41 protein-coding genes and 1 tRNA gene (2 of these 42 cut by a window edge) are annotated in these 57,671 nt (G+C 39.3%); 4 read left to right on the forward strand and 38 right to left on the reverse strand.

The genetic code is table 11. From position 1 onward, the window contains the following. The 5 genes from CRN97_RS05280 to CRN97_RS05300 all read right to left on the reverse strand — a co-directional run. Positions 1-631: the start of an MSCRAMM family protein gene (locus CRN97_RS05280; RefSeq protein WP_097076125.1), read on the reverse strand. It extends 4,340 nt beyond the left edge of the window; the window shows 631 of its 4,971 coding nt (coding positions 1-631); it begins with the start codon at positions 629-631; the stop codon falls past the left edge of the window. 184 nt (positions 632-815) lie between these two features. After that, positions 816-3,173, reverse strand: coding sequence for an ATP-binding protein (locus CRN97_RS05285; RefSeq protein ID WP_097076126.1), 2,358 nt, complete (start codon positions 3,171-3,173; stop codon positions 816-818). Between the two features lie 37 nt (positions 3,174-3,210). Continuing rightward, a complete protein-coding gene (gene glyA, locus CRN97_RS05290; protein ID WP_097076127.1) occupies positions 3,211-4,461 on the reverse strand; it encodes a serine hydroxymethyltransferase in 1,251 nt (416 codons plus the stop codon). Between the two features lie 15 nt (positions 4,462-4,476). Then, the gene (locus CRN97_RS05295) at positions 4,477-7,113 is read right to left on the reverse strand and encodes a sensor domain-containing phosphodiesterase (RefSeq protein WP_097076128.1); all 2,637 of its coding nucleotides are present in this window, start codon (positions 7,111-7,113) and stop codon (positions 4,477-4,479) included. Further along, on the reverse strand, positions 7,092-8,156 hold the full coding sequence (locus CRN97_RS05300; protein WP_044937557.1) for a branched-chain amino acid aminotransferase: 1,065 nt from the start codon (positions 8,154-8,156) through the stop codon (positions 7,092-7,094). The genes CRN97_RS05295 and CRN97_RS05300 overlap by 22 nt, the downstream gene beginning before the upstream one ends. A 222-nt stretch (positions 8,157-8,378) precedes the next feature. Here CRN97_RS05300 and CRN97_RS05305 point away from each other — a divergent pair, with 222 nt between their 5' ends. After that, complete coding sequence (locus tag CRN97_RS05305) at positions 8,379-10,289, forward strand: EAL domain-containing protein (protein WP_179670686.1); 1,911 nt, start codon at positions 8,379-8,381, stop codon at positions 10,287-10,289. A 33-nt stretch (positions 10,290-10,322) separates the two neighbouring features. Then, on the forward strand, positions 10,323-10,847 hold the full coding sequence (locus tag CRN97_RS05310; protein ID WP_074788752.1) for a flavin reductase: 525 nt from the start codon (positions 10,323-10,325) through the stop codon (positions 10,845-10,847). 42 nt (positions 10,848-10,889) lie between these two features. Here the strand turns inward: CRN97_RS05310 and CRN97_RS05315 are convergent, their stop codons facing one another. From CRN97_RS05315 to CRN97_RS05400, 18 genes are all read right to left on the reverse strand, one after another. Further along, complete coding sequence (locus tag CRN97_RS05315) at positions 10,890-11,930, reverse strand: S66 family peptidase (protein WP_097076130.1); 1,041 nt, start codon at positions 11,928-11,930, stop codon at positions 10,890-10,892. A gap of 274 nt (positions 11,931-12,204) precedes the next feature. After that, positions 12,205-13,572 carry an MFS transporter gene (locus CRN97_RS05320; RefSeq protein ID WP_097076131.1) on the reverse strand — a complete coding sequence of 456 codons (1,368 nt, stop codon included), beginning with the start codon at positions 13,570-13,572 and terminating at the stop codon, positions 12,205-12,207. Positions 13,573-13,669: 97 nt separating this feature from the next. Next, positions 13,670-14,431: a response regulator gene (locus CRN97_RS05325; protein WP_242962003.1), complete on the reverse strand. Its 762-nt coding sequence runs from the start codon at positions 14,429-14,431 to the stop codon at positions 13,670-13,672. Between the two features lie 16 nt (positions 14,432-14,447). Beyond that, positions 14,448-16,955 carry a response regulator gene (locus CRN97_RS05330; protein WP_097076132.1) on the reverse strand — a complete coding sequence of 836 codons (2,508 nt, stop codon included), beginning with the start codon at positions 16,953-16,955 and terminating at the stop codon, positions 14,448-14,450. Continuing rightward, positions 16,955-21,232 (reverse strand): hybrid sensor histidine kinase/response regulator, encoded by a 4,278-nt coding sequence (locus CRN97_RS05335; protein ID WP_097076133.1) that lies wholly within the window; start codon positions 21,230-21,232, stop codon positions 16,955-16,957. The genes CRN97_RS05330 and CRN97_RS05335 overlap by 1 nt, the downstream gene beginning before the upstream one ends. A 33-nt stretch (positions 21,233-21,265) precedes the next feature. Continuing rightward, the gene (locus tag CRN97_RS05340) at positions 21,266-23,386 is read right to left on the reverse strand and encodes an HD domain-containing phosphohydrolase (RefSeq protein ID WP_097076134.1); all 2,121 of its coding nucleotides are present in this window, start codon (positions 23,384-23,386) and stop codon (positions 21,266-21,268) included. 26 nt (positions 23,387-23,412) lie between these two features. Next, on the reverse strand, positions 23,413-28,215 hold the full coding sequence (locus CRN97_RS05345; protein WP_097076135.1) for an ATP-binding protein: 4,803 nt from the start codon (positions 28,213-28,215) through the stop codon (positions 23,413-23,415). A 19-nt stretch (positions 28,216-28,234) separates the two neighbouring features. Next, the gene (locus CRN97_RS05350; protein WP_097076136.1) at positions 28,235-29,578 is read right to left on the reverse strand and encodes an HD-GYP domain-containing protein; all 1,344 of its coding nucleotides are present in this window, start codon (positions 29,576-29,578) and stop codon (positions 28,235-28,237) included. Positions 29,579-29,705: 127 nt separating this feature from the next. Further along, complete coding sequence (locus CRN97_RS05355) at positions 29,706-30,338, reverse strand: precorrin-2 dehydrogenase/sirohydrochlorin ferrochelatase family protein (RefSeq protein ID WP_097076137.1); 633 nt, start codon at positions 30,336-30,338, stop codon at positions 29,706-29,708. Positions 30,339-30,403: 65 nt separating this feature from the next. Continuing rightward, positions 30,404-31,345: a LysR family transcriptional regulator gene (locus CRN97_RS05360; protein ID WP_097076138.1), complete on the reverse strand. Its 942-nt coding sequence runs from the start codon at positions 31,343-31,345 to the stop codon at positions 30,404-30,406. A 4-nt stretch (positions 31,346-31,349) separates the two neighbouring features. Next, entirely contained in the window at positions 31,350-32,129 is a 780-nt protein-coding gene (locus tag CRN97_RS05365) for a tRNA threonylcarbamoyladenosine dehydratase (protein WP_097076139.1), read from the reverse strand. An 81-nt stretch (positions 32,130-32,210) separates the two neighbouring features. Beyond that, positions 32,211-33,029, reverse strand: a complete 819-nt coding sequence (gene larE / locus CRN97_RS05370) for an ATP-dependent sacrificial sulfur transferase LarE (RefSeq protein ID WP_097076140.1) — start codon at positions 33,027-33,029, stop codon at positions 32,211-32,213. Between the two features lie 65 nt (positions 33,030-33,094). After that, entirely contained in the window at positions 33,095-34,354 is a 1,260-nt protein-coding gene (gene hisS / locus CRN97_RS05375) for a histidine--tRNA ligase (RefSeq protein ID WP_033153576.1), read from the reverse strand. After that, positions 34,345-35,784 (reverse strand): coproporphyrinogen dehydrogenase HemZ, encoded by a 1,440-nt coding sequence (hemZ, locus tag CRN97_RS05380; RefSeq protein ID WP_044937318.1) that lies wholly within the window; start codon positions 35,782-35,784, stop codon positions 34,345-34,347. The genes hisS and hemZ overlap by 10 nt, the downstream gene beginning before the upstream one ends. Further along, entirely contained in the window at positions 35,781-36,404 is a 624-nt protein-coding gene (locus tag CRN97_RS05385) for an MBL fold metallo-hydrolase (RefSeq protein WP_097076141.1), read from the reverse strand. Before CRN97_RS05385 ends, hemZ begins: the two co-directional genes overlap by 4 nt. A 1-nt stretch (position 36,405) precedes the next feature. Continuing rightward, the gene (locus tag CRN97_RS05390) at positions 36,406-38,727 is read right to left on the reverse strand and encodes a RelA/SpoT family protein (RefSeq protein WP_330400085.1); all 2,322 of its coding nucleotides are present in this window, start codon (positions 38,725-38,727) and stop codon (positions 36,406-36,408) included. A 128-nt stretch (positions 38,728-38,855) separates the two neighbouring features. Next, the gene (locus tag CRN97_RS05395; RefSeq protein WP_097076143.1) at positions 38,856-39,137 is read right to left on the reverse strand and encodes a helix-turn-helix domain-containing protein; all 282 of its coding nucleotides are present in this window, start codon (positions 39,135-39,137) and stop codon (positions 38,856-38,858) included. 4 nt (positions 39,138-39,141) lie between these two features. Continuing rightward, complete coding sequence (locus CRN97_RS05400) at positions 39,142-39,501, reverse strand: type II toxin-antitoxin system RelE/ParE family toxin (protein ID WP_097076144.1); 360 nt, start codon at positions 39,499-39,501, stop codon at positions 39,142-39,144. Between the two features lie 292 nt (positions 39,502-39,793). On the opposite strand from CRN97_RS05400, the gene CRN97_RS05405 reads away from it, so the two are divergent. Then, entirely contained in the window at positions 39,794-41,431 is a 1,638-nt protein-coding gene (locus CRN97_RS05405; RefSeq protein WP_074788741.1) for an ABC-F family ATP-binding cassette domain-containing protein, read from the forward strand. Between the two features lie 135 nt (positions 41,432-41,566). On the opposite strand, the gene CRN97_RS05410 is transcribed toward CRN97_RS05405, so the two are convergent. From CRN97_RS05410 to CRN97_RS05450, 9 genes are all read right to left on the reverse strand, one after another. Next, a complete protein-coding gene (locus CRN97_RS05410) occupies positions 41,567-42,853 on the reverse strand; it encodes an ABC transporter permease (RefSeq protein ID WP_097076145.1) in 1,287 nt (428 codons plus the stop codon). Beyond that, positions 42,847-43,578 carry an ABC transporter ATP-binding protein gene (locus CRN97_RS05415; protein WP_044937303.1) on the reverse strand — a complete coding sequence of 244 codons (732 nt, stop codon included), beginning with the start codon at positions 43,576-43,578 and terminating at the stop codon, positions 42,847-42,849. Before CRN97_RS05415 ends, CRN97_RS05410 begins: the two co-directional genes overlap by 7 nt. 10 nt (positions 43,579-43,588) lie before the next feature. Continuing rightward, positions 43,589-45,109, reverse strand: a complete 1,521-nt coding sequence (locus tag CRN97_RS14115; RefSeq protein WP_179670687.1) for an efflux RND transporter periplasmic adaptor subunit — start codon at positions 45,107-45,109, stop codon at positions 43,589-43,591. Between the two features lie 266 nt (positions 45,110-45,375). Further along, on the reverse strand, positions 45,376-46,662 hold the full coding sequence (locus tag CRN97_RS05425; RefSeq protein ID WP_074788738.1) for an ABC transporter permease: 1,287 nt from the start codon (positions 46,660-46,662) through the stop codon (positions 45,376-45,378). Further along, positions 46,662-47,414: an ABC transporter ATP-binding protein gene (locus CRN97_RS05430; protein WP_033153562.1), complete on the reverse strand. Its 753-nt coding sequence runs from the start codon at positions 47,412-47,414 to the stop codon at positions 46,662-46,664. Before CRN97_RS05430 ends, CRN97_RS05425 begins: the two co-directional genes overlap by 1 nt. A 9-nt stretch (positions 47,415-47,423) precedes the next feature. After that, complete coding sequence (locus CRN97_RS05435; RefSeq protein ID WP_179670688.1) at positions 47,424-48,842, reverse strand: efflux RND transporter periplasmic adaptor subunit; 1,419 nt, start codon at positions 48,840-48,842, stop codon at positions 47,424-47,426. Positions 48,843-48,969: 127 nt separating this feature from the next. Continuing rightward, the gene (locus CRN97_RS05440) at positions 48,970-49,710 is read right to left on the reverse strand and encodes a hypothetical protein (protein WP_090479465.1); all 741 of its coding nucleotides are present in this window, start codon (positions 49,708-49,710) and stop codon (positions 48,970-48,972) included. Next, positions 49,710-50,420, reverse strand: a complete 711-nt coding sequence (locus CRN97_RS05445) for an ABC transporter ATP-binding protein (protein ID WP_074788735.1) — start codon at positions 50,418-50,420, stop codon at positions 49,710-49,712. The genes CRN97_RS05440 and CRN97_RS05445 overlap by 1 nt, the downstream gene beginning before the upstream one ends. Beyond that, positions 50,420-50,779, reverse strand: a complete 360-nt coding sequence (locus tag CRN97_RS05450) for a GntR family transcriptional regulator (RefSeq protein WP_097076147.1) — start codon at positions 50,777-50,779, stop codon at positions 50,420-50,422. Before CRN97_RS05450 ends, CRN97_RS05445 begins: the two co-directional genes overlap by 1 nt. Positions 50,780-50,941: 162 nt before the next feature. Here CRN97_RS05450 and CRN97_RS05455 point away from each other — a divergent pair, with 162 nt between their 5' ends. After that, positions 50,942-51,901 carry a P1 family peptidase gene (locus CRN97_RS05455; protein ID WP_097076148.1) on the forward strand — a complete coding sequence of 320 codons (960 nt, stop codon included), beginning with the start codon at positions 50,942-50,944 and terminating at the stop codon, positions 51,899-51,901. Between the two features lie 89 nt (positions 51,902-51,990). Here the strand turns inward: CRN97_RS05455 and CRN97_RS05460 are convergent, their stop codons facing one another. The 6 genes from CRN97_RS05460 to atpG all read right to left on the reverse strand — a co-directional run. Continuing rightward, positions 51,991-52,809: a hypothetical protein gene (locus CRN97_RS05460; protein WP_097076149.1), complete on the reverse strand. Its 819-nt coding sequence runs from the start codon at positions 52,807-52,809 to the stop codon at positions 51,991-51,993. A 563-nt stretch (positions 52,810-53,372) separates the two neighbouring features. Next, positions 53,373-53,452: transfer RNA gene (locus tag CRN97_RS05465), tRNA-Leu, on the reverse strand. A gap of 222 nt (positions 53,453-53,674) precedes the next feature. Further along, a complete protein-coding gene (locus tag CRN97_RS05470; RefSeq protein ID WP_097076150.1) occupies positions 53,675-54,820 on the reverse strand; it encodes an MFS transporter in 1,146 nt (381 codons plus the stop codon). Between the two features lie 307 nt (positions 54,821-55,127). Continuing rightward, on the reverse strand, positions 55,128-55,541 hold the full coding sequence (gene atpC / locus CRN97_RS05480; protein ID WP_044937271.1) for an ATP synthase F1 subunit epsilon: 414 nt from the start codon (positions 55,539-55,541) through the stop codon (positions 55,128-55,130). 3 nt (positions 55,542-55,544) lie between these two features. Next, complete coding sequence (gene atpD / locus CRN97_RS05485) at positions 55,545-56,945, reverse strand: F0F1 ATP synthase subunit beta (RefSeq protein WP_044937268.1); 1,401 nt, start codon at positions 56,943-56,945, stop codon at positions 55,545-55,547. Positions 56,946-56,957: 12 nt separating this feature from the next. Then, positions 56,958-57,671, reverse strand: the 3' portion of a protein-coding gene (atpG, locus tag CRN97_RS05490) for an ATP synthase F1 subunit gamma (RefSeq protein WP_044937265.1). The gene runs 297 nt beyond the window's last position; only the last 714 of its 1,011 coding nucleotides appear in the window; its start codon lies off the right edge, out of view — the gene reads right to left on this strand; its stop codon occupies positions 56,958-56,960.

A 57,671-nucleotide genomic window follows, 5' to 3' on the forward strand; every position in this document is an offset into this window, starting at 1 on the left:
CTTTGTTAGCATCAGCTTTCACCTCTGCTGTGTCGATATTGTTGAAAGTTACCTGTACATTTCCCTTTGATGTATCTGGCTGAACCTCATTTCCATTTACGTCATAGATAGTGATGTCAAATGCCTTCACCTCTACTACTGACTTTGTATCAGCAAGGTTCTTTTCTACAGCATCCTCGATTTTAGAGATATTGCTTTTTCCAGTGATGGCAACTGCTTCAAAGTGGCTGTCCTTTGGAAGAACCCCTGCTGCTGCAGTCATGGAGATTCTCACTCCATCTACGTCTCTTGATTGAGAAAAAGCTACCTCTTCTGCCTCAGTCTCTTCAGAAACCACTTCCTCCGGAGTTATTTCTTCTGTCACTGTAGAAACTGAAGTTTCTGGCTGTTCAACGTCTTCTGTTACAACTGGCTCCTCCGCTTCTTTCTCTTCCTCTTTGTTAATAGGAACTTCTTCTTTCTTTTGTTCCTCAGTTATTATTTCTGTCTCTGGTGTCTCGAGCTGCGTCTGCTCCTCCACCGTCTCTTCCAGAATCTCATCGATTCCTTCTGCCTGCGACACTAAATCCGAGCTAAACGTGCTAAAAATAATAGCAAAGCCCAGCACTGCCGCCATAATTTTCTTTTTCATTATCTATAGTTCCCTTCTTATGCCTCAAAACTCTTGCCCCCCACTTGGAAACCAAATCATTCCAAACCAGTTTATTATTATAAAATGTAATGTTTTAAAGTCAATACAATCCTTGTTCTAAAATTGTATTTTCAGACATCTTGACAACAAAAAATAGAGACTGGTCTAAACCAGTCTCTATATGTTAATTGTAACTTATTTTACAGTCCAAAGTGATTGTTACTTCTGTTCCCAGATTCTTTTTCGACATAAGAGTGACATAACCGCCCATAAGCTCCACAAGCTTTTTGGTAATGGTAAGTCCCAGGCCGACGCCTGTAAGATTTGCATCCAAGGCATTTTCTTCTTTGGTGAATGCATCAAAGGCAATGTCTTTAAACTCATCGCTCATGCCAATACCATCATCTTTGATTGTAAATACCATCCTTGCCATACTCATGTTGCTGCAAGGCTGTTCTTCCAATGTTACCTTTATGGTACCACCTGCACCTGTAAACTTTAGAGAATTGTCGATAACCGCCATAATTGCCTGCATTAATCGTTCTCTATCTACCATAATATCCTTGGTCTTAATCTTTTTTGTCTTAACAGAATAATTAATACCTTTAGCATCAGCCCGTGGCTGTATATAACCTTCAATATCTTTTGCAAAGGCCGCCACATTAACCTTTCCTTTATTAAGAATCAGCTTGCCCTTATCAAGAATACTTGCATCGATAATTTTGTCGGCAGTAGTCTGGATGCCTTCGCTGTCATCCGCAATCTTTTTCAAGCTATCACTTACTAGTTTTTCATCGTCCATCACCTGACTAGCTGTACTTGAAATATTATGGATTTCTGTAATAGGCTCCTTGATGCTTCTTGCAATGTTTTCAATAAGAACTAATTGGTTTTTATTTGAATTTCGAAGAGCAAGAATAACCTTGTTCTTTCGGATTGTTCTCACATGAAGGATTATCACTGAAACAACAACAATCAATACAATGACAATCAGCACGCCCATCAAATAATCATCCAGCCAGTCTATAAATGAATAGTTATATAAATCCTTAGTATATTTGTAAGCAATACTCTCAGAATAATCATCTGCAAGAATATTAATACCTCGGTTTAAAAGACGGAGCAAACCGTCATTACCAATTTTTACGCCTAGGCATCTGCCATCCTTCTCAGAAAGCTGCCTAACGGATAATCGGTTGTACTTGTAATTCTTAAGAATCTCACCTGCACGCAAACCATTGAGAGTAGTACAATCAACTTCATGCTTCATAACAGCTTCCAAACACTGTTCGATATTATCGTAATAAACTATCTCTGCCTCGGGATAATATGTCTTTATGTAATAGTACTGCATGCTATTACTGCTATTTACAGCAAATGTAGCAGCGCTAGGATTGACCACAACATTATCAAATACTAACTCTGTACTGATAGAAACCACTGGTCCTGTCTGGTATATACCGTTTTGCTCAGAGTGGTAGATACCACCACCTACCGGAAATGCCACATCAATTTCTTCGTTATTGATGGCCGTAATCATGTCTTCGTATGTATCATATCCCACATAGGACACGCTGATATTGTTCTCATCAATAGCATTGAAAATGGCGGGCATCAGTTCTCTGATAACACCTGTTACATTTCCATACACATCTGTAGAACTGTATGGAAGATAATTATTTAAATAGCCTACCGTCAACGAATCATTATTGTCCAGCCAGGCTCTTTCAACAGATGACAATGCCTGCGCCGATACACTTGAGCCATGATACTTTGAACTAAGTGAGCTTGTATAATATGGCTCGTCATTAAATAAATCAGTCTGCGCAGCATTCAATTCTTTTAGAAGGTCACCTCTGCTGTTGCTGACACAAATATAGTAATCAGTCATTCCGAAGGTCAAAAGAACCTCGTAACCACTTCTCTTATTTGTACCTTCACCTTCAACAGCAAGAACATCTACTACTCCTGCCTCAAAATCTTCTGTAAGCTTATCAGTATATTCATAACGTACCACATCGGCTTCAACATTATTTCTTTCGAGATACTCATCTAGTGCATCTGCCATGGCACTATCAAGCACACCAATAGAATGTCCCGCTAACGTCTCCACATCACTAGTTATTTCATGATTACTTTCATATTTAACCAGATTATAGGATTCGGTACCCATTGCCATATCCGGATAGCCAATCAAATCTGCTCTTTCTTCCTTATAAGCAAGGCCGGCAAGCATATCGATATCGCCATCCAGCAACATCTGATAAAGCTCATTAAAGCTGCCATACACGTACTCATAACGCCATCCTGTGTACTCAGAAAGCTTCATATAGTATTCATAGGCATAGCCTGATTTTATAGCGTCTTCGGAGGCTCCTTCCTGGAATATTTCATTCTCATAGTAGCCAATTTTAACTGTCTTAGGTTGAACATTTGAAGCAGACACAAAAAGAGGACCTTGCAATAAAGATATAACAAGGCCCATAACTATCAGATATGTCAAATTCTTCAAATGGGTTCCTATAAAAGAAACTCTCCTCATAAATCAATCCCCTAAATTAATTATTGTTTCTTTTACTTTAACACATTTCGCCAGAAAGTGGATATTTATCTGTAATTTCTTTTATGATTTTGCGAGCTTTTTCTACGCCAGCTTCCTGCTCCTTGATAACAACTGCAATTGCCTCAGCAACCTTGTCGAAATCATCCTCCTTGAGACCACGTGTTGTAGCAGCTGGTGTACCAAGACGAATACCAGATGTTACAAATGGCGACTTTGGATCATTTGGGATTGTGTTTTTGTTTGCAGTGATATGTGCATCATCAAGAAGCTTCTCAACAACCTTACCTGTAAGCTCGAATGGTGTAAGGTCGATAAGCATCAAGTGATTGTCTGTACCGCCAGAAACAATTTTAATACCTCTATCCTGGAGGCCTTTGCAAAGAGCCTGAGCGTTCTTTACAATCTGCTGACCGTATTCCTTGAATGAAGGGTCCAACGCCTCCTTGAAGCATACAGCCTTACCTGCAATAACATGCATAAGTGGGCCACCCTGGATTCCTGGGAAAACAGCCTTGTTGAAATTGTACTTTTCATTGGCTTCGGCTGTTGCCATAATCATACCACCTCTAGGACCACGAAGAGTCTTGTGAGTTGTAGTGGTAACTATATCTGCATATGGGATTGGGCTCTCATGAACGCCTGCTGCTACAAGACCAGCAATGTGAGCCATGTCCACAAACAGAACTGCATCAACTTTGTCACAGATTTCTCTGAAGCGCTTGAAATCAATCTTACGACAATATGCAGATGCTCCTGCAATAATCATCTTTGGCTTGCACTCAAGTGCTATACGCTCTACTTCATCATAATCGATGAAACCATCATCGTTTACTCCATAAGGAACAATGTTGAAATAGGTACCAGAGAAGTTGGCAGGTGAACCATGTGTAAGGTGTCCGCCGTGATCCAAATTCATACCCATAACTGTGTCCCCTGGCTTAAGCACTGCAAACTGCACTGCCATGTTGGCCTGTGCACCAGAATGAGGCTGAACGTTTACATATTCGCAACCGAATAACTCTTTTGCACGCTCACGAGCAAGCTCTTCGATTACATCTACTTCTGCGCAACCGCCGTAGTAGCGCTTTCCTGGATAGCCTTCAGCGTACTTGTTTGTAAGTACTGAGCCCATTGCAGACATTACTGCTGGTGATACCCAGTTTTCTGAAGCGATAAGCTCGATGTGCTCTGACTGACGATTGAACTCCTTAACAATTGCCTCTGCAACTTCTGGATCTGTGTTTTTGATGTCCTGTAGTGTGTACATTATAATCCCTTTCTTTTATAAATATTTCTTTTCAAACTCGCCTCTAGATAGTGGTTTGTCAAAGAAGAATCCCTGAGCTAAATTAACGGAGAATTTTCCAATCATATCTACCTGCTTGTCCATTTCCACTCCCTCAACGCAAACATCTACGTCTAAGGAATCAGCAAGCTCGGAGATAGTCTTTACAAATGCTTCAGAGAAATGATCTGACTCCATTTCTGAGACAAATGCTTTATCGATTTTGATAGTATCGATAGGCATGCTCCTAATATGATTGAGGGAAGAATAGCCTGTGCCGAAATCATCCAGCGCAACTCTGCATCCCAATTCTCGGATGGCCTTTAATATCTTAACCATCCATTCCATATCATTTATAGCCAAAGACTCTGTTACTTCTAGAGTCAAGTTTCTAGGATTAATTGATGTAACTTCCAGTACATTTTTAAGTTTTTCAATGAAATCATTCTGTGATAACTGAACAACTGACAGGTTAACATTAACCTTGTATTCAGGATGACCGAAATCATTCCAGTGCTTGCATGCCTTGGCAGCTTCCAAAAGAACATGCTCACCAATGGCATTGATAAGCCTCATCTGCTCAGCCTGACTAATAAATTTGTCTGGCATAACCATGCCATATTCAGATGAATTCCATCTAACCAAGGCTTCGGAACCACAGCACTGTGGCAAGCCATTGATAAATTCCATAATTGGCTGGAAATAAACCTCGAATTCCTTACAGTCATCTTCTACAGCTTTTCTCATGGCCTGATCCATTTTGACCTTTTCTGCCATAACTGCTTCGGATTTTGGACTGTAAAACTCAAATCGGTTCTTGCCCTTATTTTTAGCGCCGTGAACTGCGATATTAAGTCTTGTTAGAATATCTGTGGAATCTTCCAAATCAGCAGGTGCTTTTACGCATCCCATACTCATTGTGCAATAGTAATCCTGGTCATTTAGTCGCCATGGATTATCGAAAAGATTCATAATTCTCTTGATAATTAAATCAAGATTTTCGTAATTTTCGTGGTCGATGAGGACTGCAAATTCATCGCCACCTACACGGTAGCATTTGCCGTGGATATAAGAAATATCATTAATGCTATGAGCAACATACTCAAGCAAGTCATCTCCGATTTTGTAGCCCAGTCCTTCGTTGACGCTGGCAAAATCATCCAAGTCAATCATAAGCACCGCAAACTTGGTATCAAGCTTTTTAGCCACATGGAACTCTAAGGAAATATCCTTTTCGCAAGCCTGTCTGTTGTAAAGGCCTGTCAGGATGTCCTCCTGAGCCTGTTTTTCAACCTTCTTTTGGTAAATGCGAAGATCTGTGATGTCGTAGAAAGTAATCATTCTAACATCTCTTCCATCCACCCACTTGAGCGAGTCGATTGAAATGTCGAACCACTTTCCAGAACCATTTGCTGAATAGCCATTAAGCTCAGGAAGTGTGTATCTCTCATCGAAAATGATTTCTTCGATTGCCAACCTATCGACTTCATTTTCAAACATGATTTTGAAGGTATCGTTTGTATAAAGGATTTGGTGATGAGCCAAATCTGCAACAACAACTCCATAGCCAGCATTCTGTAATATTGCTTCCAGCGCATTGTAAGAGCTTGCCAAGGAATTGGTAGTAATCTTTTTTACCAGGACAGTATGAATGATACGCTTGATGTCATTTGCAAAACGCAAATCATCCACAGTCCACTTTCGCTCCTCTCCAATAGAGAAGAAGCACAAATACATTGCAGCCGAATCATTCACATTGATTGGTAGGAAGATAGCTGCTTTAATTCCATATTTTATGAAGAAAATCTCGAAGGCTTCAGGAAGCGAAGCGTCCGATGAAATGGTGTATGGCTTTCCGTTCATAAATGGAAGCTCTACCAAAGGAACCTCCTGGAAGCGAGAAATCAGCGCTTTGCTGCCATCTGCACACCATTCAGAAATCATATCCACACCTATTCCGCTGGAATCAATCTGAAGCAAAGCTGTGTGGGTACAGTCCAAATATCTGCCTGATTCCTTGAGAATATCTTCGGATATCTTTGAAAATGAATTCTCTGACTCCATCAAACGAAGGATATCTGTCATGATTTCATTTTTCTTTAGCTTGTATGTAATTTCATGCTCAACATCTTTTTCTTTCATCAATTTTTGACGCAAGAGATGTGATTTGAATTTTTCTGCGAAATAATACTTTGTAAGAGTTTCGATTAGTGAAATTGATTTGTCGAAGGAATCCTTCGTTGTAAGACGAATCGAGGAATCCAATCTAACTTCGATAGGAAGCTGAGTTCTATCAACACCAAAGCAAAGCCATGCCCCCATAAGCTCTCCTTCGGAGCCTCTGATAGCAACGCCCCTGTACATGAGATAATCATTTGTGCCATATCTTTCCACGATGTTTTCCGCGGAACCATCCACAAAAGAATCAACAATTTCTCTTCTGAGTTCAGGCGAGAAATTAGAGTCAACAAAATCCTCCTCAGGCTTTGAGCCTGAGAAGGATGTAATTTGTCCTAAATTTTTCCCAATACACATGATATACATATCATTAGATTTGCAGAATACGTCCTGTAATGACTGCATATCATCATTATTGATTTCCAATTCAAAATTTAATCTACTAGAGTTGTCCATCCATATTTGTCCTCGAGCCTACCCCACTGGATACCTGTAAGAGTATCGTAAAGCTTCTGTGTAAGCTCTCCGGTTTTACCTCCATTTATTACAACAACATCATCCTTAAAACGGAGCTCACCTACTGGAGAAATAACTGCTGCTGTTCCTGTACCAAAGACCTCCTCAAGCTTGCCTTCATGGCCAGCCTTCATAAGATCATCAATTGCGAGGCGCTCCTCTCTAACATTATATCCCCAATCTCTTAATAAATGGATCATAGAATCTCTAGTAACACCTGGGAGTACGGTACCAACTGTTGGAGCTGTCCAAATCTCTCCATCAATCTTGAACATGATGTTCATTGTACCAACTTCCTCAACGTACTTACGCTCGTTACCATCCAGCCAAAGAACCTGAGAATAGCCAAGCTTCTCTGCCTTTACCTGACCTGCGATAGAACCCGCATAATTTCCACCACATTTTGTAAAGCCAGTACCGCCTGCAACTGCTCGTACTAATTCATTTTCTACTAAAATCTTTACTGGGTCAAGTCCTGTTGCATAATATGCGCCAACTGGACAACAAAGAATCATAAATTTGTATGATTTTGCCATATGAACGCCAAGAGCAGCCTCTGTAGCAAACATAAATGGTCTGATGTAAAGTGATGTATCTTTCTGAGATGGAACCCAATCCTGCTCTGTCTTAACAAGAGCCTTAACAGCTGCAACAAAGTCCTCAACTGGGAATGCTGGCATGCAAAGTCTTTCGTTTGAATTAATCATTCTCTTTGCATTCATTTCAGGTCTGAAAAGCTGGATTTTACCATCCTCACGACGATATGCCTTCATACCTTCAAATGTCTCCTGTGCATAATGGAGAGTCATGCATGCTGGATCTAATTCAATTGGTCCCTCTGGGACAATTCTGGCATCGTGCCAACCGATTTCTCTATCCCAATCGCAGACAAACATGTAGTCTGTCATATACTTTCCAAATCCAAGGTTGTTCCAGTCTGGTTTTTCTTTTAATTGTTCACGCTTTTCAAATCTGATTTCCATTTTCCGCCTCCATGAAATCTATGCTTTGATCTTATTAAATATTAATAGAAATTTTACCCCTTTCATCTGGTACGAGTCAACACTTTAACGCACTAAATTATTAAATTTTTTCGATAGTTTTTTGTCACTTTTTGAACATTCTTTGAACTTTCTGAGTTTTAGGCAATTCCACGTAAAATGAATGCTATAATCAGTTTAAATACTACACATAGGAATGATTTTATGAATATATATACTCAAGTATGCGGCCTGATTATTGTATCCATGCTCCTGTTCTTTTATAAACGTCAGCCGACTATGGGGCTTGTTTCAGAGCGCCGTTTTATCGAAACCTTATATGCTATCTTGGCTTGCGTCATCCTAGATATTGCTTCTTGTTATTTCATAGTTTATGGATATCGATACAATCCAATGATTACAACAATAGTAGGCAAATTCTATCTACAGTCACTTCAAATTGTTTCATTCTTTGCCTTTAAATACACCGTTTCAGACATTGTGGAAACAAAAGGAAGTCGTGCTGAGATACTTTTAGATAGATTCATCAAATTTTGCTTTGTTGGAGGAGTTTTATTAACTCTGTATTTGCCTCTCAATTTTTATTACGACGGAATCAAGCTATATTCCTATGGTCCAGCTGCCATACTGACATATGTTTTGGCAACCATTTACATTTTGAGCGTTGCTTTATCTGCTTTCCTTTTGCGACATCACATCAAACGCCAAAAGATTCATGCCCTTCTTATATGGATGGTTATTTGGAGCTTGGCTGCAATCATTCAGTTTATAAGGCCACAATATTTGATTGTCAGCTTTGCCGCATGCATTGGCGCATTAATAATGTATTTTGAATTGGAAAATCCGCAGGGAGCTATCTCCAGAAAAACCGGTCACTTCAGTTCCGCTGTTATACATGACTATTTTGATTTTCTTTATCAGAATAAGAAAACATTTTCATTGATGATGATTTCCTTCAAAACTGTGGGAGATGCAGTCAATGAAAATAAACTACTCAGACAGACAATAGAAAAGCTTTCTGAGTTTCTATTTAGCATTGATACAGCCAAAGTTTTCGATACCGCCGAAGGCTATTTCCTTTTGGTATTCGACAGCACCGATTTTATGGAAAGCACAAAGTTTAAAATTGCCACCTATTTTCAATCCATAGAGGACAATCCTGATGTAGCCGATGCCATTACTCTACTAAATCCTTTCTACACTATCATTCCAAATTGTAATGTAGCCGAGGATGCAGATGAGCTTCAAATGCTTCTAACAAACTTCATTCCTAGCAGTCGTGATTTAACTAGTAAAAATGAAGTTGTGGTTAACTCAGAAACTATGGCAGAGCTTAGGAAGCGAAAGCTGGTGGAAAAAATGGTTGTTTCTGCCATGGAAGAAGACAGAATCGAAATGCATTATCAACCTATTTACAACATTTCAACTGGCTTATTCACAGGTGCTGAAGCACTTGTTCGAATTAGATTAAAGGATGGTACTTTAGTTTACCCAAATGATTTCATCCCTGTTATGGAAGAAACCGGACGAATCATTCCACTATCAGACAGTATTTACAGAAAAGTCCTTTCCTTTATGAAATCATACCGAGTTGAAAAGCTTGGAATTGAAAAAATAGAGATTAATCTTTCTGTTAAGCAAGGTGAAAGTCCTGTGTTTGTATCAAGATTTACTGAGTTGTTGGAGCACTACGCAGTTTCACCATTGCTTATAAATATGGAAATCACAGAAACCAGCTCCTTAATCAGTAAGGAAAACATTCTAAATAACATGAAGAAGCTTGAAGAAAAAGGAATTTCCTTCTCACTAGATGATTTTGGTTCTGGCACATCCAATTTGAATTACATAATTGATATGCCTGTAAGTATTGTAAAGCTGGATAAGCATTTGACTGATGAGTATTTTAAGAATAACAAAGCACGGGCTATCGTAAAAACTGTTATAGATATGGCTCATTCAATGGATATTAAGATAATTGCCGAAGGAATCGAGACCGAAGAAGCACTTGAAACTATGAAAACTCTGGGGGTTGATTACATTCAGGGATACTATTTCACAAAACCATTACCTGAGCATGAGTTTTTAAAGTTTCTTCAAAGCAATAACCTTAAATAACCATCAAATAATAATAGAGAGAAGGAGAATCATATGCATACTTTTCAACCTTATCCAATTAATATGTTGGAATGGAATCCAATCCAAAAGCTTGCGGATGACGGTATTGCAATCGTTGCTGAGGCAGACGGAAAAGTCAATGCCACCTCATCCCACAACGGAGGTGTAGGCCATATTTGGGGTAAACATGTAGTCTACGCTTTTCTCCGCAACACACGATACACAAAAGAATTACTGGATAAATCTGAGTATTTTTCAGCATGTTTCTTCGACATGAGCGACAAAAACAACGTGCAGCTGATGAAGGTACTTGATCAGCTTAGTGGTCGCAATGAAGATAAGCTTCGCCTCTGCCACGTAGATATTGAGCACGCTATGAAAGCACCTTACATCGATGATGCGAATTTCATTATCCTCTGCCGTAAGATTGCCGCCGTTCCAATGACAGAGAACACCGTTTTGGACGATGCTATCCTGAATAAACAGTACACCGAGCGTCACTTGGATGATTTCCACACCATGTACATCGGCGAAATATTAGATATTCGCGCAAGATAAAATAAGGCTGACCATAACTGGTCAGCCTTTTCTTTAGTTGAACTACTTCAAACTATATTCTATTGTTATATTTCCCATGTCTGTGCCAACTGTAGCCATAGCTCCAGATATAATTGGCATTGCAGGTGCAATATGTCCTACGTCCGCATCCATTACTATAGGCACATTGTACTTTCCAAGAATTCCAGTGACTGCATTATACTGATCAAGTCCCATCATTTCCTCCTGCCAAGCTGCCAGCGGACGACCAATTATAAAGCCTTTGGCATTCTCAAACCATCCTGCTCTATCCAGATTCCACAGTGCTCTACGTATAGACATGACATTTAAGTCGCAGGCCTCCAAAAACCAAATCACACCTTCATCGCTGTATCGCTTATTGAACTCTGCCACCTTATCGTATTTTGTGCCAACAAGATTTGCAAGACAGTCCAGACATCCTCCTGTGATTCTGCCTGTAAACTGAGGCAAACGATTCACTGCTGCATCGCCACTATAAAGCTTTAATTCCTTTTTCTCTGTGAGATTGTATGAAACAAGGGGATGCTCCTCGTCCTTAAGTGACTCCAGCTCAAACATGTCGTATCCTGACACTTTATCAAGCTCTCCGGTAAATGCCTTTATGGAATCAAGCAAAGCCTGGTGAAGGTACTCTGCACCGAAAGCTCCTATGCTTGGTCCATAGATAGATGCCACATCGCAGATAGTATTAAGAAGAAAAGTGAAATTGGTATTGTCTGAGTATCCCATGTACCACTTTGGCGCAGCATTTTTAACTGCATCGAAATCAACATAATCCAAAGTCTCACACATCAACTCTCCACCGCCACAACTGATAAGCATGTCGTTGTCTGATGAACAATAATACTCTGTAAGCTCGGTTCCACAGTTAAGAGGTGTGGAGCTGATTCCGATTCCATCATCCTTTCGGCAGTTAGGCCCTTCTACTATGGAATAGCCCATTCCTTTAAATCTATCTATGGCTGCATCCATACAGCTTTTATATGGTTCAAATGTACATCCAAAGGATGGTGCAACAAGTCCGATTGTGCCATTCTTTTTTAGAAACTCAGGATATCTCATTTCATTCTCTCCAATCTGATATTACTGCAAAAATAAATATGAGGGAGCAAAACTTCCCTCATATTTATTCTACATAATACTATTTACTTTGCAAAGACTTCTAGCGGTATTAAACACACCGCCAACGTAAATGCGATAACACATCCTGTTATCATGCGTAAAGCTAAATTAAACATACTCCCCATCCCCATAAAATATTAAATCTTGTTTTTCTTTAATATATTATGGCATATTTCCCTGGGAAAAAATTGTTTTTCACAATCATTTCATTTTTCTAGATTTCCTCGCTACCCTTCAGTTCCTTGATGCGACCAAGTATCTGCTTTTCATTGAATGTGAAGAAGATACAAGCTCCAATGAAGCAAGTAACAAATGCGATAGCTGCTGTCATACGGTAGCTTCCTTTTGTCTGGGCAACTGTTACCGATGTGAATACAACCATGGCAATAGCCTGCCCCATCTTGAATGCAAATGTACGAGCTGCAAAGAACATACCGCTTCTGTCCTCTCCAGTTTCAAGACGTGTAAGCTCAGCAACATCGGCAACACATGCCTGTGGAAGAATTCCAAGGATTGCCATAGGGATAGATGCTGCAACGGCAATAATGAAGCCCCACTGTAATCCCTTGCCACAGAATGTTGTTACAAGGAATACACATGCGTATGCAAAGAATCCAATGATAATAAGCTGCTTCTTTCCAATTTTCTTAGCTAAGATGTTTACTGCTGGATAGAGGCAAACGCTGATGAATGTCATTGTTGCAGTAAGGACAAATGTCCATGTATCTTCGATTTCCATAAGCTGTGTCTCGTAGAATGCAAGACCTGTCTGGAATAATGTAAGTGCAAAGAAATAAATAACATCACTGTATACGAAATGTCTGAACTGCACATTAGAGAATGTCTTAACAAGTGATGAAAATGGCTTTGTCTCACTTGGTTTGCTTTCGATATAATCACGCTCGTTAATATAGAATGCCGGAATGAGCATTGCTATACATGCAATTGCAGCCATGATTGCAACTGACATTCTGATGGAACCAGCCTGTCCAAAGCTTCCCTCCAAAGCTCCCGCAACGTTTGGAAGTAAGAATGAAATAGACTGACCTACAATAAATGTAAATGAAATGTATGTTGATACGTTTATACGATGCTGCTGTGTGTCACCTAGCTCTGCAATAAGAGCGTTGTAAGGTGTGCAGAACATTGTCATAAAAAGATAGAACACCATTAAAAGCACAAATAAAACTACGTCATTTACAACTACGTTACTTGTTTGTGGAAGCACGAAAAGACCAATAGTACATAGAGCAAATGGTACTGCCATGGCTCTCATAAATGGAATACGTCTTCCGCCCTTGTAGTCAGCACCATCTGACCATCCAGCAATAAGTGGATCTGTGATTGCATCGAAAATTCGACCGCAGGCAAGCACAAGACCAAACAATGTTAATTTGAAAAGAATTGGATTTTGAGTGATTCCAGATGCAAAAAGACCTGTGTTAGGATTCTGTGCACTTGGTGTACCTGTGTAGTAGTAAACCATCCAGTTAGATACCACACCAGACAGAAGACTCCATCCAAACTGCCCTAATGCAAAGATCCATAAGAGTTTGTTAGTAATAGGTTTGAGTTGTTTCATTATTCAATTATCCCCCTTTATATTTATACCCAAGTAAAATTATATACCCTTTTTTCAGCAAATTAAAGGGCCAGCATAATGCTGACCCTGCAATAATTCATTCTTTTGGCACGAAGAATAATTTGAGTTTGCTAAGCAACTCATCCTTTCCTATAGTCTTCAGGAAGTACCCCTCTGGCTTGAGAGCTACTACCGCCATAACACTATCCTTATCATCCCTGCCAGTCAAAAACATAACCGGAATGTCCCTTGTATCATCATCTGCCCTAAGCATTTCAAGAACCTGTGGGCCGTCAGTTACAGGCATCTCGTAATCCAGTAATATCAAATCTACTTTGTTGGCCCCTAGCCACTTGATAGCTCTAAGTCCTGATGTTGCCATGGAAACCTTGTAGGTGTCCTTGAGCCATTCACGTACGAGATTCATATAGTTTGGATCATCATCCACAATCAGAATGCTCTTTTTAAGCGCACCTGTGGATGCCTTCATATAGTAGTTATTAACCACATCAATGTATTTTTCATAATCAAGCGGCCTTGGTAGAATATCGCATATAAATTCTTTTGGTATGCCCTTAGCAACCTCGCTTGTATCGTTAGGCTCTCCAATCAAAACAATTTCCATATCCTTATCAGCCATTTTATCAACAAGGAAGCGTTCCACTTCCTCATCAAGCCTTTCATCTGGCTCCATATAAAAAGTAATCAGTGATACACCATCAAGATTGTCATTTATCTCATTTAACTTTGTCACCACAAAGTTTGCATTTATTCTTGCATCTGCCAATTTTTTTAATAATACCCTGATAATAAAGGACTCCTTTTGACCAATTATCAGTACCTTTTCATCCTGCCCCATACATATCCTCCACTATTTATTTGTCCTTTAAAAGATCTTCCATCTTATCCCAATCAAAAGTTCTAAGTGCCTTTTCAATATCTGCTACTAACACTGCTTCTTCCTTTGGTAGACGATATTCGTGCACTTGTTCAAGCACCATCTCTATTGAATCGTAATCCATTTGTGGAGCTAATTCTTTTATTGCCTGGTATGCTTCCTGCAACTCAGAGTCAGAAATTAATTCCTTATCACTATCATCCTCTACTTCAATTAAATTTTCCAGCTTTTCTTTAAATTTTCTATATTCTTTTAGTAATTTTTCACTATTGTTTTGGATAAACTCCACATTTCCAGTCTTGCCCGCATCCTCCAGCTCTTTTGCAAGATTAGAAAGATTCATCGCTCCTATTATTCTGGCTGTACTCTTTAGTGCGTGAACTTTAACAGTAAAGAATTTTAAATCTTTTTCATCAAAGGCCTTTTTGATAGTGTTTGCATTTTCTTCAAGGGTGTCTACAAACATCTTTAACGCATCAACAAAGCCTTCTCCACTTCCGCTGTATCTGATTCCATCTTCCACGGAAATGCCTTCCACATCGTTAATCCAATCGTACTCATCTGGAAGTTCCATCTCTTGAACTGGTAAATCAGCCTCATCTACATCCATTACCACGCTGTTTGGTAAAAACTCTCTAATAGTTTTCTCCAGAGTTTCACCATCCACCGGTTTAGGAAGATATCCATCGAAGCCCTTGGAGGTGTAGAACTCGTCGCCATTTGAAATATAGTTTGCAGTAAGTGCAATAACTGGAAGCTTTTTATGCTTCTCTCTTATCTTGGCAACAGTTTCAAGACCATCCATGCCCGGCATCATGTGATCCAAAAGTACGATGTCATAGTTTGACTCCTCGAGCTTTTGCAAGCACTCTTCACCTGAAGCCGCTGTAACTATGTACATCTTTGTAGCAGAAAGCAATCCTTTGATTACCGAAAGGTTCATCGGATTATCATCAACTACAAGTGCACTAACATCTGGCGCAATGAATCTAGGAATATATGCACCCTTTGCTGGAGCTTCATCATAGCTTTCAAAATCTCCAATAATTGTGTTTTCAACAACCTTTTGGCTTATTTCAAATGAAAATACCGTGCCATGGCCATATTCACTGGTGCAATCGATTTTGCCACCCATCATCTCAGCAAAATGTCGTGAAATATCAAGTCCCAATCCAGAACCCTTGATATTACTATTCTTAACCACATCAAGAAGCTCAAATGCTGAAAACAAATCCTCCAGCTCCTCTGGACGCATTCCGATACCAGTATCTTTAACAGTAAATCTGATTTTACAGTCTTCCTGCTTTCTCTCTAAAAGCTCCACCTGAAAATCGATATGCCCCTCTTCGGTATTCTTTACAGCATTGGTCAAAATATTAATAACAATCTGCTTGATTTTATTTACATCACCAAATACCTTTTCAGGAAGGTTTTTATCTACCTCCACATTGAAATCTATTTCCTTAGCTTCACATTTTGGTCGAATCATTGCTACAAAGTTTTTCAGAAGCTCATTCAAATCATACTCATGCTCATCAATGTGCATGCTGCCTGATTCGATTTGAGAAATATCCAAAATATCATTGACCAAAATAAGTAAGGATTCTGATGCCGCCTGTATATCCTTGGCGTACCCCATAACATTTTTGTAGTAGTCCTTTGGAACATCTGTGGCATCCTCACGAAGAATCATTTCATCCATGCCCATGATGGTATTAATAGGTGTACGAATCTCATGAGAGATATTTGCAAGGAATCTGGACTTTGCAGTGTTTGCTTCCTCCGCCCTAATCTTTGCCTCATTTAATTCATTAAGGTTTTTAATTTCGAAGAAATACAAAAGGACAACCATTCCTACAAGTGTGATATTTATGAGGGACAGTCCGTAAAAAAATATCTGCAATACAGTTGCCACATAAGGCATGGCACCGAACAAAAATACCGGTATAAACTCATTTCTGCTAAGCGACTTACGGTAAGCAATAATTGAATACAACTGAGTTGTCAACATTAAAAACGGCATAACATAACTAAGTATGTAGCCGCTTCCTCGCTGATATCTGTTCATCTCATCAAAGGTGTAATACAGCCCCGTAAACTGAGATACAATGAGCATTAACATACCTGATGTAAAAAATATCTCATTAAAGTATAACTGCTTTGGCACCCTATTTAACTTATCTTGCCCTCTGTATAAATCTATCAAATATAAATTAAATGAATGTGTTGCAGCAAGAGAAAACATATACACACAAAAATTGCTTATTCTCACCATGTAATAGCCTAACTCACTCACATCTCCTCGATAGATATAAGCGTACCTATCGAACAAAAGCAGTAACATAGCAACTGTCTGCATGTATAAAAGTATTCGTCTTCTTGTTGGTGTCATTGTTCTAGTGAAAGCTGTAAGAATCATCAAAACTCCGCAAGCTCCACTAAAAAACAACATTACACTTAATTGTATTCTTTGTAAAAATTCCATTATCTCGTCCCCTGAAGCAGCTCTTCCATTTTGTCCCAATCAAAAACTTTAAGATATTTTTCCAGATCCTTAACCAGCTTTTCTTCCTCTTCAGTTAAGGTAAATGCCTTTAACTGATCTAAAACCATCTCAACTCCCTCATAATCCATCTGAGGTACCAGCTCGATAAGTGCCATTAATGCCTCTGAAAACTCTTCGTCTTTGATACTAATATGTTTCTCTTGGGCTACTTCTTTACCATTATCTTTTGCTAATTTTGAAAACTTATTTTTAAAATCTCGATACTGCTGCAAAAGAACAGCACTGTGATTATTGATGTAATCTTCATCCTGCTTCTTGCCAGCATCCTCAAGATCTTTTGCCAAATTGCTTAGTTCCTTTGCTCCGATTATTCTCGCAGAAGTCTTCAAAGCATGAACCTTTACTGTAAATAACCTATAATCCTTTTCTGCAAGTGCATCCTCAATAATGACTGCATTATCATCAATAGTGTCATAGAACAGCTGTACAGAAGATACAAAGGTATCCACTCCACCATTATTATTTATGCCTTCTTCAACGGATATTTCTTTCACATCCCTAAGCCAAGCCATATCATCTGGTAAATCCGTATTTACGTTAGTACCATCTGCCTCATTTAATTCCATTACCACATGATCACTTAGATGCTTTCGAATTATCTTTTCTAAAGCTATACCATCCACTGGCTTTGTTACATATCCATTGAAGCCTCTTGATGTGTAATAATCGTCTCCTTCAGGCATTGAGTTAGCTGTAAAGGCGTATACTGGTAAATCAGGATACTTTTTTCTAATCTTTGCAACTGTTTCTACTCCATCCATGCCAGGCATTAAATGGTCAAGAAATACTACATCGTATTCACCATATTTAAGCTTCTCTAAGCACTCCTCACCTGATACGGCTGTTGTCACAAATACTTTTGTTTCCTTCAATAAACCTTTTACAACTGTAAGGTTCATTTTGTTGTCATCTACAACCAAAACAGATGCGTCCGGTGCTACAAAAAGTGGTGCATAAGGGCCTCTCATAGCCTCGGCAACATCCTCGTTAAACTCACCAATTGGTGTTTCATCCACGATTTCCTGTTCAATAATAAATTTGAACTCAGAACCCTCGCCATAAACACTTTCACATGTAAGCGAGCCATTCATCAGCTCTGCAAATTGTTTTGATATATCCAGGCCCAGACCTGTTCCCTGAATTTCTGTGTTTCTTTCCTCATCCAGGCGCTCAAAGGCAGAAAACAGCTTGTCGATATCTTCTGCTTTTACACCAATTCCAGTATCCTTAACAGAAAACAGAATCTTACACTTGCCCATTGTCTGTTCCAAAACTGCAATCTTTAATGTAAATCCACCTTCCTCTGTATACTTAACAGCATTAGTAAGAAGATTTAATACTACCTGCTTGATTTTTCCAAAGTCGCCATAAAGCTTAGCTGGTAGTTTCTCATCAATATCCAAATCAAAACTAAGTCCCTTTTGGTCGCTTCTTATGCGAATCATTTTGACCATGCCTCTGATTTGTTCTTCTGTGCGATATTCCTGTTCAACAAGATGCATCTTTCCAGACTCTATCTTTGACAAATCCAAAATATCATTGATAAGACTAAGCAATGTCTCAGCTGCTGAGCGAATATCCAAAGCATAATTTACTATGGACATATAGTAGTTCCTTGAAGCATCATCTCCATTCTCACGAAGAATCATCTCATCCATACCTAAAATAGTATTAATAGGTGTTCTTATTTCGTGAGACATATTTGCCAAGAATCTAGACTTGGCACTATTGGCCCTTTCAGCTTCTTCCTTGGCTACCTGGATTTCCTTGTACTGCTTGCGAATAACAGTATTGGTCATAATTCGCCATACTAAAAGTGCAACAAGCAAAGCTACCACCGCGCCTATTAAAAATCGCACAATCACAAGTTCAAATACGTGTGGCTTCTTTTCTATCGTATATACGGAATCCTGATATATCCTCTGCGTGTTGTCGTCAATTATCTGAAGATGAAGAGTGTATGTTCCATAGCTAAGGCCTGTGTATTCCAGAGCTCCAAGCTCACTTTGGTAATCAGTAATACCTGACTTTGAATCACCGTCAAGATATATTCTTACAAGTGGATCAGACAAGGTATAGTTCAGGATAGCTGGTTTCATAAAAACACGGCCGGCATCTGCAGGAATAGTGTATACTCCGTTTTTATCTGGCTCTACCTCTATGCCATCGTACTCAATTTCTTTTAGGCTTATTTTTATTTCACTGGTCTGTCTAAAGAACTTATCTATGTTTACAGAATTTACCCCTGAACGTCCTGCGATATAAAGATTGCCATCCTCATCAATTGCACTAAAAGCATTAGCAGTTGGTATACTTGTAAGCCCAGTTGATGAATTATACAAAGCATACTCTACAATGTTATCTTCTAACATAGACTTATTGTCCACACAGAAAATGCCATATGAAGACAATACCCAGTAGTTATCATTATCATCAGCAACAATATCGAAATTGTTGTTGTATGGGAAGGTCTTTACGTTATATATTTCTCCACCCTGAATGTACTGAATTGAGTTGGATGTAATTATCCAATCAACGCCATGAGCTTCATCATTCTTTACACGGAGAATAACGTCTGATGTGAGACCAGCGTCTCTGTCTAGCTTACTAAGTTGTCCATCTGAATAGCAGAACAGACCGCCACCATCTGTGCCAATGTAGATTGTTCCATCAGCACTTTCTTCCACTGTAAGGCACACCTCATTCTCAAGACCGTCAGCTGCGGTAATAGTTTTTACCACCTGACCAGTCTTGATAAATGCTGCTCCATCATTTGTACCAACCAGGATTGTTCCATCTTTAGCAATAGTCGTACATCTAATGCCATCACTAATAAATCCATTTTCCTGATTGTAGAATGTCATCTGCCCATTTTCTGAATAACAGATAAGACCAAAGCCATTGTTGTATGTTGATATCCACAGATTGTTTTTATCATCAACTGTAAGACATCTTATACGGGTATCTGCTAATAGTTCTGTAAGCTCATTCTCTATGGCCTTGTACTTTTTATTAACAATATTTAGCCCTTTGTCTGTACCTATGTAAATATCCTCGCCATACAAACATGTGGAATTCACTACCTGATTTTCCAAACCGGCTAAATCAGTAATGTTTTGGAAGTTTGTTGTGACAATTTTTGCAACACCCTGTCTTGTAGATGCGATCCACAAGTTTCCCTGATAATCAGAGGTAACCATTTCTATTCCACTACTTATAGGAATGTTTTGTGGAACATGGAAATTGTTTTTTGCATCTAAATATCCCACCTGGTCATCGCTTATTACCCACAACCTTTTACAGACATAAGTAACATTAGCTATACTTGTAACATAATTGGATAAATCGATAGACTGTAAATCAGAAAAATCATCAGAAAGACTTCCATGATAAAGAATTCCTGTATCACTTCCTATGTAATATTCATCTTCTGCTTCACTATCTGGATAGATTGTAGAAACTGTGCCCTCTATTATATCTGTACTTGCATAATAATTTGTGACGGAATCGTTATTTATTACAAATACATCACCATCCCTTGTATTTCCAACTATTCTGTCCTTGGAATCAGTGTAGAGTCGAGTAATATATTCGTCTTTTAATCTATCATCATCTAACTCAACCACATTTAGCTCTTCATCAATTAAGCATATTCCACCTGTTGTTCCCACAAAAATATCACCATGGGAATCTTCTGCAAAGCTCCTTATGGTTGATGCTGGTAGACCTTCTTTGTATGTGATTTGGATATGGTCATTTCCATCGATAATCACAATTCCATTATCGTTTGTGCCAACCCAAATTCGCCCCTTGCTATCTTCAAAGAGGGCTTTTCCATTTGTCAAACCATCTGAAGAATCAAGTCTTTCAAAAGTGGTGCCATCGTATTTGATGATTCCACCATAGCTGCCAATCCAAATATATCCATCACTTGCTGCCAAAATGCAATTTGCATCAGAGGTTGGAAGACCATTAGTTGCATCATAAAGCTTTGTAGCATAACCCACATCCCTTAACTGATGGGAAACTGCATAACCGCCACCATTTCTTTCTAAATTTTCCGTAGCTGAAGAAGATCCATCTACATTTGAATCTTTCGCATAGCTATATGATGTTTGATATAAAGCTGTGACTGATAAAAGCGTTGCCGATGCCATAACTAATGCCAGCATCTTCACTGCATTTTCTTTTTTCATTTACTCTGCCCCCTAAAGCTGCGAACCAAAAAACTATTCCTGATACTTCTTCAGTACTCTTCGAACTTCTTTTTCAGCATCTACAAATACTTCAACACATTTTGGATCAAAGTGTGTTCCTGAATCCTTCACTATAATATCCATGGCCTTTTCAAAAGGCATTGGGTCCTTGTAAACTCTCCTTGCTGTCAGAGCATCAAACACATCTGCCACTGCCATTATTCTTGCAGACAGTGGGATTACTTCTCCCTTCAATCCCTCAGGATAGCCTGAACCATCCCATTTTTCATGATGATAGGCCGCCATATTTCTGGCTTCCTTCAAATAGCTTTCTCCCTTAACTGTACTGATAGCCTTTTCCATAATTGCCTTTCCAGCAGTTGTATGGGTCTTCATAATTTCATATTCTTCGTCCGTAAGCTTTCCAGGCTTATTTAATACAGCATCCGGAATATTGATTTTTCCTATATCGTGCAAAGGTGCTGACATTTCCACATCGGCAATAAATTTTGGTGTAAGTTTCTTTGAATAGTATCCCTTCTTTTTCAGTCCTGCCAAAATTATCTTTACATAATCAGCAGTTTTTTGAATATGATAACCTGTATCAGAGTCACGGTTTTCCACCAAGTCTGCCATGGTTATAATCAAACCTGTCTGCATCTGGTTAATAGCCTTTGCCTGTTGTCTAACATCCTTCATCTTTTCAGATGTGCTCTCTGTCATAGTGCAAAGGGTTCTATAAAGGTTTTCTATTTCATCCCCTGTATGAATATCAAGGGCTTTTATCTTTCGTACGTTTTCTTCAAGTGCTGTCTGATTGTCATCATCAGACATGAAATCATTGGTACATGCAGCCATACTATTTATTGGGTATACCAAGAAATATCTGGATAGCCACATACCATAAGCTAATATCAAAAGGAAAAATCCTGAAAAAATCAATACAACCTTTATTACATAGCCTTTGAAATAGTCAGAAACATAGTCCATCTTTACATCGGCGCAGGCATAGCAAACTGTGTTTCCACTATAATCCTTAACTGGATAATACTTTGTCACAACCCAACCAGATTTTTCATTTGATTCTATTGGGGCTATTTCTTCTCCAGCAAACAGAGCTGGTAAATACTCTTCAAAAGCCTCCTCAAAAGGAACTATTTCACCTGGTGCATATGGCTCCTCTGTATCTGTTGCCAAATCAAATATGAACTGACAACCATCCTCACGAATACGTACCACATAAAGATACTCTACGCCTTCAAAGTTTGATCTTATGTCATAAAGAGCATTTTCGATTTCAATATAATCTCCAACTTCGTGGCCTTTTTTTGCATAAGCATCTAGTCTATCAGTATTTATTACATTGGATGCCATTTTTGCAGCACCTGTAGCATTGGCAATATATCTTTCCTTTGCATTTGTATAGAACAAGTGCATGCTTATTACGCCCATAATGATTGTCATTGTAAATGCTGCTATTACAAGCATTCTTGAAACACGCTTTTGAAGCTTTCCACCATTTTTCTTGGAAGAAAGCTTAATACGCTTCAGCTCTACAGGAGTAAGCGGGCGCTGTTGCCAACCAATATCCCATATTCCATCTAGATTTTTTTCTGGTATAAACTTCAAAACCAAAAATACTATCCAGACAGCGATGCCTTTATCAACAATATTCAAGCATGTATTTACAAGGAAAAACCAAACATAGAAATTCAGACCAAAATGGGTAGCCATATACTCTGATAGATGGCTAACTTCTACATACTGAGGCTGGCCCAACAGTAAAAACTGAATGATAGCACCCAGCCCGCCTGATATTAAAGCCAATATCAATATGAATACTAAGTACATGTATTTCTTTTTAAAATATTTTCTGTGCACGAAAACAGCTGTGACTCCAGCCATAAGGACGCTTAAGATTGCGTAATAGATGGCAAAAGGATTGTACAGGCTGCAGATAAGATTTGTAAAAACTGCAACCAAAAATCCCGGTAGCATACCGCAAACAGCGGCAACACCAATAGTACCTATGCTATCAAAGTACATAGGCAATTCTACCTTGTATGAAAGAAATGACAGGGCGAAGTTCAGGAATACTCCTCCAAATATCGCCACATAATTTAAGATTACACTTCGTTCAACCTTTTTTTTCATCACTCTGTCCCCTTATGCGTAGTATATCACAAACTTAATATTTGCTCCATTTTATCCCAATCAAAGACTTTTAAAGCCTTTTTTAACTCTGCAATAGTTTCAGCATCTGTCTCAGGTAATCGATAATTATCTAACTCCTCGAATAGCATCTCTATAGCGTCATACTCCATCTGTGGAACCAACTCTTTCAAAGCTTCATAAGCATCTGAAAGCTCTTCTGGCGCTATAGGTTCTTTTTCAATATCCTCCTCTGTATTTGATTCCTCTGATTCATAAACCAGCTTCATTTTGTTATATATTTCTGTATATATATCCAAAGTCTGATTCGTATTTGCGGTTATCGTATCTACGTTATTCTCTTTGCCTGCCATTTCAAGCTCTAAGGCCTTATCAGACAAGTCATTTGCTCCAATTAATCTTGCAGATGATTTAAGGGCATGAACCTGAATGGTGTAATTCTTAATATCCATACCATCATAGTAATCCTTTATCATCTGAATACGCTCTGGGGCAGTCTCGTAAAAGCTTCGACATACAATCAAATAGATATCTTTATCTCCAGCAGTTGCAATACCTGAATCTACATCCATCTCATCTATCTTTCTAAGAGATATAAGAATATCGGTATTTTCGCCGTTTTGCGAATTGTTGATATTTGATTCACCAGCAAAATTGTATACCTTTTTATCGTCCGTCAGATATCTTTCAATCATCGCCTCGAATTTAAGTCCATCAATTGGCTTTGAAAGATAATCTGTAAATCCCGCATCTAAATACTCTTCTTTTGCGCCCTTTACTGCATTTGCAGTAAGAACAATAATTGGAGTATCGCTATTTATCGGACAAGAGGCCCTAATAGCTTTCAATGTTTCTTCACCACTCATACCTGGCATCATTGCATCAAGGAATATAATGTCGTACTTTCTTGAATGAGATAAATCAAGAGCAAGAGGTCCTGATGATGCTGTATCCACCTGGATTTCAATTCTTTTCAACAGATTCTTGGCTACAATAAGGTTCATTTCCACATCATCCACAACCAAAATATTTGCATTTGGTGCATGGAATGATTCTGCTGCATCCTCAGATTCAACGTCATTAGCCTTTTCTCTGAAATCACCAATCTTCTCATCACCACGAACCTCCTGAAGAAGAGAAAATGCAAAAGTTGAACCCTCACCATAAACGCTGGAAACCTCAAGCTGGCTATGCATCTTTTCAAGCAAGCTCTTTGTAATACTCATTCCAAGGCCGGTACCTTCTACCTTTTTATTCTTCTGCTCGTCAAGTCTCTGATATGGAGAAAACAGCTTATCAATATCTTCCTGCTTTATACCAATACCAGTATCCGATACTTTCACCTTAAGAACTATCTCAGCATCTGACTCATAGGCATAATCCATTTCAAATGTAACAGTGCCTTCTTGTGTATATTTAACTGCATTGCTAAGAATGTTGATAATAATCTGCTCAATTCGAACATCATCACCGTACAAGAACTGTGGTATGTCTGGATTAATCTTCACGTCGAAGCTAAGGCTCTTATCATCTGCCTTTGGCTTAATCATATTTACCAAATCGTTTACCATGATGGCCAAATCATATTCGCTTTCAACCAACTGAAGATTTCCAGATTCAATTTTAGAAAAATCGAGAATATCATTTATAAGCGCTAGCAAGGTTTTGCTAGCATTTCTGATATCTCTTGCATATTTCTTTGTTGTGTCCTCCTGTGATTCTCTTGTAATCATGGTTCCCATACCAATAATTGCATTGATAGGAGTTCTGATTTCATGAGACATACTTGCAAGGAAAGCAGACTTCATCTTGTTTGCTTCCTCTTCCATTCTAAGGCTTCGCTCTAGGGCTGCTGTCTTTTCATCCTGAAGTTTCTTTACTATCTCTTCGTGTTCTTCGTTCTGCTTCTTTGTCAAAGAAAATACTACACCATTAGCAAATGCTACAATGACGGCAAGGAGAATTAACAAAGACTCTGTATAGTAATAGAGTTTGAAGGACAATGTTTCAAAGGCTTCTCGCTCCTTAATAATTGTATAAACCTGCTCTACTAAAAGCTTATTGTCCTTGTTGAGGACCTCTATATGGAACTCATATGTACCAAAAGGTATATGGAAATAAGATATAGTGCCTAATTCGCTAGCCTGAACCTTAGTTTTCTCAGCATCCACACCTGCCAAATAATATCTGATATATGGATCAGTTGGTGTAAAGTTGTTTAAATCAAGGTTTATCTCTACTCGCTCAGTACCTCGAGGAATAGTTATCTCATCCTTTGTAGTAATCGGTTTATAGGTGCCATCAAGGGAAATACCTGTTATCTTAGCCTTATAGTTGTCTATATCCATTCCATATTTGTCTAGGTTAAGGGTATAAATTCCAGTACTTCCGCAAAGGAAAAGAATATGATTCTCAGCTACAAAATTCCATGCATTGCTTGTAAGACTTCCAGGCAACCCTTCCTTTGAATCCAGCAATTCGTATACATCTGTAGTAAGGCCAGCCATAAGGTTTTCATAGCGAACTACGTATACACCTGCACCACCTGTAATATAAACATTTCCATCATCAGCCTGGTACAAATCAAAATTGTTAAAGTATGGAATACCGCTCAATTCTCGAACCTGATATTTATGGTTCATATAGCAGACTCCACTTCCTGTCATAACAAAATAACCGCTGCCAACTTTATCCTCAACAATTCTAAGAATAACGCTAGAGCATAACCCGTCATTTTTTGTTATGTAGCTTTCTACCCTACCGTTTCGGATAATAGCGATACCATCACCGTCAGTTCCTGCAAGAATTGTTCCGTCATCCATCTCTACAGCATTTAATACTGTTGCGTTTCGTAGAGCTTTTCCTAATTCAAGGGTTCCGTCGATATGTCTATCCTTTATAAAAGCGATTCCACTTTCACTGGATAGTAACAATCTTCCATCAGACAGTGTTGTAATAAATCTTTGCTTTCTTTCAACCACCTGTTCACTACCTTCTGGAATGTATTGGAAGAATTCTCCATCCTCAGAAATGGCCATAAGATTCTTACCATAACCAGCGATAACCAGATTGTTATCAGCATCTGTTGTCATAGAACGGATTCTTGTTTCTTTATAAAAATCAGTTATTTCATTTTGGATAGAGGTTCCATTGTTATAATCTAAAATAACAAGGCCATCGTCAGTTCCTATGTAAAAAAGATTATTTTTACTTCTAATTACGTTAGCAACTGCAGGAGAAACATTGCATACTCCAAATAAATCCACAAAAGCCGATGGACTCAAGCAAAGAAGACCTCTACGATAAGAGGTAAACCAAAGGTCTCCCTGATAATCCTCAAAAATCTGTTCAACCGAACTATCAAAGCTTCCCGTATTAATGATGCTGGCTTTTCCATTTAAATCTACAAATCCAACTCCAGCATCAGAGGCAATATAAATCATTCCGTTTGTATGGAAATATATTTCATTTATATATGTGAGCCCAGGAGTTTCTATAGTATCCACCTGCACATATTCGCCATCTATGTATTGGTACTTATAGATGCATTGCATATCTGTACCTAAATACAAAGAACCATCAAGACCATATTTTAGTGTTGTAGCTTCATCGCATTGGAATGTAGTAACTTCATCATCTGAATCTGTAGAATATACTCTTATCTCACCAACAGTATTCAACACCGCCATATGACCGTCGTTGTCGATATCCTCTTTTGAAACATTGCCTACTTCTATGCTGTTCTTTACTATCTTTATCTGTTCATTTTCCACTTGAACTACAGACAGACCCGCAGTAGTACCTACATAATAATTTCCATTATCATCTTCAACTATTGCACGAACAGAGTTTGATGGTAAGCCATCATCAGCATTTACCACCGAATAAGACAAGTCGTCATGTAGCATTGTGAGACCAGCACCATTTGTTCCAACCCAAAGTCTATCGCTTTCGTCAGAAAATAGGCACTGAACTGATCTTATAGAATCAATAGTATCTAGCAGTTGAAATGATTGACCATTGAATCTATACAATCCACCATAGGTTCCAACCCACATACTACCGTCAGCAGTCTGAGCCAAGTCATTGGCACATCCGCCTACCAGGCCATTGTCGCTATTATAAATACGCTGAACGAAATTTATATTCATTTCAGACTCAGCATCTGCCTCTATTGGACTTGTAAAAGACAAAGCTGTAGATATCGCCAATAATGTAAGACTAATCTTTGCCCCAAGGGATTTTTTAAGTCTTTTAGCATTTTTCTTTCTAAAATAAAACTTATATAATCTACGTACTATATATATTGAAACACAAGCTGATAAAGAATCTGCAAATGCTATATACATGCTGCAAACAAAAATGCATGTAAGTACACTACCACCATGAGTGGACACGTAGGCTGACAAAGCATCAATGTAGTAATTTCCCGATGACTCAGGAAACAGTATGTATGTATTGAAAGTAAGCATTACGCCCTTAATAATCGCGAAAGTTAATGCCAAACTTATTACTGACAAAAATCTATTAAAGAATCTATTTTTCTTGCTTAGTAAATACACGAAAATAGCCATAGCCATATCTATTGGTACATAATATATGTCTATCGCTATATTGAAAGAAGATATGAATCCGCTTATAAGTGCAGTAATAACGCCCAGAAGCCAACCGCCATAATAAGAAGCATAAACTATTCCGGTCATATTTAAATAGCCCGGAAATTGCGTTTTACTTGCAATAAAGCGGCCGATAACATTTATTAAAATTCCTATCAGAAGGATTTTTATCTTCTTTTTATCTATGGTAATCATTTAAAAACTCCCCAGTTTATTATTCTTCTATTGAATCTATTATTTTAAGAAAAACATCGATTATAAAAGGATCATACCATGTGCCTGATTTCTCCTTGAAGAATGTCTTCATTTCATCCAAGGTATATTTCTTTCTGTACTCTCTGTCACGGCTAATATCATCATAAGCATCAGCAACAGAAATAATTCTGGCAATAAGAGGAATCTCCTCTCCTTTTTTACCTGTTGGATAACCTGTTCCATCGAATCTTTCGTGATGATAAAGGGTAGCTGAAGATGCCTGTGGCATAGACTTTACATCCTCCACAAGTTTAGCGCCCTTCATAGTATGTACCTGAATAATCTTCTCATCTTCTTCTGTAAGCTTCGAAGATTTGCCAAGAATTCTCTCTGGGACAGCATAATTACCAATGTTATGAAGTAATGCCCCATAATAAACTACGTTGCAGTCCTGTTTATCCATGCCCATTGCTTCAGCAATCTTCTTGGCATACTTTGCAACTCTATTCGAATGATCTTTGTGATAGTAATCCTTTTCATCTGCAAGCTTGCTGCAAATAGAAAACATATCATCAATAATCTGGCTCTGATAGTACATCGTGCTTTCAAAGCCAATAACTATCCATGCAATTACAGCAAAAACAAGCATGATTAAAATCCATGCTGGAATGATAATAAGGAATAATGTTCCGAATGTTCCAGAAAAATATGACTGATTCAAATGATATGTCATTACATAATCCGACAAATCATTATCACCTGAAATGCTGTATAAAATCAGACCAATGTATGCCTGGCCTGAATATTCATTTGTTGACTTAAGTGGAACCTCACCTGAATCGTTGCCAGTATATGGCCAATAAATAATATAATCACCACTGTTGAGGGGAATGAGAAGGTCCTGACCAGCCAATTGATAATCCAGCGATATATCACCAATGTTGTAATCTCTAAGATCGATAGTCTGACTCTTCTCCTGTCCGTCCACAAACTGATGAATCTCTACTGTGCCGTTCCAGGCATTATTTATCCAGCAGCTTTCCTTGATATTGACCCTAAGCTGCCAATCAGACAATAGACACTTTGAATTATTAGTGATAACTGCCTCATATATCTTGCCGTTGATTATCATATCCTCAAAGGCATCATTCTTTTCCCAAGAGTCAGTAAGCATTCCTCTTGGGTGAATATCAGCAGTAACATCCATAGAAACAGTATCAGAAGTATAATACCTTTCCTGCTGGTTAAATTTATTAATTTGGATTACGTGAAATACAAATGAAATGATTATTATGGCAAACGCAATGCCTAATACAATGAATGTTCTTTTTATAAGCGTTTTGATATTCTCTGGTGAACCCATTTTCCCCTCCCCATGTTACATACGATAACACTTCTATTTTACTCAACTTTTGCCAAAATGTGCGTTTTTTTACAAAATATACACAAAAAAATGAGACCGTTGGTATAGGCCTCATTTTGTATACATTTTAAAGGGTCATGCTGATTGCTCCAAGGAGCTCTTCAACCTCTTCATCTGTTGGAATTCCATCATAGCAAAGTGCATAGTCGATAAGCTGTTCAAATGCACTCTTTCTAGATGCTTCCAGTGGAAACAGTTCTGTAATCGGTTGTCTCCATCTGCCAAGCATTTCATTAAGCTCTCCAAGCTTTGGAGTAAGCACCTCTTTTTCTTTATTTTTAAGGAACTGAGTAAGTGCCGGACTATTGCCACTACTTGAGAAAGCTCCTACCAAATTCTGCTCCTTCAGATATGATGGGAAAATAAATGAGCATTTATCCTTGTCATCCACCACATTAACAGGGATACCGCCTTCATTGCACATCATAGAAATCTGAGTATTCAGCTCATTATCGCTAGTTGCAACAACAACCAACTTTCTATCCTGAAGATCAATTGGTGTAAACTCGCGCTGCTCTAAAAGGAGATGATCTGTCTCCTCTGATAATGCTGCAAGCTCCATAGAAATCTCCTTGGCAATTACATGTACCTTTGCTCCAAAATCAAGAAGTACATTTACCTTTCTAAGGGCTACTTCACCGCCACCAACTACCAGGCAGTTAGTATCAGTTATATCTACAAACATTGGAAAATATGCCATATCTGCCTCCTTGATATGTTTCCTCACCATCAGTGTATACACTATAGCAAAAATATGTGAAAAAACTATTCTTCATAAATAACACTTTTATCAATTTGAGATAAAGCAATATCTATCTCCTCTAGATATTGCTCACCAATCTTACTCATTACTGAGTTTTTCTTGGTGATATAACCTATTTCCATAACGCTGTTTGGGTTTTCCTCATCACCTTTGTAAGGGACAACAACGTATCCGTCACTGTTCAAATCTCCCCAAACAATTCCAGAGCACAGTGTATAACCGTTCATTGCACGAACCAGGTTAAGCATTGTTGATCTATCTGTAACTCTTACAGTCTGAGGATATATATTCTCGCTAAGAATCTCTTCTGCCAAAAACTCGCTGTTCTCGCCTTGTTCAAAGGAAAGGCAAGGATAATCCTTCAAGTCATCAAACGTAATATATTCTTTTTGAGCAAGTGGATTCTCTCCCCATAAGTAAACAAAAGCTCGACACTTAATAAGTGGATGAAACTCCACAGAATGCTCATTAAAAAGCTTATTTAATGCCTTTCTATTATGCTCACTAATATATAAAATTCCAATTTCACTCTTTAGTGTGCTTACATCTCTAATTATGTTGTGAGTTGTGGTCTCTCTCAAGGCAAAATCGAACTGATTCATATCGTATTCTTTTGCCATGTCGATAAAGGCGCGAACTGCAAATGTGTAGTGCTGTGTAGACACACCAAACTTTCTTTTGTAAGTACCTTCATCCTTATATTTTTGCATTACAATATCGTATTGACGATAGAAACCTCTGATGTCATCCAAGAATTCCTGACCCTCAGGTGTTACGATAACACCTTTATTGGTTCTCATGAAAATGGTCAGTCCCACCTCATTTTCCAGCTCTTGAATGGCACTGGTAAGTGTAGGCTGAACAATGTATAGCTTCTCCGCTGCCTTGTTCATTGACCCCATTTCTTCAATAGTTAACGCGTACAATACTTGTTGTAATGTCATAGTTTTATTCCCCTATTTTGTCTCTGCTAAATCCGTTAGTTAAATCCTTAATAACCTCACTGGCTAATACCAAGCCAGCTACTGCAGGTGTAAATGCAATAGAACCTGGTATATCCCTTCTCTCTGTGCATTTGTGCTCCGCACCTGGAGGACAGATGCAATTTGTTCTACAGCTGATTGCCATATCCTCAATTGGACGTCTTGGCTTTTCATCTGAAAAAACAACCTTCAAATGCTTAACGCCCCTCTTCTTCATCTCTCGGCGCATTACCTTTGCAAGAGGGCACATTGTTGTTTTATAAATATCTGCCACCCTAAATCTACTAGGGTCCAGCTTATTTCCAGCACCCATACAGCTGATTACAGGAACATCAAGCTCCTTACAACGCATAATAATTTCGATTTTAGCTGTAACAGTATCAACAGCATCAACCACATAATCATATGTTTCAAACGGAAACTCGTGAGCATTTTCTGGAAGGAAAAAGCACTTATGAACTGTAATATCAGCCTTTGGATTGATATCGAGCATACGCTCCTTCATAACATCAACCTTATGCTTTCCAACTGTGGAACGTGTTGCGATGATTTGTCTGTTAAGATTTGTCAGGCAAACCTTGTCATCATCTATCAAATCAAAATGTCCTACCCCGCTTCTCACCAGTGCTTCACATACATATCCTCCTACACCGCCAATTCCGAAAATGGCAACTCTTTTATTCTCCAGCCCCTCCATGGCTTCCTTGCCAAGAAGAAGTTCTGTTCTTGAAAACTGATTTAACATAAATACCTCTATAACAAAAATGAATACCTACCAAATCAGTAGGTATTCATATAATATTTTTTATGATGCTATTTGTCAATATTACAAGCCCAATGTTTCGTTCATACTGCCTGTGCGATAGCCCTTTAAATCAAGTGCCACATATGCAAAACCGTATTCCTTGAGCTTATCATATACCTTTAATCTGAATGCTTCATCATACATTCTAGGAAAATCAGAAGGACTAAGCTCAATTCTCGCAACATTGTCTCCATGAATACGTACTCTAAATTGTTTGAAGCCCTCATCTAATAGAAACTGTTCTGCTTTATCAACCATAGAAAGCTTCTTTTCTGAGATTGTCTCACCATATGGGAAACGGCTTGCAAGACAAGCAAATGACTGCTTCTCTGCTGTTGGAAGTCCAAACTCCTTTGAAAGCTGACGAATTTCTGACTTCGTAAATCCGATATCTCTCAATGGGCTTTTTGCTCCAAGCTCTGCAACAGCCTGTAAGCCAGGACGATAGTCACCATTATCATCAAGGTTGGAACCCTCGGCCACATAATCTATGCCCTGCTCCTTTGCAAGTGCAAACATCTTTTCAAAAAGCTCCTTCTTACAAAGATAACATCTATTGGGTGGATTCTGTGCAAATCCATCTATTTCTAATTCTTCTGATTCAACGATAAAATGTCTAACTCCAAGTGATTTAGCATAGTCGATTGCTTCGTTCAGTTCTCTCTTTGGGAAAGAGCAAGACGATGCAGTCACCGCAATAGCATTGTCCCCTATAGCATCGTGTGCTGCATAAAGGAGAAATGTGGAATCAACTCCACTGGAAAACGCTACCGCAACCTTTCCTAAATCCTTAAAGTAGTCCTTTAGTCTATCGTATTTGTCCATTAATTCCTGATACATACCTACTCCTTTTACCTATCTAATTAGTAGGATAATATCACTATAATTCGATTGCGTCAAACCTTTTAACGATTAAAAAACTCTACAAATTCCTCGTAGCCTTCACCTGAAAGCTGTTCCTTCTGGAACTTTTTATTTTTGTTCATACGAACAACGAGAACTGTATTGCCCTCTGCACGTGCAGCCTTTGCCTGAGCCATAACCTCAGCAAGCTTCTCTGCTGGATAGCCCTTTTCAACAAGGTAAGCAATCTTCTTGCTTGCTCCTGGAACCTTAAAGCCCTGCTCCATAAGAAGAAGGATGATACGCTCAAATCCGATTGAGAAACCACAAGCTGGTGTGTTCTGACCTGTGAAGTTACCAATCATCTTGTCGTAACGTCCGCCACCACCGCAGCTTCCGCCGAACTCAGGAATTGCTATTTCAAAGATTGTTCCTGTATAGTAGCTCATACCACGCACAAGTGTTGGATCAAATACAAGCTCAAAATCAGCTTCCTTTGTTGCATTAACTGCAGAAGCGATTTCTCTCATCCAATCTGCAACTTCCACATCAAGGAAATCACCAAGCTTATCAAGAAGAATGTTCATTCCTTCTGCAACATCCTTAACATTTTCAAGGGCTGCAAAAAGACCAACATACTTGTCGATTGACTCCTGTGAATATCCTGACTCAAGAAGCTCCTTAGAAACTCCATCAAGACCAATCTTGTCCATCTTATCAAGTGTGATGAAGATTGAATCGTAATCTTCCTCTGCAAAACCTGCATAAGCTGCCATTGCCTTAAGGATACGACGCTCGTTGATGCGGATTTCAAAGTTCTTGAAACCGATACGTCCAAGTGTTGTAGTTGTAGCAAGGATAAGCTCTATCTCTGCAAGGTTGCTAGGCTCACCAAGAATATCGATATCACACTGTGTAAACTGGCGATAGCGACCACGCTGAGGTCTGTCTGCTCTCCAAACAGAACCAATCTGAAGTGACTTGAATGGTGATGTAAGCTCATTTGCGTGATTTGAATAGAAACGGCAAAGAGGTACTGTAAGGTCGTATCTCATACCAAAATCTACTACATCATCCTCAGTCTGTGCCTCAGGTATGTTAAGCTTTTCTCCACGCTTCATTACCTTGAAGATAAGCTTTTCGTTTTCGCCACCCTGCTTGTTAGAAAGGTTGCCGATTGACTCCATTGCAGGTGTTTCGATTGGAGTGAATCCGAAAGAACGATATGTGTCCTTGATTATAGAAGTAACGTAGTCTCTAACTTCCATTTCGTATGGAAGGATGTCTTTCATTCCATTAACTGGTTTCTTGTTTAAAGCCATTTTAAATCCTCTCTAAGTCTTTCTCTTTTTCTATCTATCATTTCATCAATTCTGTCAATGTATAATTGAACGTCCTTGACATTTTCACATCTAGTAACTGTCTTGCCATGGTCAGCAACAAACTTGCATGAGCAGCCAGCACCAAGTGCCATTATAGTTTGTTTCTCTTCCATTATCAAGATATTGTAAAGCCCCTCTTTACCTGGCATTGCATAACCAATATTCTCAAGATTTGCAGCCATATTTTTCTGACGATAAAGGTAATATGCATTCATTCCCATATGATTTGCACAGTCCAGGCAAATATCCATATGAGTCTGTGAGTTCTCTATTAAATAATCGTCATAAGACTCTCTGTCAATGTTGAGACGAGCCGAATGCTTAAGAGCAAGTGAATGAACTGTAAGATTGTCTGGTGCCATCTTCTCAACTTCATCTAGAGTGTATTTTACATCCTCAATTGTCTCGCCAGGAAGGCCAAGAATCAAATCCATGTTGATGTTGTCAAAGCCAAGCTCTCTAGCCCATCCGTATACACGGTGAATATCCTCTACCTTATGGAATCTACCAATCAAATCCAAAGTCTTTTGATTCATTGTCTGTGGGTTGATTGATATACGGCTGACTGGATGATTCTTCATAATTTGAAGCTTTTCGTATGTGATTGAATCTGGTCTGCCAGCCTCGATTGTGTATTCCAAAAGTGACTTTGTATCAAAGTATTTATCTACAAGTGTAAGAAGCTTTTCCAAATGCTCCTCATCCAAGGATGTTGGTGTACCGCCACCAATGTAGATGGTGGTAAGGCTCTTTTCCTTGCAGGACTCTGCTGTGAAAGCCATTTCCTTTTCAAGAGCATCCAAATAATCATCTAGCTTTTTCTTCCACAGCCCAATTGGGTATGAAGTGAATGAACAGTACAAACAGGTGCTAGGGCAAAATGGAATTCCAATATAAACGGAATAGCCATTGTCATAATCTATCTTTGATAAAAGCTCATGCTCCTTGTGCGAAACCTGTAAGCTAAGGTTGATTTTTGCATCGGATGTACGATAGGTATCCTTCATGTATGAAGCAATAGCCTCATCATCTGCGCCATCTTCTATCATGCCAAGGCTAATTTTAGTTGGGCGGATGCCTGTAAGAGTACCCCATGGCAATTCCTTGCCGGTACGCTTGCTAAGACTTTCATAGATGGCAAGCTTCAGACGATTCTTTGTGTCTGGTCTGTCAGAATAATCGATTTCGATTTCTCTGCCATCCAGTGTGAGAACGTTGTCTGAGTAATTAACCTGCATCGAAAAAAGAAGCCCTGCATCCTCAGGTGTGGGCTCTGTAGAGATTTTGACCTCTTCCTTTGGATAAAAGGCTTTAACTAGTGAATAAATATCATATTCAAAATTATCTTCGTTTAATTGTATGTAAATCATAAAAATGGATTGTATATCCTTTCTGTACCGATAGTGGTTGGCTCGTTGTGACCAGGGTAACAGATAGTATCATCTGAAAGAGTCATAAGCTTTGACTTGATTGAACCTACCAACTGACTCATGGAACCGCCTGGGAAATCTGTTCGTCCCACGGAACCACTAAACAATGTATCTCCGGTAAAAACTATATCTTCATTAGTGAAATAGAAGCAACATCCACCTGGTGTGTGACCTGGTGTGAAAAGGCACTTGATATGAAGTCCTGCTAAATCTATTTCCTCATCGTCCTTCAAAAAAACATCCGCGCTATAGCTTTTGGAATCTCCAAACATATCTCCTGAAAGGTTGATGCTTGGATTTTTAAGCTCCTCTGCTGTAGCCTCGTGTGTGTAAACCTTTATGCCATATTCCTTCGCTGTGGAAGCTGCCTCTCCAGCATGATCAAAATGACCATGAGTCAGAAGGATTGCAACAGGCTTTGTGCCAGTGCTTTCCACTGCAGACTTGATACGCTCAAAAGCTGAGCCTGGATCAATTATGATTGATTCATTTGTATCTTCATTTATGGCTATATAGCAGTTTTCTGCCGCTGCTGGCAGAAGTACTTTTCCTACTTTCATCTTATCCTCTAGGTCTTTCTACGTCGATGATAGACTCAACCTGCTTAATCTTTTCAACCAAAGAACGAAGCTGCTCGCGGCTTTGTGTACCAAACTTGATAGTGATGGTAGCAACGCCCTGTTTGCTTGTCTTGGAATGGATTGAGTCGATATCTATCTCTCTTTCGGTGAATATACGTGTGATATCAACCAAAAGTCCTGTACGGTTGTTTCCGTAAATATTGATTTCTGTGAGGTATACTCCGCCCTTCTTGCCATCTTCCTCTGCGTCACGAGCCCACTCGGCCTCGATGAGACGTTCCTTTTCGAATTCTGGAAGATTAATCATATTGATACAATCGGTACGGTGAATTGATACACCTCTTCCTCTGGTAACAAAACCTACGATTTCATCACCTGGAACTGGATTACAACACTTTGAGAAACGAACTGAAACATCGTAAAGTCCGCTAACTGTAATACCATTTTTAGACTTTGGCTTAGCTTCCTTGCCTGAACCAGAATGCTCTGCCAAGATTTCTTCGTCGGTAACCTTAACTGGGTGATCCTTCTGCCATGCAGAGAACATTCTGTTGATAACAGCACCCTCTTTGATGGCACCCTGACCAACTGCTGCGAGGCAATCTTCCCAGCTGTGGAATCCGTATTTATTAATAATGATTTCCTGATATTTAGGCTTGTTTATATCGCCAAGATCCACGCCCTTTTGCTTTGCAGAACCAATGAGAAGTTCCTTACCTTTGGCAATATTTTCGTCCTTGGACTGACTGCGGAACCACTGATTGATTTTGTTCTTTGCCTGTGAACTTTTGACAATACTCAACCAGTCACGGCTTGGGCCGTTTGTATTCTGAGATGTGACAATCTCGATACGGTCTCCGTTTTGGATGACATAGTCGATTGGCACAAGCTTGCCGTTGACTTTGGCACCAATCATTTTGTTTCCTACTGCCGAATGGATGGCATAGGCAAAATCGATAGGTGTTGAACCGTTTGGCAGATTCTTAACATCACCTGATGGGGTGAAACAAAATACTGTATCAGAGAACAGGTTAAGATCTGATTTTAATAAGGAAGAAAACTCTTTATTATCTGAGATTTCCTGCTGCCACTCGAGGATTTCACGAAGCCATGAAAGCTTTTCTTCCTCGCCCATAACAGTAGAGCCTTCACCGCTCTCCTTGTATTTCCAGTGAGCTGCAATACCGTATTCGCTAGTACGATGCATTTCGTATGTACGAATCTGGATTTCGAATGGCGCACCATTAGGTCCGATAACTGTAGTATGCAAAGACTGGTACATGTTTGGCTTTGGCATAGCGATGTAATCCTTGAAACGACCTGGAATAGGTGTGTACATTTCATGGATAACACCAAGTGCTGCATAACAGTCCTTGATAGAATCTACAATGATTCGAACTGCAAATAAATCGTATATTTGATCGATGGTCTTGTGCTGATTAACCATCTTTTTGTAGATGCTAAAGAAATGCTTTGCACGGCCATAAACCTCTGCATCGATTTCCGCATCCTTTATATGCTTTGAAACATCCTCTACAAGAGAATTAATGTATTCTGTACGCTGACTCTTTCTGAGTGCGATTTTTTCAACTAAGTCGTAGTAAGCATCTGGCTCCAGATACTTAAGTGAAAGGTCATCAAGCTCGATTTTAACCTTGCTGATACCAAGACGCTGAGCAAGTGGAGCATAGATTTCCATGGTCTCACGCGCTTTTTCCTTTTGCTTTTCAGGACGCATGTACTTCAAAGTACGCATGTTGTGAAGTCTATCTGCAAGCTTGATAAGGATGACACGGATATCCTTTGCCATTGCAAGAAACATCTTTCGAAGGTTTTCCGCCTGGATTTCTACCTTATCCGCATCATAATTTAACTGTCCTAACTTTGTGACACCATCCACAAGCTCTGCAACTTCGTCAGAGAACTCTGCTGCTATCTCTTCCTTTGTATAGATGGTATCCTCAACGACGTCGTGAAGAAGACCAGCCACGATTGTTTCTTTATCAAGTTCCAAATCAGCAAGGATAATTGCAACGCAAAGTGGATGAATGATATATGGCTCACCAGATTTACGCACCTGTCCCTCATGGGCTTTATGTGCAAGGTTGTAGCCCTTTTCAATCATAGAAATGTCTGTGTTAGGATGATATTTGCGCACTCTATCAATGAGCTCCTTATAGAGCTCGTCTGGATCAACAAAGTCCGCAGTAGCGATGACACCCTGGCTTTCAAAGGCAATATTGTTTTCTAGCTTTTCTAATTCGTCCCTGTTTTGAACTGCCATGATATCACCACCTTCCATGAAAAAATTATTAAATATTATATAATTTAACAGGCTAAAAAGCAATAATTCTAGGCGTATATCTGTGGTGAAATATTAGTTTAGCCTAAAATCTTATTTCGCTTAATGTGTAATATACATATATCATATTATTTTCTAACTGGCTGAACTGTTAATGATAATTCCAATTGTTTAAAAATCTTTAGCATAGTAGCTAAATTAGGTATGCTCACACCTGATTCTATTCTTGCCACAGATGAATGAGGTATGCCACATAAGGTCGCCAATTCTCTTTGTGATAAATGAAGATTATGACGTTGCTGAATCATTGCCCCAACAATAGCAGAAATTTCTTCTGCCTCATCAATATCTCGTCCTAACTTTTGATTAGTTTTTCTAACTTTTTCTTTGTACTTAGTCCAATCACTCATACAATTACCCCTTTCTTGAAATCCAATCATCACGCTCTGCTTTTGCTTTTTCTATCTCTCTACGTGGAGTTTTTTGAGTCTTCTTTCTAAAATGATGCAATAAAACATAGGTATCATCTTTAAAAAAGAAAAATAACACTCTGTTATTCCCAGGTCTCAACTCCCATATATCTTCATCCAGATGCTTAGTAACATTTTCTCCTAGTTTAGTTCCATAATCCTCTAGAAACTGAATGTACTGTATTGCTTGTTTGTATTGAATTCTTGCGTCTTTATTTGTCTCAGCTTTTTGTGAAAGACCTTCCAAAAACTCCTCTATATCGCACTCTCCTCTTACATTGCGATAAAAGTCAATTTGAAACATAAAATATCCTCGTTTCCTTATTAATCATGATAGCATCAATGCGTTCATTAATCAATTAACTGATTAACTAATATAAAGAATTATAACAAGTCATGTGTCCATAAATAATCCCATCTAACACAAATTTGAGATTAATTTTAGTATGAAGCATATCATCTATTTATAATCACTTGCCCCATCTGTACAAATTCGTTATTTTTTGATAATATTAAGCTGTTTTGATTATTAGTTGGACTTCACTGGCTTGCCTTGTTTTCCAACTTGTTTTTTTGTATAGAGAAAGGATATGTAAATGATTCAAGCAAATAACGTCACTCTTCGTTTCGGCAAGAAAGCCTTATTCGAAGAGGTTAATATCAAATTTACAGAGGGTAACTGCTACGGTATCATCGGTGCTAACGGTGCTGGTAAGTCTACTTTCCTTAGAATTTTATCTGGTCAGTTAGAGCCTACTAGCGGCGAAATCACAATGAGCCCTGGTAACAGACTTTCATTCTTAGAGCAGGATCACTTCAAGTACGATGAGTTCACAGCTCTTGATACAGTAATTATGGGTAATCAGCGTCTTTACGACATTATGAAAGAAAAGGACGCTATCTATATGAAGGAAGACTTTTCTGATGAGGATGGTATCCGCGCAGCTGAGCTTGAGTCTGAGTTTGCTGAGATGGATGGTTGGAATGCAGAAGCAGATGCTGCTACTCTTCTTAACGGCCTTGGTGTTGATACAGAGTTCCACTATACACAGATGTCAGAGCTTCCTGGTGCATTAAAGGTCAAGATTCTTCTTGCAAGAGCACTTTTCGGTTCACCAGATGTACTTCTTCTCGATGAGCCTACTAACCACCTTGATTTGGATGCTATCGCATGGCTTGAGGAGTTCCTTATCAACTTCGAGAACACAGTCATCGTTGTATCCCATGACCGTTACTTCTTAAATAAGGTATGTACACATACTGCAGATATCGACTACGGCAAGATTCAGCTTTACGCTGGTAACTATGATTTCTGGTATCAGTCTTCACAGCTTATCATTCAGCAGCGTAAGGAAGCTAATAAGAAAAAGGAAGAGCAGATTAAAGAATTACAGGAGTTCATCCAGAGATTCTCTGCTAACGCTTCTAAGTCTAAGCAGGCTACATCACGTAAGCGTGCATTAGAGAAGATTCAGCTTGATGACATCCGTCCATCTAGCCGTAAGTATCCATACATCGATTTCAGACCAGCTCGTGAAATCGGAAACGAGGTTCTTTCAGTAGAAAACCTTACAAAGACAATTGATGGTGAGCTTATCCTTGATCACCTTACATTTAATGTTGGCCGTGAGGACAAAATCGCTCTTGTTGGTTCAAACGAAAAGGCTAAGACAGTTCTCTTCCAGATTCTTGCTGGTGAGATGGAGCCAGACGAAGGAAGCTACAAGTGGGGTGTTACAACATCTCAGTCATACTTCCCTAAGGACAACACAGAGATTTTCAACACAGACCTTCTCATTGTAGATTGGCTTACACAGTTCTCTGAAATCAAGGATGCTACTTATGTTCGTGGATTCCTTGGCCGTATGCTTTTCGCAGGCGACGACGGAGCTAAAAAAATGAAGGTATTATCCGGTGGTGAAAAGGTACGTGTACTTCTTTCACGTATGATGATTGAAAACTCAAACGTACTCATGCTCGATGAGCCTACTGACCACCTTGATATGGAATCAATCACAGCACTTAACACTGGTCTCCAGAAGTTCTCAGGAGTAATCCTCTTCTCTTCTCGTGACCACGAAATCGTACAGACAACAGCAAACCGTATCATCGAAATCCTTCCTAACGGAAGCATGATTGACAAGATGACTACATACGACGAATACCTTGAGTCAGACGAAATGGCTCGTAAGCGTACAGTACTTGAGTTATCTTCTGATGAACTTGATGATTAATTAATATTACAAAAGCCACTATGTTACGGCCACAAGCCTACTGATTTCTCCACTCGACAACACGTCTCGCTTGAGAAATAGTAGAGCTTGATGCCTACATAGTGGCTTTTTTACTCTTATGAAGATTCCCTAGTACTATTCGTACCTTAACGCTTCAATCGGATTAAGTTTCGCAGCTTTGTTAGCTGGATAGTATCCGAAGAAGATTCCGATGGCCATAGAGAAGGCTACGGCTATTATGATGGCGCTAATTGACACGGATGCTGAGTAGCCCATGTATGTAGCTGCTACGGATCCAAGAACAACACCAAGTATGATTCCGATAAGTCCACCCATTATACAGATAACAACTGATTCTGTAATGAACTGAAGCCTGATGGAACCGTTTGTTGCTCCAAGTGCCTTTCTAGTACCAATTTCTTTAGTACGCTCTGTGATTGATACAAGCATGATATTCATAACACCAATACCACCAACAACAAGAGATATACCTGCGATAATCGCAAGGGCAAGCTCAATTGTTCCAATCATTGTGGTCATTGATTCAATCATGCTGGCCATGCTTGTAACTGAAACCTCATAATCATCATTGTTTGAGTAATACATAGTGTTGAAATAAGTTTCAACAGTGTCTGCAAACTCCTCTGAATCTGTATCGATTGTTGTTATAAGTGTAAAGCTTTCATATCCATCATTGATTGTATGAAGCTGAGTTCTAGCTGTATCGTAAGGGATGTACAAATCTGTTGTTGTATCCTCAGTAGAATCGCTAGACCATGTACTATCATCGTATTCATAAACACCTACGATGTAGTATGTGTAATACTTTCCATTAATGCTGATTTCTACAGCAGACCCCAAAGCAGCGGAAGTATCCCCCTCAAACATGTTATTAACAAAGTAGTTTGAAACAATACAAACCTTCTGAGCATTTTCATAATCCTTTTCTATGAATGTACGACCTGCAAGTATCTCTGGGTCGTTGTATTCCATATAATCCTCGTTGTAACCTACAACATTTACATATGCATATAAATCACCGTCGATGGCTGTACCTGAACCAACAGTTGATGAAAGAAGTGTATATTTTATATTATCGCTATATTCCTCAAGGAATGAATCTATCATATCGTCGGTAATGTAATCCTCTGTGTCCATAGATCTGCGATTTCCGGCGCCAAAGTGCAATCCTGAAGAAGTAGTCTCCTCGGAAGTGCTCTTTGCTGATACACCAACTGTTAAGTTATTTGCTCCCATCTCCTGCATCTGTGTGTTAACCATAACAGTGATAGAATTACCAACCGTCATGATTGCAATAACGGATGCAATACCGATGATGATACCAAGCATTGTAAGTAGGGAACGCATTATATTGGACTTTAGTCCTGCCAGTGCCAGGAGGACGTTTTCCATAATTAGCATGCTAAATCCTCCTTTATTGTTTCCCACTGACCTTTCGACTCACCTCTTATATCACCATCGCGAAGTGTGATGATACGCTCTGTCTCTAAAGAAAGCTCATTTGAGTGAGTTATTAAAACGATGGTCTTGCCCTGCTCCTCATGAAGCTTGTGGAATATATCCATAATCAAGCGTCCTGTTGCAGAATCAAGGGCACCTGTAGGCTCATCTGCAAGAATGATTGCCGGGTCATTTGCCATAGCTCTTGCAATGGCTACACGCTGTTTCTGTCCACCAGAGAGCTCGTCAGGATTGTGCATCATTCTGTTTGTCATGCCTACCTGCTCCAAAAGCATTTTTGCTCTTTCATTTCTCTCTGCTCTTCCAATGCCGGCGTACATCATTGGAAGCTCCACATTTTTGATAGCATTTGTTCTAGCTATCAGATTGTATGTCTGAAATACAAATCCAATTTTCTTGTTTCTTAAAATAGATAATTCGTGGTCCTTTGCTTTTTCAATATCTACACCATCAAGTGTATATTCACCACTTGTAGGTCTATCCAAGGCACCAATTATATTCATAAGTGTAGACTTTCCTGAACCAGACTGTCCAACTATTGATACGAATTCGCCTTCACGGACGCTAAAATTAACGCCGTGAAGTACTTCAAATTCGTTTGGTGTGCCGATGAAGAAGCTCTTATGGATGTCACGAAGATCTAACATGATATCTCCTGCTGCCATAATTCACCTCCTACATTCCGCCTGGGCCGCCACCCTGGCCGCCGCCACCACTTGGAGCACCGCCTCCCATGTCGCCGCCACCTTGGCCGCCGCCCATGTTAAGTAGTGAATTGTTTTCATCCTTTGACTCATCAGATGAATTAGAAGATGTGCTTGCTGCTGTTGCCTTTACCTGAAGTCCTTCTGACAATTCATCACTGATAATCTGAACATAATAATCACTTTCAAGACCAAGTGTTACCTCAATCTTTGTCTCATTTCCTTCGTCATCAACAGCTGTTACATAGCTATTTCCATCTGAATCTGTTTCAACACAATCATATGCTACTGCGTATGCATCTGTTACTGATTCAAGGATAACTGAAGCCTTCGCAGTCATACCAACACGAAGTCTATCATCTGTATCATCAAGTGTAATCTTTACTTCGTAGCTTGCAGATGTGCTGCCTGTGCTTGAAGATGAGCTTGATGATGTAGAATCAGATGTAACTGCAACATATGAAACTGTTCCTGTAAACTCATCATCATCTGTAGCATCAAACTTAACTACTGCTGAAAGTCCTTCGCTAAGAGATGCAATGTCATACTCATCAACTGTTGCTTCTACAACAAATGAATCTGTATTTGATATCGTAAATACGGTATTTCCCTGTGTATAGTTATTTCCCTCTTCTACATTGATTGCTGTAATATATCCAGAAAATGGAGCAACAACCTGTGTGCCTGACTGGCTTTCTGTTACTGACTCATACTCCTCTGTCTTTGTGTATGTATTGTCGTATTCCTGATTTAACTGCTCAAGCTCATACTTGTACTGAAGCTCTTCGATTTCATCCTGAAGTGTTTCAAGTTCTTCCTGCTTTGACTCATATCCTGAAATAGTTACACCATTTCCATCATCAAGGGCCTTTGCTGCATTTGACTCTGTTGTCCAACGGCTAGCTATTGAAGAATCTGAATTGCCATATTCAAGATAATCGTTGTAAGCATCAACAAGATTGTTATATACGTCAGCCCACTCATCTAAGTATTCCTGAATCTCTGCCATCTCCTCCTGCTTATCCTCAATCTGATCTAAGTAATCCTGAAGAGTATGGGCATCCTCGATATCGGAGATATTGTATTTTGCATTTAACTCGGCAAGCTTTGTTGCGTAATCATCTGCATCAAACTCAACGATAACTGTGCCGGCCTCTACATAGTCACCTACTTCATAATACACTGCTGCAACCTCCGTACCTGTTGCAACTGTCGATGTTACCGACTGTGTCTGGCCCGCCGCAAGTGTACCAGTCACACTAATGGAAGACTGCAAATCCATTACTTCTACAGAAGTTGTAAGTGTCTGTGTTTCCTCAACCTCATGTGCGTCCGCCTTTAATAGATATTTTCTTCCAAATATAATTCCAACGACGATTAGAATAATAATTATGATAAATACTAATAAATGTTTTTTAATAAAGCCGCCAAAGCGCTTTACAAAACTACCCAATTTAGATAGGATAGAAAACTTTTGAGAATCCTTCGGCATTTTGTCCCTCCTGGTAAAATATGATTATTGATTAACTTCACACACTTTACTAGGATTTTTCCCGCAAGTAAACGGATTCCACATACCTTTCAGAATAATTCAGATGGTCGTCACATGGGGTTCTCACAACGCACAAAAAAGCCAACAGGCATAATACCTGTCGGCTTTAAGTGAGCTAGTAGGCAACAAGCTCTACTATTTCTCAAGCGAGATATGTCATCGAGCGGAGAAATCAGTAGGCTTGTAGGCGTAACTAGCGGAGTATATTATTCGTACCGCAATGCATCTATAGGATTTAGTTTCGCCGCCTTGTTGGCTGGATAGTATCCGAAGAAGATTCCGATAGCCATTGAGAAGCCTACGGCTACTATGATGCTCTGTGCAGATACTGCAGCTTCGTATCCCATCAGCTTAACAGCAACTGTACCAAGAACTACACCAAGTATAATTCCGATGATTCCACCGATTACGCAGATAACAACTGATTCGGTTATAAACTGCATTCGGATAGAACTATTTGTAGCACCAAGGGCTTTTCGTGTACCGATTTCCTTGGTTCGCTCTGTGATTGAAACCAGCATGATATTCATAACGCCGATACCACCAACTACCAGTGATATACCGGCAATTACTGAAAGTGCCAGCTGAATCATACCTATCATGGTGTTCATTGAATCCATCATAGATGTCATACTTACAACCATTACTTCATAAGTGTCATTTCTTGAATAATAATTTATATTAAAGAAATCACGCGTCTTGATAGCAAAATCATCGTTGTTTGTATTTACTGATGTAACGATTGTGAAGTAGTAATCGCCTTTATTTTGATTGTGATTAGCTGTTCTAGCTGTCTCGTAAGGAATTACAAGCTCTGTTGTTGGGTTGTCTGATACACCAAATGAGAACTTATCCTCAACATATTCGTAAACACCTACTATGTAGTAATTATAGTATGTGCCAGCTACATTAACCTCAACCTCCTGGCCAAGGGCTGCTTCACTATCACCATCATACATTCGCTCAACAAATTTGTCTGTTACCATGCAAACCTTCTTGGCGTTTGCAAAATCCTGATTGAGGAACTGACGTCCTGCAACCATTTTATAATCCTTAAATTCGAATGTATCTTTGTTGTATCCGATAATTTGAACATTAGCATTTTTATTGCCATCAACAACTTTGCCCTTATCACCAACGTTTTCCATTTTAAGGATATACTGAACATCATCAGGGAATTCATCCTTATATGCCTGAATCATTTCGTCGGTAATCATATCGCTGTCGGTCATTTCGCGGACATAGCCATCACCATAACTTGTTCCATCTTCATTAGTTTGGTCTGTGGATTTTTGCATAACACCCATTTCAAGGTTGTTTGCTCCAAGGTCCTGCATAGTGCTGTTTACAATCAATGTGATGGAATTACCAACTGTCATAATTGCAATAACGGATGCAATACCAATGATGATTCCAAGCATAGTCAGAAGGGAGCGCATTATATTAGCCTTAAGTCCAGCTAAGGCAACCAGAATATTTTCTGTAAATAACATTACTCCACCTCCTTCTTTACGCCTGCGCGTTCATCAGAAGAAAGTCCCTTCCAATTGCCCTTTGACTCACCCAGGATTGTTCCATCCTTAATAGTGATAATTCTGTCAGTCTCCTGAGAAAGCTCAGGTGAGTGGGTAATAAGAAGAATTGTCTTTCCCTGCTCCTCGTGGAGCTTGTGGAAAATATCCATTATCATTCGTCCAGTAGCTGAATCCAGCGCACCAGTAGGCTCATCTGCAAGAATGATAGCTGGGTCGTTAGCCATAGCTCTTGCAATGGCTACACGCTGCTTCTGTCCACCGGAAAGCTCGTCTGGGTTGTGGTGCATTCTATCTGTCATGCCAACTTCTTCAAGTAGCATCTTTGCTCTGTCTGTACGCTCACCACGTCCCATTCCTGCGTACATCATTGGGAGCTCAACGTTTTTAAGTGCGTTGGTTCTCGCAATAAGATTGTAGGTCTGAAATACAAAACCTATCTTTTTATTTCTAAGCGCAGACAATTCATGATCTTTTGCTTTTTCAATATCTACTCCATCAAGAGTGTACTCTCCAAGTGTAGGTCTATCTAGGGCACCGATGATGTTCATCAGTGTAGATTTACCGGAACCTGACTGTCCTACAATGGAAACAAACTCACCCTGATTAACAGTAAGATTAATTCCATGAAGAACCTCAAATTCATTTGGTGTACCGATGAAAAAGCTCTTATGAATATCACGAAGGTCTAGCATTAAATCTCCTGCTGCCATAAGGACCTCCTATTCAAAAGTCATATAATCCATAATATCTGTGCTTGGCGCATCGCTTACGATTGCCTCTACAGTCATGCCTTCTTTGATTCCATCGCCAGAAATCTCTACATAATAATCGCTTTCAAGCCCCTTGTTAACTGGGATGTCCTTCTTTGTTCCATCATCAGCGATAGATGTTACAAAGAAGCTTCCGTCATCTTTCTGCTGAACACAGTCATAAGGTACTGCAAGCACATCTGAAGCAGAATCAAGAACGATGCTTGCCTTTGCTGTCATACCAACACGGAATCTATCGTCTGTTCCATCCATCTTAATCTTTAATTTGTAAGATGCAGCACTTCCTGTAGATGCAGCAGCTGCTGTTGATGTGCCGAAATTAGATGAAGCTGTCGCTGCTGATGTAGTAGACTCAGATGCAATCGATACAAATGAAACTGTACCAGTGAATTCCTCATCTCCTGTAGCTTCAAACTTAACTGTAGCTGGTAAATCCTTCTGGATGTTTGCTACATCGTATTCATTAACAGTTGCCTCTACAATAAAACCGCTTGTATCAGCTATCGTAAATACGGTATTGCCCTGTGTATAGTTGTTACCCTCTTCAACGTTCATTGTAAGGATATAGCCTGAAATAGGTGCCGCAACTTTTGTCTTGTCCATGCTCTCGTAAAGATCATTTTTAGCATCTACCTGTGTGTAATTCTGAGCATAGTTCTGCTGCATCTGAGCAAGTTCAATCTTGTTTTGAGTTGTGCGGATTTGCTCCTTAAGAGTCTCAACCTCATCCTCAACCGCCTCATATCCCTGAACTGAAACTGGCTCGCTTCTGCCGGCTGCCGCTGCTGATTCTCTGTTCCAACGCTCTACTACAGATGGGTCAGAATCCTTATATTTCTCGTACTGATCAAAAGCATCCTTAAGGTTCTCATAGATTGCCTTGTTATCATCAAGCCACTTCTGCTTTTCATCGATTTTCTTCTGAGTAGTCTCAATAGACTTTTGCATATCCTCGATGCTCATGCTTGATTCAGTGTTTGTAATATCGTTTTGAAGATTAAGCTCTGTAAGCTTACGCTCATAATCATCGCCATCAAACTCTACTACTGTCTGGCCTTTTTCAACGTAATCTCCTACCTCATAATTTACAGTAGAAACCTTTACGCCTGTAACCCCTGTGCCACCAAGTGTTGATGTAACAGTAAGTGTCTCATTTGCTGTAAGTGTTCCAGTAACACCAACAGACTTCTTTAAGTCCATCTTTTCAACAGTAGATGTGACAGGTTCGTTTTGAGCATCAAGCATAGCCTGAGCCGCAACCTGAGCCTTGTGTCTTATAAACAACACCACGCCAATAATAACAACCAGAATAATGATTAGCTTCAAATGCTTTTTACAGAAGCCACCTATTTTCTTTATAACGCCCAATTTCATCCTCCTTTTGAACATATCCTGGGTAAGGTATGTTCGTATAACTTTTTCATATCTTGTTTAGTGTAATATAATCCACTGTAATGTAAATACTTTTAATTTTTATTTAAGAATCTTTTTAGATTTACACTGAAAGCTTATTGTCCATTAACCATGCTGATGCAACATAAAGAATTACTGAAACAACTGCATAATAAACAATCTGGATGATTACACGTGTTGTATTAAAATCCAATCCATCGTCGATAAACACGCCAAGTAATTTGCTAAGGCAGATTGAGATTGCGATGAAGATGCAGAAGCTAAGGAATCCATTGTATTTCTTGCCATTTAATAATGTCGCGCAGATGATTACGGCAAAGAAACCTAAGCATACTGTGGAAATCCAATTTACAACAGATGCTGCACTAATCATTGCAAATCTGTATGAATCAACATAATAGCTTTCGCCTAAAAGGGCATTTATAAACTGAAATAACTCTTTAAACTCTCCATAAGTAGCAGCCAAAATAGAAACATCAGCAATTGCAAGTGCTACAAAACATACGCTTACTACTATGATTGAGCTTGCATTTTCAATAAGCTTTGCTCCTAAAATCTTGAAGCTATTATTTGGAGTCATAAAAAGCATGTAGCTTCGCTTTGTATTCAAATCACGACTAAGTGTGTAGATACCAAATATACCAATAATAAACACTGAACACACAGCTATCATAGAAAGAAGTGTTACACCTATTGCTAAAAATGTTTCCTTCTGCATGAAAACACCAATTAAAAACAACACCTCAAATATAGCTGTTATAACAAGGATTATTCCCTTCATTGACCATGATTTTCTGAATTCGTATTTAATTAAGTTTCCCATTATGCTATTCCCTCCAAAACTAAATTAGAAAATACCTGGCGGTATTTGTCAGCCAACGATACACCTTCTGTCATACGTAAACCTTCTACATCAAATACACCTACAAGCTGTGCCTGCTTAATGAAAATAGCTTTATCAACAACCGACTCCAGCTCTTCTACCAAGTGGCTTGAAATAAGAAGGATTTTATCCTCTGATGCTGCATCAAGAATCATGTTCATAACCTCATCTCTTGCAAGCAAATCAATTCCATTTAACGGCTCATCTAGCATGTAGACTTTTGCATCTCTAGCCATAGTAACTGCAACCTTTAGCTTAGCCATCATACCTGATGAAAGTGACTTTACCTTTTGCTTCATATCCAAATCCATGCTAATAACCATATCTGTGTAGTTATCCATAGAGAAATCAGCAAAGAAATCCTTATAATATTTTCCAACATCCCCTACTGTCATCCAATCATAGAAATATGGCTCAGTAGACATATAAGCAATTTCCTTTCGGCTTTCGATACCGATTGGAGTATCCTTGTAAAGCACCTCTCCCGATGTAGGCTTTATAAGGCCTGCTGCCATCTTCATCCAAGTAGTCTTACCGCTTCCATTAGGACCAAGCATTGCATAAATGTGTCCTGGTTCGAGGCTCATTGTTATGCCATCTACCGCGGTTTTGCCAACAAATTTTTTAGTAACATCAACACTTTTTAACATCACATTTCGTCCTTTCTACTTCTAATCATTTCTATTGCTTCTTCATTTGAAATACCTAGCTCCATTATGCTTTTCAAGAATAGATTTAAAGCATCCTGCGCCATTTCCTGTCGGCACGCTTTTATGATATTTACATCATCTGTCACAAATGTGCCCATGCCTCTTTTGGTGTAACATACACCCTCCCTTTCCAGCTCCTGATAAACCCTAGCGGCCGTGTTTGGATTGATTGTATATTTAACAGCCAGCTCTCGGCTCGATGGAAGCTTTTCTCCACATTTAATACGTTCATTAACAATATCCATTTTGATTGAGTTAATTACTTGTAAGTAAATGGGCGTCTTTGAATCAAACTGCATATTCACACTCCTCCTGTGTTATGTACTACTGTACTATCTGAATAGTACACTAGGTCGTTAGTGCTGTCAACAGTTTTTTTCCACATTTTTATTTTTTGTTGTAAAATATTTTCTAGGGCTCTATTTAACGCCCTAACTTAATTATTTTTTCAGGAGGTTTTTATGAAGGAAATTGATATTTTCCAGATTGGGAATTTAAAAATAGGACAGGCCGAGAATCAGGATGCTGGAACTGGTGTCACTGTTATCGTTGCCCCAGAGGGAGCACCATGTGGACTTGATATAAGAGGTGGCGGCCCAGCCAGCCGAGAATCAGGATTGATGGATCCTCTTGCTGCTGCAGAGGTTATTCACTCTGTTGTTTTAGGCGGGGGCTCAGCCTTCGGTTTGGATGCAGCCGGTGGTGTTATGAAATGTTTAGCTGAAAAAGGAATTGGCTTCCCTGTGGGGGATGTTGTTGTACCACTTGTTTGCCAGTCAGATATCTTTGATTTAGGCTACAAAGCTTCTAACGTATATCCGGATAAAGAAATGGGATATGCAGCTTGTACTAAAGCTTTTGAAGGAGAACATGGCAACTTTGAAAATGGTAGTCATGGTGCAGGATGTGGCGCAACTGTCGGAAAAATGCTTGGCCCTGACAGATGCACAAAGTCAGGAATTGGCAGCTACGCTGTAGAACTTGGTGAATTAAAAGTTGGAGCAATTGTTTGCACTAACGCTGTTGGCGATGTTTATGATTATGTTGATGGAAAAAGAATAGCTGGTGTTTTAGCAGAAGACGGTAAATCACTTAATGATGTTTCCTGCGAAGAATTAATGTACGCCATGGCTATGGCCGGAAAGCCTTCCGATTCTGCCGATAAAGCCCCTGCCGGTGCACCAACTAACACTACCATTGGTATCGTATTTACGAATGCAAAGCTCAATAAAACACAGCTCTGCAAAGTTGCAGGCATGACTCACGATGGCTACGCTCGATGCATCCGCCCTATCCACACATCAATGGACGGCGACAGCATCTACGCCATGTCTTTAGGAAATGTAGAAGCTTCGCTTGATGTTGTAGGAACCCTTGCAAACCACGTAATGTGTGAAGCTATTAAAAGAAGTGTAAAATAAGTAAAAGGCTATTGCAGGTCTGCAATAGCCTTTTTGACTGTATATATCGAGTAGGTATCTAATCACGGAGAACAAATACCTACTCTTTTTTATTTACAATTCTCTAAAATTATTCTATTCAAATCATTTATGTTTAATCCATCAACGCCAGTCTCAAAAGAATAAAGCAAGTTCTTGCCATACTCATACCCTAATTCTCTATATTTTGCTATCTTCTTCACTGCAGTTGTAGCATATTCTGGCTTGTCCATCATGCCAAAATGCTCATAGAAATATGTCTGTCTGGTCTCTTGATTTAATAACACAAAGTCGGGATGCAGCCCCTTTCTGTTCAACTCACAAACAGGTTCATATACATATGGGATTCCTTCTTTAGCAAATTTATCTGCTATTATTTTCTCTGATTTGGATCTAACATGCTCCCCGTTATCTGTGTAGTAGCCTGTATCAATTGGATATTTGTTACGGAAAGAATCACCAGTATCTTGTTCGTTATATTGGGCTAGCCACTGCATTAAATAATGTTCATCCTCAATATGATCATATTGAATCAACGCTTTCCTTTCTGCCGATAGTTCTGTATATAGCGAATGTCTTTCACAATCCTTATAATACCTCAATACAGATTGAATTCTTACAAGTCGCTTGGAGACATCGGCATATAATCGCTTATCAAATTCTTTCTGTGCCAGCATTCTTGCAGTATTGATATCATTTTTTCTTATAAAACTCTTATTAACTACATCATTTTCACGCTTGCACTTGTAGTATTGCACATATTTTCCCTTATTTTTCTTTATTTCCAAATAGCATCCATCATCCGGAACATCCCTATTTTCAATTTTCTTCTTTTCAGCTTCTAATCTCGCCTTCTCTTCCTCTAATACCTCAATAATGTAATCTTTCAAATTCTCATTTCCTTTCTATCCCTCCCCGTTTACCACTGTGATTCCTATCTCCTACTATTCCAGTGGTATATAATCTTTCGATTTACCACTGCAATAGCTCGAATACTCCTTGCAGTGGTAGCCTTATCATCTTTTTACCACTGCGCAATAGTGCCACTGTTCTTCAGTGGTAATCACAAACTATTTTTACCACTTCACAAAGGCTTTCATTACCTACAGTGGTAACCGCAACAATTCTTTACCCCGGCTAGCCCTCATCTTACTCACTCAGTGGTAATAGAACCTAAACAGTACCCTACTAGATTCAAAAATCCTATTGCACAGTGGTAAAACCAGGCCCATCAGCCCCAATTAATGCTTTTCTAATCCGTACTACTCCAAAATTACTTAACTCACCACACTTCCTAATACCAAATCACAATAACACTCATTTTCCCCGCAATTGCCAATCTATTACATACACCAAAAACTAGCAATTGTATGACCTGTTTCGTGAAAATCGCTATCGACTTGATAGCAAATGAAAAAAAGAAAATCTCACATACAGAAGTATGTGAGATTACTGCGGGTGACAGGACTTGAACCTGCACGGTCTCCCACTAGAACCTAAATCTAGCGCGTCTGCCAATTCCGCCACACCCGCGTGAATCAAGGTAGTGACTAAGTCTACGACCTCGATATCGGCTCATCGACTGTATTAATATATCACACTGCTACTCCCAATGCAACAAAAAATAGGCCTTTCAGAATACATCTGAAAGACCTACCAATTATCTAAATATTCAACCAGATTTTACCATTTCCCATGACTAAAGCACTGCCTAAAGTTCTCCCTGAAACTCACCCGGAGACTCCACCTAAAGCTCTATCCGAAAATCCATCCAAATACCGGTGATAACAGAATCATTATAACCGAATAGGTAAATGAATTTACTGACATCAAAGTGGCTCTCTGGCCTGATGGAATCATGTCGTTCAGCACCACATCTGATCTGATTTCAATGAAGCTGTCTGCAAAAGAACCAATGCATGCCCCCACAATCATTACATATGGATTGCCAACTAATACTGAGACAAAGGCAAGGACAACTCCCAAAAAGGAAATAAGACCAATAGTCCTATATCCTAACTTGTTGAAAAATGTGACAGTCTTTGAACCTAGAGCTCCAGAAAGACCAATAACAAACAAAGCTGGACCAAGTAACACAGGTCTCAAGCCAACTTCAGGAAGCTTTGCTTGCATGAAGAAGGCTATCAAAACCGCAACTGCCCCGATTGCAGCATTAAATAGAATTATCAGTCTCGCTTTGCGATTCTCCTTTAAAAACTTGATTGAGCCAATAGCAACTTCTTTGAATCTGCCAGCCACATCCATTGATTCATGGCCTTCAGCATGAACCTCTGTCAGCGATAATGCAAACACCAATGCCACGCTTCCAATGATGATATCAACCAAATATGCTCTACGGTACCCTAGCATCAACGCTACTCCCGCAAGAAGTGTAGCCAGGGAACTGAATATCTCATAAATAATCATATCTTTCGAAAAGAAGTCTTCGTAATTCTTTTCGACGCCAGCCTTTTTCATACTGTCGTATGCCAATGCCTCGCGAGTTCCTGACGCTAAGTTATAGCTCAATGCACTCACTCCCATAGCGAAAGCAATTGAGATGAACGAATCAGTGAATATCATTATCATTGCAGATAACATAGACATTATCTGCGCAAGCACCATGGATTTCTTACGGCCGAACACATCTGACACAGCGCCTGATGGAACTTCACATATCATACTCACCACATGAAAAAAGCTTTCAAACCAGCCTATCTCCAGTGTTGAGAAGCCACGAGCTGCCAGCAGCGCAACCCATGAAGCACCTGCAATCATAAATGCCCCAAAAGTATCTATAGCATAAATCTTGCCTAGCTGTGCTTTTATATTAATCTTTTTAACGCTTTGACAAAGCTCATTATTTCCTTGAATTTCTAATTCTTTATTATAAATCTCCATAAAAAAATCTCCTTATCTATTTTTTAGAATAAGGAGATAGTGCGGCACAATGTTAAAAACGATTAGTTTCTATCGCTTAAAAAAGGGCGCACTATCCCCGTAAACTTCAAAAATAGAACCTTTTGTAAGATGCATATTAATTGTTTTCCAAGTCATACTACGCCCTCCTTTCTTTATAACTTTGATGTTAACAATGTGGATTTTACCATATCGCATTTTCGAAGTAAAGTAAAAAAACACCTCTTTATCAAATGTGTCCAAAACAGTGAACACATTAGTAAAGAGGTGTTTATAAATCATATTAAAGCTATGAGTGTCTGCTAGCTCCCTTTAATCGAGCCATAGCACGAGCCATGTTTGCAGTAGAAATCTGGTATTCAACCATACTCTGTTTCTGCTGAAGCTGCTCCTGAGCACGCTCTAAAGCTTCCTGAGCTCTGTATGTATCAATATCTTCTGGACGCTCGCAAGAATATGCAATCATCTTTACTGAGCCATCCTTGTAAACAGATACTAATCCATCAGATACAATGGCACTTCGCCATGTTCCATCGCCTGTTTTAAAGCGTATTTCACCGACAGAAACTACACCAGTCATCATCTCATGATGATTCATGATTGCAGACTCTCCATCAGGACTAGGAATAATAATTATTTCGCAGTCACCATCATAAAACACGCCATCACAAGCGATTATTTTAAGATTAAATAATGATGCCATATACTACTCCTTTACAAGATCTGCAGCCTTTTTCTTGACATCCTCAATTGTACCAACGTTAAAGAATGCTGCTTCTGGATAATCATCCATCTCACCATTAAGGATAGCCTTAAATCCGCGGATAGTATCCTTTACAGTTACGAACTGTCCCTTAACACCTGTAAAGTTCTCAGCAACTGAGAATGGCTGTGAAAGGAAACGCTGTACCTTTCTTGCACGATATACAGTAATCTTATCCTCGTCAGAAAGTTCTTCCATACCAAGGATAGCGATAATATCCTGTAACTCTTTGTACTTCTGGAGAATCTCCTGTACTCCACGTGCAACCTGATAATGCTCCTCACCAACTACGTCTGGCTCAAGGATACGTGATGTAGACTCAAGTGGATCTACAGCTGGGTAAATACCCATCTCAACAATCTTACGAGAAAGAACTGTTGTAGCATCCAAGTGTGAGAATGTTGTTGCTGGAGCTGGGTCAGTTAAGTCATCAGCAGGAACGTATACAGCCTGAACTGATGTGATAGAACCGTTCTTTGTAGAAGCGATTCTCTCCTGAAGCTCACCTAAGTCGTTTGCAAGTGTTGGCTGGTAACCAACGGCTGATGGCATACGACCAAGAAGAGCTGAAACCTCTGAACCTGCCTGTACGAAACGGAAAATGTTATCAATGAATAAAAGCACATCCTGATTCTTAACATCACGGAAATACTCAGCCATTGTAAGTCCTGTTTCAGCAACACGCATACGTGCTCCAGGTGGCTCGTTCATCTGACCAAACACTAAGGCTGTTTTATCAAGAACTCCTGACTCAGCCATTTCTGTCCAAAGGTCATTACCTTCACGAGAACGCTCTCCTACACCAGTAAAGATAGAGTAACCGCCGCTCTCTGTAGCGATATTATGGATAAGCTCCTGGATAAGTACTGTCTTACCTACACCGGCACCACCGAAAAGTCCGACCTTACCACCCTTAGCATAAGGAGCAAGTAAGTCGATAACCTTGATACCTGTCTCAAGCATTTCAACAACTGGGCTCTGATCCTCGAATGTAGGTGGCTCTCTATGGATGCACCAATGCTCTCCATTATCAAGCTTCTCACCATTATCAAGTGTGTCACCTAATACGTTGAAAAGTCTACCAAGTGTCTGCTCACCAACTGGTACAGAAATACCAGTACCTGTAGCAGTTACTTCCATATCTCTACATAGTCCCTCAGAAGGAGCAAGCATGATACATCTAACCACGCCTAAACCGATGTGCTGAGAGACCTCCATTACTCTTTTCTCATCCCCTACCATAACGTATAGGGCATCTCTAATGGCAGGTAGGTCATTATCTTTAAATTCTACATCGACAACAGGTCCTGAAACCTGGACGATTTTTCCTTTTAACTCTGACATGTTTAACCTCTCTTACCTTTTAGCTTTTTTCTTTTTAAGCGCCTTCGCACCACCGATTACCTCAGTGATTTCCTGTGTAATCTGTGCTTGACGCACTCTATTGTATTCGATAGATAACTCTCGAAGAATCGCTTCCGCATTGTCAGTAGCTGACTGCATAGCCATCATTCTCGCATTCTCTTCACTGGCTGAACACTCAACCAAAGCTCCATAGATGAAAGCTGTAAAGTGGTTGTGTACCAAATGCTCCAAAACCGATGAAAGAGATGGATAGAATGGATACCATGAATCTCCGCCTTCTTTGAAAGCTTCAAGCTCGTAGTTATTGATTGAGTGAACGTGTTTTGTTCCTTCCTTCATCTCAGTAGCTACTTTACTTGTTCCCTCTGTATCAGATTCGATTTCCTGAACCTGCTCCTTAATAAACTTGTGTGTTTTTAAAGGAAGCAAACGTTCTACGCAAGTCTCTTCTGTAACAGAATTGAGCATCTTTGTGTAAATAATATCGATTCTATCAAGCTCTTCTCTGTTGTATAAATCGATAAGATACTCGGAAATAACACGCGCTCTATGCATTGAAGGATTGTTTGCAGAATATCTGAAATTCTCGTCTACGTTATATCCATTGTTTATAAAAAACGCTCTACCAGTCTCACCAACAACGAATAGCTTGTATTCGTCCTTAGATAAGCCTCCGATTCGCTGAAGTGCAAATTTGATGGCGTT

Origin of the sequence: Pseudobutyrivibrio ruminis DSM 9787, from assembly GCF_900218035.1 — a bacterium.
GTDB lineage: Bacteria > Bacillota > Clostridia > Lachnospirales > Lachnospiraceae > Pseudobutyrivibrio > Pseudobutyrivibrio ruminis.

Coding starts and splice junctions, on each gene's coding strand:
- CRN97_RS05285 (WP_097076126.1), bottom strand. CDS start 3,173: ATGAGGAGAGTTTCTTTTATAGGAACCCATTTGAAGAATTTGACATAT.
- glyA (WP_097076127.1), bottom strand. CDS start 4,461: ATGTACACACTACAGGACATCAAAAACACAGATCCAGAAGTTGCAGAG.
- CRN97_RS05295 (WP_097076128.1), bottom strand. CDS start 7,113: ATGGACAACTCTAGTAGATTAAATTTTGAATTGGAAATCAATAATGAT.
- CRN97_RS05300 (WP_044937557.1), bottom strand. CDS start 8,156: ATGGAAATCAGATTTGAAAAGCGTGAACAATTAAAAGAAAAACCAGAC.
- CRN97_RS05305 (WP_179670686.1), top strand. CDS start 8,379: ATGAATATATATACTCAAGTATGCGGCCTGATTATTGTATCCATGCTC.
- CRN97_RS05310 (WP_074788752.1), top strand. CDS start 10,323: ATGCATACTTTTCAACCTTATCCAATTAATATGTTGGAATGGAATCCA.
- CRN97_RS05315 (WP_097076130.1), bottom strand. CDS start 11,930: ATGAGATATCCTGAGTTTCTAAAAAAGAATGGCACAATCGGACTTGTT.
- CRN97_RS05320 (WP_097076131.1), bottom strand. CDS start 13,572: ATGAAACAACTCAAACCTATTACTAACAAACTCTTATGGATCTTTGCA.
- CRN97_RS05325 (WP_242962003.1), bottom strand. CDS start 14,431: ATGGGGCAGGATGAAAAGGTACTGATAATTGGTCAAAAGGAGTCCTTT.
- CRN97_RS05330 (WP_097076132.1), bottom strand. CDS start 16,955: ATGGAATTTTTACAAAGAATACAATTAAGTGTAATGTTGTTTTTTAGT.
- CRN97_RS05335 (WP_097076133.1), bottom strand. CDS start 21,232: ATGAAAAAAGAAAATGCAGTGAAGATGCTGGCATTAGTTATGGCATCG.
- CRN97_RS05340 (WP_097076134.1), bottom strand. CDS start 23,386: ATGAAAAAAAAGGTTGAACGAAGTGTAATCTTAAATTATGTGGCGATA.
- CRN97_RS05345 (WP_097076135.1), bottom strand. CDS start 28,215: ATGATTACCATAGATAAAAAGAAGATAAAAATCCTTCTGATAGGAATT.
- CRN97_RS05350 (WP_097076136.1), bottom strand. CDS start 29,578: ATGGGTTCACCAGAGAATATCAAAACGCTTATAAAAAGAACATTCATT.
- CRN97_RS05355 (WP_097076137.1), bottom strand. CDS start 30,338: ATGGCATATTTTCCAATGTTTGTAGATATAACTGATACTAACTGCCTG.
- CRN97_RS05360 (WP_097076138.1), bottom strand. CDS start 31,345: ATGACATTACAACAAGTATTGTACGCGTTAACTATTGAAGAAATGGGG.
- CRN97_RS05365 (WP_097076139.1), bottom strand. CDS start 32,129: ATGTTAAATCAGTTTTCAAGAACAGAACTTCTTCTTGGCAAGGAAGCC.
- larE (WP_097076140.1), bottom strand. CDS start 33,029: ATGTATCAGGAATTAATGGACAAATACGATAGACTAAAGGACTACTTT.
- hisS (WP_033153576.1), bottom strand. CDS start 34,354: ATGGCTTTAAACAAGAAACCAGTTAATGGAATGAAAGACATCCTTCCA.
- hemZ (WP_044937318.1), bottom strand. CDS start 35,784: ATGATTTACATACAATTAAACGAAGATAATTTTGAATATGATATTTAT.
- CRN97_RS05385 (WP_097076141.1), bottom strand. CDS start 36,404: ATGAAAGTAGGAAAAGTACTTCTGCCAGCAGCGGCAGAAAACTGCTAT.
- CRN97_RS05390 (WP_330400085.1), bottom strand. CDS start 38,727: ATGGAAGGTGGTGATATCATGGCAGTTCAAAACAGGGACGAATTAGAA.
- CRN97_RS05395 (WP_097076143.1), bottom strand. CDS start 39,137: ATGAGTGATTGGACTAAGTACAAAGAAAAAGTTAGAAAAACTAATCAA.
- CRN97_RS05400 (WP_097076144.1), bottom strand. CDS start 39,501: ATGTTTCAAATTGACTTTTATCGCAATGTAAGAGGAGAGTGCGATATA.
- CRN97_RS05405 (WP_074788741.1), top strand. CDS start 39,794: ATGATTCAAGCAAATAACGTCACTCTTCGTTTCGGCAAGAAAGCCTTA.
- CRN97_RS05410 (WP_097076145.1), bottom strand. CDS start 42,853: ATGCTAATTATGGAAAACGTCCTCCTGGCACTGGCAGGACTAAAGTCC.
- CRN97_RS05415 (WP_044937303.1), bottom strand. CDS start 43,578: ATGGCAGCAGGAGATATCATGTTAGATCTTCGTGACATCCATAAGAGC.
- CRN97_RS14115 (WP_179670687.1), bottom strand. CDS start 45,109: ATGCCGAAGGATTCTCAAAAGTTTTCTATCCTATCTAAATTGGGTAGT.
- CRN97_RS05425 (WP_074788738.1), bottom strand. CDS start 46,662: ATGTTATTTACAGAAAATATTCTGGTTGCCTTAGCTGGACTTAAGGCT.
- CRN97_RS05430 (WP_033153562.1), bottom strand. CDS start 47,414: ATGGCAGCAGGAGATTTAATGCTAGACCTTCGTGATATTCATAAGAGC.
- CRN97_RS05440 (WP_090479465.1), bottom strand. CDS start 49,710: ATGGGAAACTTAATTAAATACGAATTCAGAAAATCATGGTCAATGAAG.
- CRN97_RS05445 (WP_074788735.1), bottom strand. CDS start 50,420: ATGTTAAAAAGTGTTGATGTTACTAAAAAATTTGTTGGCAAAACCGCG.
- CRN97_RS05450 (WP_097076147.1), bottom strand. CDS start 50,779: ATGCAGTTTGATTCAAAGACGCCCATTTACTTACAAGTAATTAACTCA.
- CRN97_RS05455 (WP_097076148.1), top strand. CDS start 50,942: ATGAAGGAAATTGATATTTTCCAGATTGGGAATTTAAAAATAGGACAG.
- CRN97_RS05470 (WP_097076150.1), bottom strand. CDS start 54,820: ATGGAGATTTATAATAAAGAATTAGAAATTCAAGGAAATAATGAGCTT.
- atpC (WP_044937271.1), bottom strand. CDS start 55,541: ATGGCATCATTATTTAATCTTAAAATAATCGCTTGTGATGGCGTGTTT.
- atpD (WP_044937268.1), bottom strand. CDS start 56,945: ATGTCAGAGTTAAAAGGAAAAATCGTCCAGGTTTCAGGACCTGTTGTC.